Consider the following 57671-nt stretch of genomic DNA (forward strand, 5'->3'; position numbering starts at 1 on the left):
CAAATCGATGGCTTTCGGCTATATGTCGAAACCGAAAAACTTTGGATTCTCGGTGCGCTGCGTACGAAAAAAATAATAAAGGGCTCGCTGTGTTGCCTGCGATGTGATGAAAATCTCAGTGTGATTTTTATCTCTTTAAATTTAGTAGGGTATTTCTAAATTTGTGGGCATGAAGCAGAAACACACGATTGTCAGGGAAAAAAGGGAGCTATATTTCTTTGATTTTATGGTTCGGTATCTGTTGGCATTTTCCGCAGTTCTCCTGACCTTGCTGAAACTTTTCTAATTATTTTTCTATCTTTAGCGCCATGTTTAAAATTGGCGTGATGGCTTCCGGTGGCGGGAGCAACTTTAAGGCGATTATTGACCGCATTGGCGAGGGCGATCTCGAAGCTCAATGCAAGTTCCTGATTACCAATAACGGTGGTTGCGGGGCTGTTTCCCACGCAGAATCTTACGGGATTCCCGTATATCACATTTCGGGAAAGACCCATCCCGATACGGCTGCTTACGAAGCGGCCCTTTTGGAAGTTTTTGACCGCTACGATATTGACTTGCTGATTTTGGCTGGATACATGAAGGCCTTGCCGGTAAGTATCATCAAACGCCTTCCTGACCGCATTCTGAACATTCATCCGTCGCTTTTGCCCAAGTACGGTGGCAAGGGCTTTTTCGGAATTCACGTGCACGAGGCGGTGATTGCCGCGCACGATACGGAATCGGGCCCGACGGTGCATCTGGTGAGTGAAGAAATCGACCAGGGCAGGATACTTGCGCAGACGAAGGTCCCCGTACTTGAAGGTGATACTCCTGAAGTTCTTGCGGCTCGCGTGTTGGTGCAGGAACATGCTCTCTATTGGAAGACTATCCGCGACTATGCAAAGAGTATTCTCTAAAGAGCTTGTCATCCTGAGCGAAGCGTAGCGAAGTCGAAGGATCTAGGGCGTTAGATTATGAAGCATAAATTGCCGGCATTTCTGGAAGGAATTGAATCCCCTGTCGATGGCGAAGTTGCCATGCGCAAGTTCGCCGCGCAAGCGGGGGAAAATGCTGTTGTGGTCGGTATCGACGAGGTCGGTCGCGGCCCCTTGGCGGGGCCGGTGGTTGCATGCGCTGCCGTTCTCAAGGCTCCCGACGCACTCCTGACGCTGAACGATTCCAAGAAACTCACGCGCGTAAAGCGCGAAGCCATGTACCAGGACGTGCAGGATGCTTGTGCCTGTTTTGCCGTGGCGAGTGCCTCGGTCGAAGAAATCGACCGCATGAACATTCTGGAAGCGGATTTTTTAGCGATGCGCCGCGCCTTGCAGGCTCTCGGCATGCCCGGCTTGCATGAATCCGCCCCTGAAATTCCCATTTTCAAAAAAGGGAGTTTCGACAAAACGGTGCGAGTTCTGATCGCAGTCGATGGGAACCTTAAGATTCACGGGATTCCCGAAGAAATGCAGATTCCCGTAGTCAAAGGGGATGGTCGCATCGCTAGCATCTCGGCGGCCTCAATTTTGGCGAAGGTTTTCCGTGACCGCTATATGGATGACCTCGAAAAGAAATTCCCCGGCTACGGTTTTGACAAGCACGCCGGTTACGGCACCAAGGCGCATCTGGAGGCTATTCGCCGCCAGGGCATGACTCCGGAACACCGCAAGAGTTTCCATCCCAAGAGTTTACAGACTGAACTTGACCTTTAAATGGGACGTTGCGGGTGCTTTGTAAATATTAATATATCGTCTTACGAATATATTACATTATTTCTTTCGTCAAACATCTTTCATCTTTCGTGATTTTCTATATTGTTGCCGAACAATAAGTTACGCTTTTTCCTGCTAATGGGAGGTGATTTTGAACAATTCGGTTCCTTTACTCCAGATGCTTACGCAGTCCGATATCACGACGCTTGTGATTTTGGGTATCCTTGCGGTGATGTCGCTCGGTTCCTGGGGAATCATCATTGTCAAGTATATCGTGAATACGAAAAACCAACGCGCGAATGTTGTCTTTTTCCGCAAGTTCGTGGATGTGCGCCAGTTCGTGGAACTGCAGGGGCTTTGCGAAACCGCCGATGACAGTGCTCTCAAGAGCCTTACGGCGGAAGTGCTCAAGGAGGCTTCCAAGTTCAGTAACTTCGTGAGCTACGACTCCATTCAGCACCGTGCATCGCTTCTGGAAGATACCATACAGCGCTCGATCGAAGGGCTTCGCCTCACCGAAGACCGCTACCTCGGTTTCTTGGCCACTTGTTCGAACCTTTCCCCGTTCTTTGGACTTCTGGGTACGGTGTGGGGCATTATGGTTGCCTTCTTCCAAATCGGTCAGCACGGTTCGGCGGACCTTACCGTGGTCGCTCCGGGTATTGCCATGGCCTTGATTACAACGGTTGCTGGCCTCGTGGTCGCTATCCCCGCCTCTGCCGGCTATAACTACTTTACCGCTCGCAACGGACAGAACGAAATTTCGTACTTCAACTTCGGCTCCCAGGTGCTCAGTCTCTTTAAGCGCGGTGACTTGCTCGCCCTCGAAGAAGTGGCTGGCTAGGAGGCATAGTGAAGCGCAGTCGCGGAAAAGAACTTAAGCAGGAGATGAACCTCACGAACATGATCGACATCGTGTTCGCGATTCTGATTGTGTTCATCATTTCTGCGCCTCTCATGAGTCAGGGCGTCAAGGTGGACTTGCCCAAGGCGGAAGCCCCGACCATGGAGCAGGAAAAACTTTTGAAGGTTTCCATCACGAAAAACGAGGAACTCTATATCGCCGATATGATGGTCGATTTCGGGAGCTTCAACAACGTGTTCAAGTCGCTCTGGAATGGCGAGATGGCGGTTGTCATCAATGCTGACGAGTCGGTGAACTACGGTCTTGTGATGAAAGTGGTGACCCAGGTACAGAAACTCGGTGTCACAAAGCTCGGATTCCTGACGATGAATCCCAAGGAAAAGCCGGGACGGGACTAGGTGAGCGCAGATAGAAACATCCAGTATTTTTCGTCCAGTGGCGACGGAATGATGGTGAAGATCATCGTTTGTGCGGTGGTCTTTCACTTGCTGATTGCGGGAATCTGTATCGCGTTTCATTTTGTGAATTTCAAGCACGAGCCGGAACCGATTCCCGTATTCGAAATGGTTCAGGTGAATCAGGTGATGCCGCGCCCGCAACCGCCCAAGCCGAAGCCGGTAGAACCAAAACCGGAACCCAAGCCGCAGGAACCTAAACCCAAGCCTGAACCAAAGCCCAAGGTTGACAAGCAACTGCCGCCCGAACCGAAGGTCGAGGAAAAACCGCCAGAACCTGATCCGGAGCCTGTAGAAGAGCCCCAGCCGGAACCAGAACCGGAGCCGGAACCGGTCGATGATTTTGCGGTCGATGATTTGGACTTGCCAACGGCTGTCGAGGCCCCGAGCTTGAATCCGGTGGGATCTGTGGATATGGATCCTCTGATGCAAGTTTATCTGGAACGATTGAAACAAATTATCATGAGCAATTTCAACCCGCCTTCAAACTTGAACGTGCGTCGTGACGTGAAGACAACTGTCCAGTTTACGGTGGACCGTTTTGGCGGTATTACGGCGATTACCCTGAAACGCAGTTCTGGCAACAAGACTTGGGACCATTTGTCGGTGCGTGCCGTGCAGATATCGAAGGTGCCGGAACTTCCTCCGAACTTTAGAGCCCCTTCGCTCGTACTACACTTTAATTTTACACCAAATTAACGAAAACGGGTGGGCTTGAACAAAGGAATATTGTATTATTGAAGAAAAGAGTGTCGTTGCGCAACGCGCAAGACTGGTATTACGATGATTTTTTTGAAGAACAAAATGAACTTGATGAACTCTTTTTTGCGCATGACGGCGGTCGCTTTTGCCGTAGCCCTGTTGCCTGTGGCATCACATGCAACCATCGATACGATTGCAGTGGATGTCGGTATTTCGGTGTTCAAGACGATGCCCATAGGCGTTGTCCCTTTCGCGGAACCTCAAAAGTCTATCGACTGGATCGAAGAAAAACCGCACCAGATCGTGACTCGCGACGCGAACCTTTCGGGCCGATTCGAGGTGATTGCCTCGGATAAATTTAACCTGCCCCTATTTAGCAAGGCGCATGCCAAGCATTATGTGACTGGCAAGGTGACGCCCGAAGGTGGAAAACTCAGGGTGGAATGCTACCTGTACGTGGCTCAAACCAAGGACCTGCTTTTGGGTGAAACGTATGTAGTTGACCAGAAAGATCTGCGCCGGGCTATGCATCAGTTCTTCGACCAGGTGATTTACCGCCTGTGGGGGGAACGCGGTGTTGCCTCGACCAAGCTTGCATACGTATCCAAAATCGACGGAATCAAGCAGGTGGTGGTGGCTGACTACGACGGTTTCCATCGCAGCCAGATTACGCGCGATACGACAATCAGCATGATGCCCGTGTGGATGAAGGACAACGCTGGGCTCTACTATGTGAATTTCAAGACGCATCGTCCGAAACTCTATTCCAAGATGTTCGGCGGAACCGAAAAGTCGGTGTTCCCGCAACTGGACCAGACTTACAGCCCGGCGGTGAATCCGAAGACGGGAGAACTCCTTTTCTCGAGTACGGTAGATGGCAAGACGGATCTTTATATCGGAAATCCGGCGACGGGCAAGGCGAAAAAGTTCGCCTACCTCAAGTCGAACCAGACGAGCCCCGCGTGGAGCCCGTATGCTTCCGAAGTGATGTTTACCAGTGACCGTGGCGGTGGACCGCAGATTTTCGTGATGGGCAAGGATGGTTCTGATTTGCGTCGCGTGACCTTTATGGGCCGCTACAATGAACGTGCCGCCTGGTCGCCCGAAGGCGACCGCATCGCCTATACCTCGATGGATAACGGCCACATGAACATTTATACCTGCGCACTCGATGGCTCCGACATTGTACAGCTGACGAACAACGCGGGCAACAATGAACATCCTACCTGGTCGCCCGACGGCAAGCTGATTGCCTTTGCAAGTAACCGCAGCGGCTCGTACCAGATTTACATTATGAGAAAGGACGGATCGAACGTAACGCGAATTACCAATTCCGGTGAGAATACTTCGCCGACGTGGTCTTTTTTCTACGATGATTTTAAACAACAAAAAAAGGAAGGTAAATAATGAAACACCTCGTTAAACTCGCCATGGTAGCCTCTGCGGCAGCGCTTTGTCTTGTCGCCTGCGCAAAGAAGGAACCGCCTAAGACGGAACCTGAAGCAGAACCCGCTCCGGCTGCAGTGGAACCTGCCCCGGCTGCTGCTCCGAATGCTGATTCTTTGGCTGCAGAACAGGCTCGCCTCGAAGCGGAACGCCTTGCTGCAGAACGTGCTCGTCTTGAAGCAGAACGTGCCCGCCTCGAAGCTCTTATCAACCAGATCATGAGCGAAGATGTGTACTTTGACTTTGACCGCTCCGAACTCACCGAAAAGGCCAAGGAACTGTTGGCTCAGGTGGGCGAACTCCTGATCAAGGAAGAACGCTTTACGATTACCATCGAAGGTCACACGGATGCCCGCGGTACCGAAGATTACAACTTCACTCTCGGTGCAAAGCGTGCCATGAAGGTGAAGGAATTCCTCGCCGCTTACGGTATCGACAGCAAGCGCATGGAATCGGTGAGCTACGGTAAGGAAGCTCCGAAGGTCGAAGGTTCTAACGAAGAAGCTTACTCCCAGAACCGTCGCGCCAACTTCCGCGTGAACATCAAGGAATAATTCAGAATTCAGAATTCGGAATTCGGAAAAAATTGTGTCATCCTGAGCGTGGTTCGACAAGCTCTGCAACCTTATAAAGGTACCTGAGCAAGCGAAGCGCGTCGAAGGGTGGAGTCGAAGGATCTCTTAGCTCTACCAACTAATTATGAATATGAAACGAATTCTTTTAATAGCGGGTTTGGCTTCGTTCGCCCTTACAGGCTGTAGCCAGATGACGGTGCTACGTACCCAGGAAATGAAGGCTGTCGGGGCGGAAGTCCAGACGAGCTTGGATTCTGCGGTGCAGAGCTTGTCTGCGCAGAACGATTCGCTGCGTGCCGAACTTGATTCGACCAAGGCGATGCTCGATGCAGCCTCGCTTGCACAGAAACGTATGCAGGCCGAAATCACGATGCTTTCGCGTCGCGTGTCCGATGAATCCGAACGTAATGATTCCAGGCAGGAAGAAATCATCTACCGCTTGGATATGCTTCTCGGCAAGTCCGACAAGATCTTGGCGAAGAAGGTCGTTGTAAGCGGAGCTCCTGCTCCTGTTTCGATGGATAGCCTGGAGCGCGAGGCGGAAAAGCTCGTGGAAGCCGAGGCTATGTTCAACACGGCCCGTTCGGATTACCACCGCGGTGAATTCAAGTTGGCCTACAGCGGATTCAAGCAGGTTTACGAGCAGATGAAAGAAGGCGAACTCGCCGAGAATTCGCTTTACTGGATGGCGCTCTGCCTGATCGATGTGAATCAGGTGGACAAGGCAAAAAAGGTATTTGCACGAATGTCGGAAGCCTTCCCCGATGGTCAAAAGACCTGCCCTGCCTTGTTCAAGCTCTCTACCCTTTATGGCGAAGATTGTGACATCGATATGCAGAAGCAGTATCTGCAGAAGATTCTTTCGACCAAGTCCTGCGAAAGGTCTGCCGAATTTGAACAGGCGGCTGAAATGTTGCAGGAAATCCTGGAGAAAGAAGACAAGAAAGCTGCCGGCGAACCGGTGGATGCCTGCGTGCCTGTTGTTCGTGAATCCAAGATGCCTTCTGCCCGCGTAAAGCCTGCCGAAGGTAGTGCTTCTGAACCTACGGCAAGTACAACTGCTGAATCTACAGAAGCCGCACTGTAATAAAGGTTTGAGGAATCTGGTTACAGGTTCCAGGTATTAGGGGAATGCTGCAAGGCATTCTCCTTTTTGTATGCGGTGGTATTTAAAAAGAACTCCGACGATTGCTTCGCCGGAGTTCATCTTTAGTCTTTCGTCTGTAGCCGCGAAGCGGCGTCCTCTCGTCTGGTCTACGGTTCGTCGGCGTCGATGACGACTCGCTCGACTTTGGCGCCGAGCTTTGCCATCTTCGCTTCGAAATCTTCGTAGCCGCGGTCGAGGTGGTAGATGCGGCTAATCTTGGTTTCGCCTTCGGCAATCAAAGCGGCGAGGACGAGCGCGGCGGAGGCGCGCAGGTCGGAGCCCATGACGTCTGCACCAGAGAGCTTTTCTCCGCCCTTGATGGTGGCGGTGTTGCCGTTGAGCGTGATGTTTGCGCCCAGGCGTTGCATTTCGGCCACATGCTTAAAGCGGTCGTTGTAGACGGTGTCCTGGATGACGCTGTTGCCGGGGACCGAGAGGAGCGTTGCCATGAGCGGCGCCTGCATGTCAGTGGGGTAGCCCGGGAACGGAAGCGTTTGGATGGTGATCGGCTTGAGTTCCACGTCGCGTGCATCGACTTCGGCCCAGTCGGGGCCGACGCTCACCTTGCAGTTCATTTCGCGGAAGGCGTCGAGGGTAGAAGCAATATGTTCGGGGATAATCTTGGTGACTTTCACGCGGCCGCGGGTAATGGCGGCGCCGCAGAGATAGGTGCCTGCCTCAATGCGGTCGGGGATGGTTACGCCATTGCCGGGGCGTAGGGATTCTACGCCTGTCACCGTCAGGGTGCGCGTACCGCGGCCCTGAATTTTTGCGCCCATGCCGATGAGGTAATCGACGAGGTTGTCGATTTCTGGCTCAAGGGCAGCATTCTGCAGGACGCTTGTTCCCTTGGCAAGGGTTGCTGCCATCAGCACGTTCACCGTGGCGCCCACGCTTGAAATCGGAAAATGGAAGGTGCCGCCGGGGAGGCGGCCTTCGCAGGTGGCCTCGACATAGCCGTGCGTCACGGTAATCTTCGCACCGAGCGCCTCGAGTCCCTTCAAATGCAGGTCGACCGGGCGCGGGCCCCAGGCGCATCCGCCCGGGAGCGAAACGCGGCAACGGCCGAAGCGTGCCACGAGAGGTCCGAGAACGTAGAAACTTGCGCGCATCGTCTTCACGAGTTCATAAGGGGCTTCCAGGTGGTCGGCTCCACGGGTGTCAATTTTTAGCACATGGGCTTCGCCGCTGATATGGCAACCGATGACGCGCAACACGTCGGACATGGTCTTCATGTCCTTGAGGTGCGGGACGTTCGTGATTTCGGATACGCCGTCGGCCAAGAGGGCTGCTGCCATTACGGCGAGCACTGCATTCTTTGCCCCGGAAATTTCAACTTCGCCTTCGAGCGGCTTCTTGACTTGGGGAACAATAAACTGGTACATAGTTAATTTGGATTTCTGGAAGAGGAGTTCGGAATGGACTCCTTTGTTGTTTACAATGGAAAAATAGTAATTTTCTATATTGCATGCTAATGAAATCCGTAGCCTACTTTATTTCAGATGTGCATTTAGGTGTGAATCCGCCAGGAGCTGTTCCCGGTCGTGAACAGGCGTTGGTACGTTTCTTGGAATCCATCAAGGAGACCGCCTCGCATCTAGTGATTGTAGGCGATTTGTTTGAATTCTGGTACGAATACAACGATTACGTTTGTCGCAATCATTTTGACTTGCTTTTCGCCTTGCGTGAATTAAAAAATTCCGGTTGCGAAATTCATTTGTTGCAAGGAAATCACGACTTTGCCTATGGCGATTTTTTTCCAAAGACTCTTGGCGTGGCAGTTCATAAGGAACTTTTGCTAGAAATTCAGGGAAAACGCCTGTTTTTCCGGCATGGCGATGGCGTGGCGAAGTCCGATTTCGGTTACCGGATAATGCGGAAAGTTCTGGATTTCCCGTTAAATCGCTTCTTGTTTCGCGAAATTCACCCGGATTGGGGAATGGCTCTCGCCCGGTTTGTGGGGCGTAACAGCCGTAAAGCAGGGCAGTCGCGCGTTATCAAGATGGACGAGTACCTGCATTGGGCCGATGCGAACTTGAAAAAGCATGGTTGCGATTACTGCGTCCTAGGACACCACCACATTTCGGGAATATGGAATGTGGAAAATGGAATAGTCGCTTCGGCGGGGGAGTGGATAAAAAAACTCACCTACCTCCGGATGGAAGCAGGCGAGCTTAGTATCAAGGAATTCGAACAATCGTGCTAGTCTGATGCCCCATCTGCACGACTTTCGGTGGATTTCATCATTTTCTTGCTGGCGTTGTCTCCCCAGATCCAAGCGACGATATCTGTATTCGAGAACTGATCCCACATAGCATCTAACCAGCACCAATGGTGGACTTCGCCCTTGCTATCGGTAATGGTCCATTTTTCAGGCGTTGCCGAGAACGTCATCCTAATCGGTTGCGGTTGGCTAAAACCACCGTATTCGGAGGTTGTTGGCGGTTGCTCGATTTCGATGGTCCAGGACTTGCCTACGGTTCTTTTATAGATGCCTACATTATAGCCGATAAGTAGGATGAGCACGATAATTGCGCCTTTGAAGTTCTTCTTGGAAAGGAAGAAAATCAGGAGAAGAGCAAGTAACAGTGCCAGGGCACCCAGGTTATAATGCGTCGTGTAGAACAATTTGAGAATGTCAATCATAGTTGACCTCGGATACTACTTTTTGGACCCCTTCTCGGAAACTTTCTGTTCGGCGACCAGGGCAGCGACACTAAAGGTGATCGTCTTGCCGTCGACCTTACATTCGGTACGGAAGCTCTTCTTGGGAAGCGCGATGCCGTGCGAGGAAAGTGTACCCATGAAGGATGCGTTTGCGTGGCTTGCGATGGTACGCACGTTAATAAAGCCCTTGTCCTTGCTGAAGGTAAGCTTGAATACCTTCTTCACGCGGTCGTAGTCGGCAATCAAGGTCTTGTTGGCCTGGGTATTGACGGCGTCCCTCGTGTGGCGGTCGAAAATAATGGTTCCACGCTGGTCGATCGAAAGCATGGTCTTGTTTGCGACCGAGTTGCGGCAGGCGATTAACTGCCACGGGCCTTTTTTCTTGGTGGCGTTCTTGCCGGTGAAAATGTACCTGTTGCCTTCTTTTTCAAGAGTATAGGGGCCGGTTTCGATCTTTTCGCCGATTGCGTTCAGCGCGCCCTTGAAATAAAGGAACTTGGACTTGATCGAGTTCACGCCCACGATAAAGCGGAACGATGTCGACTTGGCTTCTTTTATCGGCGTAATGGCGATGCGCTTGCCGATCGGGTCCACTTCAATATCGGCGTAGGGACCGATTTCAGTGGTTTCACCCTTTTTATTAGTTTCTTGCTTGGCCATCTTGTCGAGTTTCATCGCCTTGATGGTCTGTAGTGGAAACCGCAGAAAACCACGGATATCCATTTTAATGATAACACTATCCATAAAACACCTCATTTTTTTGTGGATTTGTATGTAAACTAATAAAATTTGCAAACAAAAGCAAGTGATATCTCAAAAAAATGTAAAAAAATCCCCTCAAAATAAGGGATTTATAAGCAGATAAACGAAATCTAGTAAAATTTGTACGAGTTTATTTCGATAAATTCTTATTTATTGCTTTCAAAATAATTGTAGATAAATGTTCGCCACCACGGACAAAGCTGTCGCGGTACTGAATCTTCTCGGCGGTTTTACGTGTTTGCGGCTCCGAAGATTTCCTATCGTAAATAAGATAAACGTTTTCGGCGTACTTTGCGAGTTTGCCTGTATTCGCCTTGAGGCTTGTGCGGACAAGGAAATCCGGGTAGAGAGCCTTGTATTTTTGCGCGATGGATTCGGCGATGTCGAAAATGGGGTCGATGAGAAGGAGTGTCTTGCCTGTATCCATGAATTCGGCTGCGGGAATGGCTCCCATACCGTGTCCGGCAAGGATGTTGGGCGTGTTTCCGTTGACCTGGGAGGCACATTCGAAAATCTGCCTGGCATCTGCCATGAAGTTTTCCTCGCTAGGAGTTCCTTTGTTCTGGGCGGATCCTCGGTAATTGAAGGTGACTACGTTTATTTGCGGGAGAGTGTTTACTTGCGCAAGAAATTGGGCGGCGTCTTCGTCTGCTTCGGGAAAGTAGAGCATGACGGGAGCGCTCTCGTTACCCATGCTAAAGCCGTTCAGTACGATGCCGTCTTCCAGGGTGCAGATGAGCGGCCTTACCTTGCCTTGAATGGCCTCGTTCGCTTCTTTATGGTAAATGGCGCGCGGAAATGCATTCCTGCGTTCCGTAAGGGCGAGGTAAAATACCATGCTTACGTATATAATGGCTAAAATGCCTGCGATGCGCAGCAGCCGAAACAGGGAATTCTTGAGGAGCGTCTTTATATTCTGCATTTGCTCGCAAATGTAGAAAAAAGGAAAAAGAAAAGGACCCTCGCCTGATTCCAGACGAAGGTCCAAAGGATGGGATTGGGTGTTCCTTGAATATACCTAAAAAAATGGGGGAGCGTATCACTTCGAAAACTAAAAGTGTTCTCGAATTGTTCTATTTACGGAAATTTACGCAAATGTGCCTAGATATAAGAAAAAAGGGTGTTCCCAAAATTTCAAGAAAAATTTATATTTAAAGGTGATGAACGTATACGCTTACTACAACTACCGAAAGTATTTGCAGGACTATTACGATTACCGTAAGTCTGTGCAACGCTACTTTTCTTACAGGTCCTTTGCCAAGAAGGCGGGGTATTCCTCGTCGGGGTTCTATCTGGATCTGGTCCGCGGGCGCAAGTCGCTTACGCCCCAGATGTTGCCCAAGTTTATCGCGGCTCTCGGCCTGAACGAAAAGGAAGGCCGCTACTTTACGCTGATGGTGGACTTCACGCATGCGACTACGCCGGCCTCTAAGCAGGCAATCTTCGAACAGATGTCCGCACTTCTCCCGAGTGCGATAAAGTCGCTGACCAAGAGCCAACAGGAATACTATAGCAAGTGGTATTACGTGGCGGTCCGCGAGGCGCTGTCCGTTCTCGATGTGGGTCCCAAGAATATCCAGGAACTGGCCCTGTTCCTCAACCCGCGCATCACGCTTCCGCAGGCAAAGCAGGCGATTCAGCTGCTTTTGTCGATGCAGTTGATTGAACTGGACGAAAAGGGCTTTTACCGCTCGGTAAACAAGGCTATCTTTAGCGGTTCCGAAATTTCGTCGCTTTTCGTTCATCAGTTCCAGAAGCAGATGATGGATCTGGGTAAAGATGCCCTGGACCATTACAGTACCGAACGCAGAAATGTATCTTGTATGACGATGAGTGTTTCTGCTGAAGGCCTGGAGCGTATCATCAGCAAGATTGACCTTTTCCGCAAGGAAGTGGTCGACATCATTCGCTCCGACGAAGGGGAGACGATGGTGTGTCAGATGAATATTCAGTTTTTCCCGCTGAGCAAGGAAAAGGTTGAACTGCCACCCGAGGCCGAGGAGGAAAAATGAAAATGAAGCTTTTTTACCTGGCGTGTGCAATTGCTGTGGTGTTTTCTGCTTGCAGCAGCGACAAGGTTGCAGGTACCGTTACCGATACGGGCAATACGGTTGCCACAAATGAAGGACAGGTTGCTGGTGTTGTTCGTCGCGTAGACGGTAGCCCTGCATCGGATGCGGTCGTTCGCATGGCACGTATGGCCATTTACGATACGATTCTGCATATTCCTGAACAGATCGAAGTCGTTACCGATTCCGATGGCGTGTACGCATTTGATTCCGCTATAGCCGATACGTTCCAGCTTGCAGTTATCGATACGTCGGTAGCGGAAGTGTTTTTCCTGCCGCGTACCACGCTCAAGGCCAAGGCCCTGGACAGTATTACGCTTTCGAAAGCCGCCATTGTCAGTAGCGTTCTTTTCTTTGAAGATGTCGAAGATTCCTTGGTGTCGGTGGGTGGGCACTTTATGACCTGCCTGTCGGGAACCCCGTTCTGTAACGATGTCTTTGCGGCGGATAGTTTCTATATGCTGGTGCCTTCGGGAGAATGGACCTTGGAATTTTTCCCGGGCGACTCCATGATGGTGGCGCGTCTCCAGTCTCTGGGCTTTGCCGACAGCCTCATCTACCGTAGCTGGGACTTGGGAAAGGTGAAGGCCGGTGATACCGTTAATCCTGGTCCGTTTGTTTGGAGTACGACGACCAACGTAGACACCCTGATTAAGGAAGCTGAAAAGGAAACCGAAAAGGAACCTGAAAACATGGCTCGCCTTACGGGAACGATCCTTTGCAAGAACGGCAATCCCTGTGCCGATGTCGAAGTGATGACGATTCGCGATATTTACGGATTTGAATTTGTAGAAGGCGATTCCCTGGAATTCGTGTCCGAAACCGTGACCGATAGCCTTGGCCGCTGGTGGTTGCCGCTTCCCGATACGTTGCCGGGAGATTCCTTTAGAATTGAATTCCGCAAGCGTCAGGACGACCTGGTGACTCAGGTGGGTGTTTCTCGCTATCTGACGGCCAAGGAAATTAAGGGACTGAAGGATACCCTTAAGGTTGGAAAAGTGACTCTTTCGAAACCTTCGGCGCTGGAAAGCGGAGTTAGCCTTGTGGTTGACCGTGAAGATTCCTCGCAGTCGAGCAACTGCATGGTGAATAGCGTGGTGGTCGGCATCAAGGGAACGTCTCATTTTGTGCGAGATGCGACCTGTAATCCGATCATTTTGTCTGACTTGCCGACGGGAAGCCAAAAGGTCGTTCTTTATTCGGGTATTCCGAAAGCGATCGAGGCCTTGCGTGCGAAATCGAGCATTCCGATGTCCTATTATGTGACCCTTACGGCGGTTTCTCTCCCCGAAGGGAACATTCAGCGGCAGCAGTGGATGACTTATACTCCACCAAATCAAAATATTTTCAAATAACCCCTTGCCGAACCAAAAATCTTTTACTAACTTTGGTTTCGCACTGAGCTATGGTGTAATGGTAGCACAACAGATTCTGACTCTGTTTGTCTAGGTTCGAATCCTGGTAGCTCAACGAAAGACTCTTTGCTTATACCCCTAAGCAGAGAGTTTTTTTTATTCCCCTCAAAGGCGCTATGCGCTGATCTCCTAGTCTGTTCCTCTTTGAATCCCCTCCCTCGTTACACTCGGTCGAGGATGACTGCGGATGACCTAACCACTAATCACTAGCCACTGTCTACTTCCTGCTGTCCCCAGTAACCTGCCTCCTGACACCTGTTACCTAACTACTATATTTGCACTATGGAATTTTTCGACTACTACGAGAAACTTTTCGGTGAACGCTGGCCTGCTTTGCTTGAATCCCTGAAAGGGGAGGGGCGTGCGACAGAACTTCGTTTTGGCGAAGGTCTTGAACCCTATTATTTGGACGAAGCATCCGTTTTTGCGGCGAAGGCGCTCGGTGTGCGTCCCGGAGACCAGGTCCTTGACATGTGCGCAGCCCCCGGTGGAAAGACTTTGGTGATCGCCTCGATGCTTCAGGGAAATGGTTTTTTACAAAGTAACGATCGCTCGCCGGATAGGCGCTTGAGGCTCCAGCGCGTGATTGAAAACTCTTTGCCGGAGGCCTGGAGAGAAATTATCAAGGTGACTGGATACGATGGTATGAAATTTGGACTGCACAAGAAGGAATGTTTCGATAAAATTCTTCTGGATGCTCCGTGTTCTTCGGACCGTCATGTTCTGAATTCTCCGTCGCATCTGGAAGTCTGGTCTGCAAAACGCGTGAAAAGGCTTTCCGTGGAGCAGGGTGCCCTTCTTGCCTCGGCGGTGGATGCCCTGAAACCCGGTGGAACGGTGGTTTATGGTACTTGTGCCCTTTCTCCGATGGAAAACGACGATGTGGTTCGGAAAATCCTCAAAAAGCGCCCAACAATGTGTTCTGTTGAAATTGAGGAATTGTTGCCCGGTGCCGACCGTACGGAATTCGGAGTCCATATACTGCCCGACCGCTCCGAAGGTCGCGGCCCCATCTATTGCGCAAAGCTTTCGAAGGTCGAATCAGTTTAAAAAATTATTTATCTTTAGGATATGTTTAAGCGGATTATTTTTTCGTCGTTTTTGGCGCTTTCAAGTGTTCTTTCTTTTGCCGACGGTGTTGATTCCTTGGCGGAAACTCCGAAGTCCGAGGCCTTGTCTTCTTCGTCCGTGCAACAGGTTGCTTCGGCCGAATCGTCTGTATCCAAGGGGCGTGAAGTTCCGGTGCGTTACTGGGTAAATGGGGATTCCGTTGAACTGGAAGCTATTTTCGTAAAGATCGAGAACGATACGGTGTTCTTGAAAAAGCCGAACGAGGCGGAACAGAAGCGTATTGACCGCATCACCGATGAACAGGCGCTGGCGTTGCAGCAAAGCAACGGGCAGCAGGCCGACGATTCGCTGGAAGACGAAAACGACGATGTGGAAATCAAGAATGAACCGTCAGAAATCATCATGACCGACGCGGTCAAGGATTCCATGGCCGCTCAGTCCGATACGGCCTCAGCTCAGGCGGCCGCTCCGGTGGACGACGGCTCTGGTGACGACTTGGAAACGGCACTTGCCAAGGAAGACACCCGTCTGAAAAACGAGGAAATTGAGAAGTACGAAAAAGAACTTCGCGAACGCGAAATCCAGGATAGCATTGCCGCCGCAAAGAAAAATCCCTATATCAAGATTTTCAGGTTTGAGCTCAAGCGTCTTTACAATATGGAAGACGAGGTGATGATCGACCTTTCCCTTTCGAACTATATTGTTCCTGCCCTCAAGGGAAAAATCGAGAAGGATTTGTATCCGAAGGGTAAGGCGAACTTGTTCGTTGTTTCGGAACCCGAGGCGTGTTCGCTTTTTGTGAATGGCATTCCGCTAAAAATTGTCGCTCCCGATACCATCAAGAACATCAAGCCCGGAAAGTACACGATTTCTGTGATGAAGGTCTTGAAGGATGTGGAATGGTGGGGATCTGCGGTGGTGCGTATCAACGCGGATAGCCTGAACAAGGTGACGATTCCGGTGGTTCGCCCCTCGACAAGGCTTACGCTCAATACGAATCCCGAGGCGGTCGAAGTCTATGTAGGCCGGGAACCGACCGTAAATAAGATGCCCGACTATATGACCGATATCGTGGTCGACGATGTTCAGCCGCAGGTGGGCGCAACGGTTCACTTTAGAAAGGTGGGCTACCGCGATACATCGGTGACGATGGAAATCAAACCGTATATGCCTAACCTGGTGTATGTGGATATGACGCCCGTGCTCGACGACCTGGATTTTATCGAAAACCAGAAAGCTTTCGACAAGGAACGCGGGCAGCGCCGCATTGGGCGCGGTCTCTTGTGGAGTTCTATTGTTCCCCTTGTTGCCGGGGGCGTGATGTGGTACTTGGCGGAACGTGACTGGAGCAAGGCTGCCGATAAAAAGCATGCCTATGAAAAACTCGCCGCCTTCGATAGCGAAGACACGCGCCAGATGGTGAAGGACAACCATGAACTGAATGACCGTGGCGACACCAAGTGTGGCGTTGCGATTGGACTTGGCGCGTTAGGCCTTGGACTTTTGACGGCTGGTATCATTCTTGCATTCTAGCTAGTTCTCTGATACATGAAGATCTTGAAACGGTTGCTGCTGTGTTGCCTTTGGGGTGTTATGCTTGCAGAGGCGCATCCGCATGTGTTTATCGATGCAACCGTCAAGGTTATATTTGACAACGCCGGGCTTACGTCGGTAAAAACGCGGTGGGTGTTCGACGAAACCTATAGCCTTGTCATGATGTCTTCGGGCGACTCCGATGGCGACGGAAAGATTTCCGAAAAGGAACGTGATTGGTTTTTCGACAGAATACTTTCTCAGTATGCCGAAAACAACTACAACACCTATGTGCAATACGGGACGTCGTTTCTAAAGGCTCGCGAGCTGAAAAATTTCGATGCGACGTTCAAGAATAATCGGCTGATTCTGGATTTTGAGACAACATTCGACTGTCCGGTGGGGGATGACTATAAGATGCTTGTGGTTGCCGTTGCGGATTTGACCAACTATATGCTGATTACGCCCGATATGGAACAAGCCGATGTCGATGCCCCCGATGCAATCGATGTGGAATTCTTTAACGATGTCCTAAAGGGACTTACCGTGTTTAGGGCTTTTTCCCCGGACTTGGAGGGGCTTTTCTTAAGGTTCAAGAAAAAATAAATGAGATTCTTTCTATTTTTAGGCTGAAGGAGATTCACTGTGTTAAAAAAGATCTTTTCGATATGCGCCTTGGCTACGGCAGTTTCTTTTGCTGGAGTTGCCGATCCGACTCTTTACACCTCGGGGGCGGCTGAACCGGAAACCCCGCTGGTAAATATCAACTACGTTCCCAATGACGAACCCCTGTTTGCGGTTTCGATATACCCGTTCGATATGATCTGGGATGCCGTATACCATGTCCCTTCGGTAAAATTGTCCTTTGAAGGGTGCATCAATAGCAGTATGTCTTTGATGACGCAGCCGTCCGTAAAGATGGGGACAATCACAAGGGGTTCTAAGGATAATCCCAACCGTCGAGATATCGATATTTTCCTTCTCGAAATTTCGGAAGGCATTCGATTCTATTTCAATAGGGGACACCGCGGCTGGTTTATGGCAGGACACTTTGTCTATGACCGTGCAACCCTTGACTACGATTTCGAATATGATGAAGATGCTGATGTGACCTTTAAGGGGAATGGCTTTGGATTCGGCTTTTATGGCGGACATAAGACCCGTCGGGGACATTTCACCTCGTCTCTGCAAATAGGCCTGTCGTATATGCGTTATTCGATGAAGTCTAATGTGCGCGAAGACTTGGACCAAGCATCTGTCGTGAATGCGGAATTGGATATAAACTATTCGATAGGTTTCGCGTTCTAAGGGATAATTTTTTATTTTTGGTAAAAAAACTGGAGAATAAAATGCCTGCAATTCATCTTACTGCAGAAAATTTTGATCAAGCTATTTCGTCTGGCCAATTAGTTCTTGTTGATTTCTGGGCAACTTGGTGCCGTCCGTGCATGATGATGGGCCCTGTGATCGACGAACTTGCCGATGAATACAATGGACGCGCTGTTATTGCCAAAATTAATGTGGACGACGCCGGCGTGGGTGATATTTGCACCCGTTTTGGCATCACGAACATTCCCAATATGAAACTCTTCAAGAACGGGGTGGAAGTGGGTAACGTGGTGGGCGCTGTGCCCAAGGCAACCGTCAAGGGCGTTATTGACCGCAACCTGTAATATATTGAGAACTTTGAGTTTAGAACTTAGAGCTTAGTACTTAGGTAATTCTTCTAAGCTCTACCGCCTACTATTATGCTTACCAAACGTCTTATAGTTTGTCTCGATGTCCGTAACCGTAAGGTGACGAAGGGTGTCAAGTTTAAGGGCAATATCGATATCGGTGATCCCGTTGAAATGGGGGCGCAGTACAGTGCCGATGGTGTCGATGAACTTGTCTTTTACGATATTACGGCAAGTGCGGAAAATCGTCCGTGCGATATGGAAATGATTCGCCAAATTGCGCGTCGCGTGTTTATTCCGTTTGCTGTGGGCGGAGGTATCCGCAATTTGGACGACATGCATGAGGCGCTTTTGGCCGGTGCCGAGAAAGTTAGCGTGAATAGTCTTGCAGTGTTGCATCCTGAAATCATTGCCGAGGGGGCGAAAGCCTTTGGACGGCAGTGCGTGGTGCTTGGCATGGACGCTAAATTCGTCGGAGTCTCGGATAAGTTTAAAAGCGGCTACGAGGTCTATATTCGTGGCGGTCGACAGGCGATGGGCATCGACGCCGTGGAATGGGCGAAAAAGGCCGAAGACCTTGGTGTGGGCGAAATCTGCTTGAATGCAATCGATACGGACGGTGTTCGCAACGGTTACGAATTAAACATTACGGACCAGGTGGCTCGCGCGGTACAGGTACCCGTGATTGCAAGTGGTGGCGCCGGAACTCCGGCGCATATTGTGGACTTGTTCCGTAAGACTTCTGCTGATGCGGCGTTGGTTGCCTCGATGGTGCATTTTGGGGACTATACGGTTCCTGGAATAAAAAAAGAAATGCTTGCGGCAGGGATTCCAGTGCGCAAGAAAATGAACGGCGAGGTGTAGCTTGAACACTTCTGTTGCGGTCAAGATTTTCGAAGCTGGCAGAAGTGCCGGTGCTGACTTTGTCGAAATTTTCGAAGAAGAAACCCGTAGCTCGACACTCGGTCTGAAGTCTAGTCAGATTGAGTCCGCAACAGCGGGGACCGAATACGGCATTGGCATCCGTTTGATTTATGGAACCGAGGTTCTATACGGTTTTACAAGCGATGATTCCGAAGAAGCTCTTATAAAGCTTGTGCAGACGCTTGCCTTTGGACGTATCGCTAAAATGGAACAGGCGCCTATAGAGTTTAAGCCCGAAAAACGCATTGCCGACTATAATGCCGCTGCATTCAAGGATCCGCGTGTGCTGGGACAGGCTGTTAAACAGGATTTCCTGTTCCGAGCAGACCAGGCTGCCCGCAAGGTTTCAGACAAAGTTGTGCAAGTGGGCGCATCGGTGACCGATTCCTGTTCGACGTTCTCGCTTATGAATAGCGAGGGACTGAATTTGTTGATGAACCGTGCTCGCTTGCGTGTGAACGTGACCGTGACGGTGTCCGATGGATCCGAGAGGCTTACCTCTCACGAAGCTCCGGGTGGCTTGGGCGGTTATGAACTTTTAACAAATTATTCGCCCGAAGATTTGGCTACGGAAACATCGGAACGCCTGTTGCGAATGCTTTCGGCCGGTTACATTAAGGGCGGGCAGATGCCCGTGGTGATGGGCAACGGCTTTGGCGGCGTGATTTTCCACGAGGCTTGCGGTCATCCGCTTGAAACCGAATCGGTGCGTCGCGGTGCAAGTCCGTTCTGCGGAAAGTTGGGCGAGGCGATTGGACAGCCCTGCCTTACGGCAATAGATGATGGTACGCTCGATGGAGTGTGGGGAAGCCTTAAGTACGATGACGAAGGTACGCCCACCCAGCGTACGACCCTGATTGAAAACGGCATTCTGAAAACCTATATGAGTGACCGCGTGGGAGCCTCTGAAGTCGGTATTGAACGCACGGGGTCCGCTCGACGTGAAAGTTACAAGTATGCACCTGTCAGCCGTATGCGTAATACTTTTATTGCCCCTGGTAAAGATTCGCTCGAATCGATGATTGCTAGTGTTGATAACGGCTTGTACGCCGCCCGCATGGCGGGGGGCTCGGTGAACCCTGCGACGGGCGAATTTAACTTTGCCGTCGATGAAGGCTATGTTATCCGTAACGGCAAGATTTGTGAGCCGGTGCGCGGTGCGGCCCTTATTGGAAAGGGTCACGAAATTATGCCTCGCATTAGCATGGTGGGTAGTGACTGGGAAGTTGCCGCAGGTGTCTGCGGTGCAAGTTCGGGACATGTTCCCGTGACGGTCGGTCAGCCTTCCATTAAAGTCGATCAGATTCTGGTTGGCGGTAGATAATTTAACTGAATTTTTTTTGCAAAAAAAAACGCACCGTTGCAGAAGCACGGTGCGTTAATTCGTTGTTTCGAATTTCTAGTGAATTAGAAGTGAATCACGCGGACCTTGATGACCTTGTCGAGCTTGCCGAGTTTTTCGATAATGGAATCATCGACCTTGCTTTCGACGTCAACGAGGTTGTAGCCGATTTTGCCATTGCTCTTGTTGCTGAAAGATGCAATGTTGATGCCTTCGGCACCGAACACCTTCGTGATTTCAGAAATCATGTTCGGAACGTCCTGGTTGATCACCACCACGCGGCTCTTGATGCCAGCATGCGGATGATCGACGAGAGCCGGGAAGTTCACGGAATTGCGGACGCAACCGTATTCGATGTAGTCCTTCAATTCTTCGACAGCCATCACGGCGCAGTTTTCTTCGGCTTCTTCGGTGGAAGCACCGAGGTGCGGGAAACAGGTCACTTTGTCGTTCTTGATGAGGTCTGCATCCGGGAAGTCGCAGAGGTAACCCTGGAGGGAACCGGAGGCGAGCATTTCGTTCACCGGAGCCATTTCCACGATGCCACCGCGGGCGAAGTTCATGATGTAGCTGCCCTTGAAGCCGGCGAGGTTCTTGCGGTTGAGCAAGTTTTCGGTCACGCCCTTGATGAACGGAACGTGCACGGTGAGGAAGTCAGACTTCGCAATCACGGTGTCGAGGTCGGCAATTTCAACCTTGTTGGAAAGTTCGTGCATGTTGGCGGCGTTCGGATACGGTTCGTAGGCGATCACGCGCATGTTCTTCCAACGGGCATAGTTGGCGACGAGCACACCGATCTTGCCGAGGCCGATCACGCCGAGAGTCTTACCGGCGAGTTCCATACCGGCGAACTTCTTCTTGCCGCTTTCGACGGTCTTTGCGAGATCCGGATCGGTGGTGTCGAGGTTCTTGACCCATGCGGCAGCCTTGTCCACGTTACGGACGGCCATGCCGAGCACGGTCATCACGAGTTCGGCAACGGCGTTGGCGTTTGCACCCGGGGTGTTGAACACGCAGATGCCCTTCGCGGAAGCCTTGTCGATAGTGATGTTGTTCACGCCAGCGCCGGCGCGGGCGACAGCCAGCAGGCCGTCAAAGTTGTCGGTATCAACCTGGGCGGAACGCACCAAGATGGCATCCGGTTTTTCGACGGAGTCGGAAACCTGGTAGAACGAGCCAAACAGGCTCAAGCCTTTCTTGGAAATGTTGTTCATCGTCTTAATAGTTGCCATTGTATTGTCCTTTGTTTAAGTTAAAACTTAGTGATTGGTGGTTAGTGGTTGGTGATTAGGATCTATAATCGTGGCGTAGCCGCCCTGTTTACTAATCACTGTTTACTAACCACTTTTAGGGTTCTTGCCAGCGGCCTCTTTCCTTAATCAAATTCACGAGTTCTTCGATGGCGTCTTCTTCGGGGATGTTCTTCTTGACCGCCGTCTTGCCCTCGAACAAGGTAATGCGACCGGGGCCACCGCCCACATAGCCGAAGTCGGCGTCTGCCATTTCGCCCGGGCCGTTCACGATGCAGCCCATGATGCCAATGGAAATGTCCGAAAGATGTCCGAAGCGGGCCTTGATCTTGCCCATCACCTGCTGGATGTCGTAGAGGGTGCGGCCGCAGCTCGGGCAGCTGATAAAGTTCGTCTTGCTGCGGCGGCAGTAGGCGGCCTGCAGAATGTCGAAGGCCAGAAGAACGCTTTCCTTCGCGCCCTTGTAGCCGTCGATAACGACGGCATCGCCAAGACCGTCGGTGACGAGGCTTCCGATATCGGCGGAGACGCGGAGCGTTTCACGTTCGTTGTCGTTAATCTTGGCGTACAGGAGAATCGGGTCTTGGCGACCTGCTGCATCGAGTGCAGCAGCAAGGGCGCGCACGCCGGAGACCATCTCGGCGCCTGTGTAGCAGAACACAGAACCAGCGGGTACGGCAGAGGGATTCGCTGCAAAGCCTGCGATATCCATGGCGTCCTTAAATTCAACGATAGGCTTCTCGGAGAGGCTCGGCAGCGCAAATTCCGCGTTGCGGCGTTCGCCTGTAAGTGCAATCGCATTGGCCTTCACGCCGACCTTCACCGGATTTGCTCCGCCAATTTCCACGCCGGAAATTACGACGGGCTTTGTCGCTCTGCGTTCGTAATGATACGGGTCCTTTTCGAGAACCGGCACCGCGTAGCTTACCGGTTTTGTCGGGAGTGCGCAGGCCTTGATGAGTTCCTGTGCAACCGGGACTTCCGCCACCGGATCTTCGGTGAGCGACACGCGGATGGTGTCTGCAAGGCCATCGAGCAATAGTGCACCGATACCAGCTGCAGACTTCAGTCGGCCGTCGGCACCTGCACCCGCTTCCGTGACACCTACGTGGAACGGATACGGCTTGAAACCTTCTTGCTTGATGCGGGCGGCGAGCATACGGTAGGCGGCAATCGCTACACGCGGGTTGCTGCTCTTGAGGCTCAAAACGACCTGGTCAAAATGTTCAGCTTCGCAAACGGCGAGGTATTCCATGGCGCTTTCCACCATGCCTTCAATGGTGTCACCGTAGCGGTAAATCATGCGGGCGGCAAGTGAACCGTGGTTCACGCCAATGCGGATGGCGCGACCGAGGCGCTTGGCCTCTTGTACGAACGGCGTAAAGGCTTCTGCCACCTTTTCCTTGCCTTCTTCAAAAGTCTTGTCTGTCTGCTGATCGAGTGTCAAAATGCCTGTGTCGACAAAGTTACCCGGATTGATGCGAACCTTTTCGACCCATTTGAGTGCTTCGAATGCGGCTTTCGGCTGGAAGTGGATGTCGGCAGAAACCGGCACCTTGCAACCTGCTGCACGCACCTGCTTCATGACTTCTTCAAGTCCCTGGGCGTCAGCGAATGTCGGGGCGGTAATACGGACAAGTCCGCAACCCACCTTGGCAAGCGCCAATGTTTCTGCCACCGTACGCTCGACATCTTTCGGCTTGGTGGTGGTCATGGACTGAACTAAAATGGGGGCATTGCCCCCGATAAGTGCGTCGCCAACGCGAACTTGTACAGTTTCCCTGCGGACGGCATTGAAGCGGTCGGCAACATACGGGAATTCGCTAAACTTTGTCATGCTCTCAAATGTAGAAAAAAAGAAGAATGAAAACTCTTCATTCTTCTTTTTTCATTCCTAATTTTCTACGCTTCGTCTTCTTTCAGGCTGCTGTAATAAGCTTCAAGTTTGGGACGGCAGGCTTCAAAACAGTTCCTGAGAGAGGGGTCGAACTGGGTTCCCATTCCCTCGATGATGATGGAGTAAGCTTCGTCGAAGGACATCTCCGCTTTGTAGCAACGTTTACTGACTAGAGCATCGTACACGTCGGCGATTGCCATAATGCGCGCTTCGAAGGGAATCTCGGTCCCCTTGAGTTTCTTGGGGTATCCGAATCCATCGTAGCGTTCGTGGTGGTAGCGGGCTACGTTTTTTGCGATTCTGACGAAATCGGGAGATTCGACCGGTGTCAGCAGGTTTTCGACGATCATGGCGCCCTTTTCGGGGTGTTCCTTCATTTCTTCGTATTCCTGCGGCGTAAAGCGTCCAGGTTTTCTCAAGATACGGTCGTCGATTGCGATTTTTCCGATATCGTGCATCGGGGCGGCCGAAACAAGGCTGTCGTAGAAGAAATTGGACTGCCCAAGGCTCGTGTCCTTGCGCAAGTAGTCCACCAGAATCTGCACCACCTTGCTGGTGCGCTTGATGTGGCTTCCCGTATTGCTGTCGCGGTTTTCGACCATGTGGGCCATTCCGACCACCATCTGTTCCTGAATCGAACGGATCTGCGAGTCGTTTTCCTTAAGCATCAGTTCGAGACGAACATTGTTTGTTCCCAGCATGTTGATGTAGTTCTGCAAGCTGGTTTCGTCTTCGATTTTGAACAAAATTATTTTTTCGGAACTGGAAAGAGGGAGTTGACTAATCCTGATCTTGTAGTATTTCCCGTCATGTTCCAGCTTCTTTTCGTTTGTATCCTTGTCGTGGGGGAGTTCGTTAATCCACGAAATGAGAAGGTGGTTCAGTTCAGAGTTATCGGGGAACGTGTGGTCGATTCGGCAATCCTTAAGGTTCGGAAAAGTCTCGTAGGCGACGGCGTTACAGCCGAGGAAACTTTTCTTAGAAGAAATCAGGACAAAACTATCGGTATTTCGGGTTTCCAATACATGGGAAATGATTTGTTCGACATTATAACGCTTGACTCTATAGCAAATGTACAGAAGTGCGAACTGGTCGAATACGTAGACTGCCGGCATGACCATCGTGTCACTTTCGACGACTCTAGAAATGAAAAATGAAAGGATGGATACGGCTTCGATCGAAGAAAGTGCGATGAGGCTTTTGAACGAAACGTTTTTCTTTTTGATGAATGCGTAGACAATCAGACTTACGTTAATGATGACGAAACCCACCATTAGGCAATTGAAAATATCGTGCCCGATGCCGTAATCGGCGGTAAAGTTGCCGACGCCATTTGTCTGGATAAAGCGGATGGATTTATAGTAAAGTCCGTTGAATCCAACCGTAAGCGACATGCCGAAAACGATGAACACCAGAATGATGAGCAGGTCATGGCTCCAGGTGGGAAACTTGGTCTTGCAAATGGAAAGGCAGGCGTCGAACGTGAATAGCGGTAGGAAAATTGAACCGACATATATCATCTTGTTCGAGAGAATGGCCTGGTCCAGGTTTGTAGACAGAGCGAGTAGCAAGTGGCCAAGGCAGGCGATAAAAACAGAAAAAAACAGGAGCGAATAATGACCGTTCTGCTTAGAATTAACATGGTAGTGCAGCACCGTATTGAATGCTGCAACAACACAAAGAACTGTCAAATAAAAAATGACCATAAAATCCCATCGTCCCTTTTAGCCAATCAACCCGTTATAAATATAAATTAAGATTTTTGAGTTTATGCGAATATCCGTAAATTTTTGCACACTTTTGTGAAATTATGTGTAGAATGTCACAAAAAAAACGGAAAAGTCCCGTCCTGATTAAACGGACGGGACTTTTCTTGTCAAAATAACTTTGATTATTTTGTTCGATTAGGCTTCAGCCGGTGCTTCAGGTGCAGCCGGAGCTTCAGCAACAGGTGCTTCGGCGGCCGGAGCTTCTGCAGCGGGCTTCGGAGGGAGCAAAGCCTTCATGGAAAGCTTCACCTTGCCCTTCGGGTCAACACCGAGGCAGAGCACTTCGACTTCGTCACCGACGTGAACGACGTCTTCGACCTTATCGACGCGGTGGTCGGCAAGTTCGGAGATGTGCACGAGACCGTCGCGACCCGGGAGGATTTCGACGAATGCGCCAAACGGCTGGATCGTCTTGACCTTGCCCTTGTACTTGCGGCCCGGTTCGGGTTCGGCAGTGAGTTCTTCGATCATGCGGCGGCAGACTGCTGCGGCCTTGCCACTCGGAGCGGCAATGTCGATGTTGCCATCGTCGTCGATGTTGATGGTGCAACCCGTCTGAGACTGCATGCCCTTGATCACGGAGCCACCGGAACCGATGACGTCGCGGATCTTGTTGGTCGGGATGCGCATCTTGATCATGGTCGGAGCCTTTTCGGAAACCTTCGGACGCGGAGCGGCGAGGCCGAGTTCAGCCATCTTGCCGAGGATGTGCAGACGGCCCTGACGAGCCTGTTCCAGAGCTTCGCGCATGAGTTCCGGCGTAATGCCGCGGATCTTGATATCCATCTGGAAGGCAGTGATACCTTCGGCAGTACCCGTCACCTTGAAGTCCATATCGCCGAGGTGGTCTTCCGTACCGGTAATGTCGGTCAAGATCTTGATCTTGCCGCCTTCCTTGACGGAACCCTTTTCGGAGATGAGGCCCATGGCGATACCTGCAACCGGAGCCTTGATAGGAACGCCAGCGTCCATCAAGCTGAGGCAGCCACCGCAAACAGAGGCCATGGAAGAAGAACCGTTGGATTCCTGAATTTCGGAAACCACGCGGATGGTGTACGGGAAGTCTTCCGGCAGCGGAAGAACGGCAGCGAGAGAACGTTCGGCGAGGTGGCCGTGACCGATTTCGCGGCGGCTCATGCCGAGTCGCTTGCATTCACCCACGCTGTACGGCGGGAAGTTGTAATGCAGCATGTAGCTCTTGGAGCCTTCGCCCTGCAGGCTTTCGTAGCGCTGTTCGTCGGCCTTGGAGCCGAGCGTACAAACCACGAGACCCTGGGTTTCACCACGCTGGAAGATTGCAGAACCGTGGGCGCTCGGAAGTACGCCGAGTTCGATTTCGATCGGGCGGACTTCGGTCGTCAGACGGCCGTCGAGACGGACATCTTCGTTCAGAATCATTTCGCGCATAGCAGTGCGTTCGTAGTCGCTGAAGATTGCCTTTGCATCGGCAACGAGTGCGGCATCCTGTTCTTCGTCCTTGCCGACGATAGCGAGAATGCGTTCGTCTTCGAGCATCTTGGCGCAGAGGTCTGCCATAGCCGGATAGAAGTCGGTCTTCACCATGTTGGAGTGGACGTCCTTGTTCAGTTCGTCCCAAACGACTTCCTTCACCGTAGCGACGAGCTTGTCGTGAGTTTCGCCAACGTGCTGCGGCTTGAGTTCCATCTTCGGCTTGGCGCAGCGGTCCACCAGTTCCTGTTGGGCCTTGCACATGGCCTTGATTGCTTCGTGGCCGGCGAGAATTGCGTTAATCATCGTGTCTTCGGACACTTCGTAGGCACCGCCTTCCACCATGCAGACGGAATCTTCGGTACCGGCGACCACCAGGTCCAGATCGGCGCAGGCCATCTGTTCGTAGGTGGGCATCACGATGTTCTGACCATCGACCACGGCCACGCGTACGGCGGCAACCTGCTGTTCGAAGGGCAGTTCAGAAAGACCGATAGAAAGGGATGCTGCAGACACGCCGAGCACATCCGGTGCAAACTTGCGGTCAGCAGACAGAACCTGCACGATCACCTGGACTTCGCGCGTGAAGTTCTCGGGGAACATCGGGCGAATCGGGCGGTCAATAATACGTGCAGAAAGCGTTTCTTCGTCAGAGGGACGACCAGCTTCGCGCTTGCTGTAACCACCCGGGAGGCGACCAGCGGCGTAAGCCTTTTCGCGGTATTCCACAGTGAGGGGGAAGAAGTCACCTTCTTTTTCTTCGCCGTAGCAGACGGTAGAGAGCACGAACGCGTCGCCCATCTTGGCGACGGCTGCTCCGCGAGCCTGCTTGGCGATACGGCCCGTTTCGAACGTGATGACACGACCGTCAGGAAGCGTTACGGACACTTCCTTGGGGTCCAGCATCTTGCCGTATTTTTGATGGTATGCGTCAATAGACATAAATTTCTCCAGTTAGAAGAATTAGCCGCGCAGACCGAGTTCCTTGATCAAGGCACGCTGGGCGACAATGTCCTTTTCGCCGTAGTACTTGAGGAGGTTCTTGCGCTTAGAAACCATCATAGACAGACCGCGCAGGGAGTGGAAGTCCTTCTTGTGGGTCTTTGCATGTTCGGTGAGGTTCTTGATCTTCTCGGTGAGGAGAGCGATCTGAACGCGGACGTTACCGGTGTCCTTTTCGTTTGCTCCGAACTTAGCGGTGATTTCTGCAGCCTTTTCTTTAGTGATAGTAGCCATTATAGCCATTCCTTTTTTTGTTGTTTTGGCGGTCACCACCGTGGTGACCTGTTTCATTACATGTTTTTGTCCGAGTTTCTCTGCTCTAGCACCAGTGGAATTGGCGAATCTGGTCACAGGACCCAGGCAAAAATGCAATTTGGGGGTATATATAGAAAAGTGATTAGTGGTTAGTGGTTAGTGGTTTGGAAAAAAGGGGCAAAATGAGGTGAAAAAGGGTGAAAATTGACTTCTAGCAAGATTTGGGCTTCTTTTCTATATTTTAGGCCGTGGAAAGGAAAGACAATAATTACCTGTTTGATTCTGGCAACCTCTCTGAAGGGGCGCTTGCAAAAAAGCACCGTATCGAGAACGACCCCAGTGCCCGCACTAATATAATGGACTACTTGCCCGGCATGGAAGTTATCCAGTCGGACATTTGCGACAAGGTACTCGCCGAATTGGAAAATTATGACTATTCCAAGTATACCGGCAAGGACGTGAAGCGTGCTTTGGAGCATGAGCGTTGTACGCTCGAAGATTTCAAGGCGCTCCTTTCTCCTGCCGCTGCTCCGTATCTGGAACAGATGGCCGCGAAGGCGAAAATCGAGACGAGCAAACACTTCGGCAACAACGTCTACTTCTTTACGCCGCTTTACATCGCAAATTACTGCGAAAACTACTGCGTGTATTGCGGATTCAACTGCTACAACCATATCAAGCGTATGCAGCTCACCATGGAGCAGATCGAGCACGAGATGAAGGTGATTGCCGACAGCGGCATGGAAGAAATCCTGATTCTCACCGGCGAAAGTCGTGTCAAAAGTAGCGTGGAATATATTGGCGAAGCCTGCAAGCTTGCCCGAAAGTATTTCCGCATGGTGGGTGTCGAAGTCTATCCGGTAAATACCGACGAATACCGCTATCTGCATGAATGTGGCGTGGACTACGTGACGGTTTTCCAGGAAACTTATGACAAGGTTCGTTTCGAACAACTTCACCTGATGGGACACAAGCGTGTGTTCCCGTACCGCTTTGACTCGCAGGAACGCGCCCTGATGGCGGGTATGCGCGGCGTTGCCTTCTCTGCATTGCTTGGACTTTCTGACTTTAGGCGCGACGCGCTTGCTTCGGCACTCCATGTGTATTTCTTGCAGAAAAAGTATCCGCATGCCGAAATGAGTTTAAGTTGCCCGCGACTGCGCCCGATTATCAACAACGACAAGATTGACCCGCTCGATGTTCACGAAAAGGAACTTTGCCAGGTGCTCTGCGCTTACCGCATCTTCTTGCCGTACGTGGGCATTACGGTTTCGAGCCGCGAAAGCAAGGAATTCCGCAACGGCATCGTGAAAATTGCAGCGACGAAAGTTTCTGCTGGTGTTTCTACCGGCATTGGCGACCACGAAAGCAAGTACAGCGGCAAGGATGACGGCGAAGGCGGAGATGAACAGTTCGAAATCAACGACGGTCGCAGCTTCAACGCCATGTACAGCGACATCTCTGGCGAAGGCCTGCAACCTGTATTGAACGACTATTTGTACGTGTAGTTAGTATTTGAAGTTCTTACAGCCTATGTCTCCATAGGTCGAAAAACAGACTCCGTAATCCGAAAGAAGGGCTCCGCCTTTTCCACTGGACCTTTCGCGCATTTTTGCGCCGGCGGGAAGCAATGCAACCTCTACGGATTGACTATGTTCGTTTCCTCCAGTCCACTGGAATCTCAAGGTGAGGCGATAGTTCGTGTTGTTTCCACCTTGTGTCGTTATTCCTGATAACCCTGCACTTTTTCCGTGGTTTAAGAGGTTGCTCATGAATAACTGTTTCTTGGGATATGTGCGGTAATAGGTGTCGTTACCCTGTTTATACGAAACAGAATAATATGTAGCCCCATTTTGCTTATAAGCATTTCCGCCTTTGTTTCTTGCTGCAAGAATGTCTGCAACCCCTTCAAATCCGGCGTCTCTCAAGGCATCGTACCAGACTCCACTCTCCCCAATGATTTTGCTCATCTCTGAGCCACTGTTAATGCTAGAGTGATTGTTCTGGATGTTGGTGTGAAAATCCGGTCGTAATTCATAAACGAATAAGTCTAAGCCATTTTCGCTTGCCAATTTGTCTTTTAATTTTTTGAGATTGTCGTTCGCTTTGTCGCCTTTAGTGACAAAGTCACTTTGGTATAGGGCAGCCTCATTTTCCAGTAGAGCCCTGTTCAAGGCGTCGCGCAGATAGAACAGTTTCATCATATCGGCTTTTTCTTTGACTCTTTCGCTATATCCAATAAGCTTGGGTGCGGCCACGGCGGCAAGAACACCCAAAATCACAATAACGACCATAATTTCAATGAGCGTAAAACCGGTTTTGAGGTTCCCGTTATGAAAATGCGATTTTTTTGATGCGCGAATCATATTTTATCCTGTCTTACCATAAATATACTTTATTTAGTTATTAGTTCAAAGTTTTTTGTTGCTAGAGAGCTTTTTTGGAGTGTTTTTCTATTTTTAGGGTGATGAAAAAACTCGATACGACGCTTTATTTTATTACCGATAGTACGACGGTGCCTGAAAAACGCTTTTTGCCGGTGGTGGAAGCCGCCTGCAAGGGGGGAGCGACCCTTATCCAGCTGCGTGAGAAGGACAAGTCTACCCGTGAGTACCTGAAACTTGCCGAGGCGACTCACGAAGTGACCTTGCGCTACGGAATTCCCTTGATTATCGATGATCGTGTGGACGTCGCCCTTGCGATTGGGGCGGAAGGAGTGCACGTGGGACAGTCCGACATGCCGGTTCACTTGGCCCGGAAGCTCATGGGACCCGACAAGATTGTCGGGGCGACAGCCAAAACGGTTCCGCAGGCACTCGAGGCTTATGAACAGGGGGCTGATTACCTGGGCTGCGGAGCAATTTACCCGACCACGACCCATGTAAAAACCGTCATCACTCCGGTGGAAACACTCAAGGATGTCGTGAAGGCCGTCCCCATTCCGGTGAATGCGATCGGTGGACTCAACAAGGATAACCTCTTTGTGCTGAAGGGTTCGGGAATTGCTGGGGTATGTGCCGTGTCTGCGATCATGAAGGCGGCTGATCCGGAAACGGCGGCTCGCGAACTCAAGCAGGCGTTCCTGGATTTGGGCTAATCTTCCGAAATTTCTAATTTTGGTTTCGTGAAGTCTTTTTCCTCACAGTTTACCCGACTTCTCGTTGTAAACGGGTATTTCTCAAAAATAGCGCTCGCGACGGTGATTGGCCTTGTGACGGGTTTTGTCGCGGTGGCGTTTCATTATGGATTGTCGCTTGCCAATAAGCTTGTCCGTTTGCCCTGGACGGGGGAGGGGGCGCTCCCATGGTGGAGCTTTGCCGCAATGCCTATGGTGGGTGGCCTGGTCGTTGGCCTGTTGATTTTCCGCATAGCCAAGGCGCCTGAGGCGGCGGGGCAGGGGACGGACAACATGATTCGCTCCTTTCATTACCAGGGTGGGAGTATTCGCCCCCGTGTGGCTCCGGTAAAGTTTATCACGAGCATCATTACGCTTGCTACAGGCGGAAGCGCCGGTTACGAAGGCCCGATTACGCAGATCGGTTCGGGAATCGCCTCTACGTTGAGTGGGTTCTTTAAGATGCCGCAGTCGTTGCGCAGGCAGTTTACCCTTGCGGGAACGGCTGCGGGACTCGGGGCGATTTTCAAGGCCCCGTTGGCGGGAGCGCTCACGTCGGTCGAGGTGCTTTACCGTGAAGATTTTGAATCGAATGCATTCGTGACGTCGATTGTTTCTTCGGTGGTGGCGTTCACGGTGTATATCGCGGTGGTGGGAACGGCGCCGGCGATTGCGGGGGTCCCGGTCTTTCCGTTGACGAATGCCGCTGAGCTATTGGCCTGTGCGGCCCTTGGCGTTTTCTGCTTTCCGTTTTCGTATTTGTATGTGCGTTGCTACGCTGAATCTGAAACCCGCTTTGCTCGCTGGAAAATCCCCGACTGGATTAAGCCTGCTGTGGGCGGGGCCTTTATTTCGGTGATTATTCTTGCATACCCCGAAGTGGCGGGTGGCGGATTCGAATATATCGGCGAACTCATGCGCGGGCTTGTGCCGCATACCCTATGGGGCGTATTGTTGCTGCTTGCGATTGCGATCGCAAAGATTGTCGCGACTGCTTTTACAGTAGGTTCGGGTGGCTCGGGTGGAGTGTTTGGCCCTTCGCTTTTCATTGGCGGTGTACTTGGTGCGATGTTTGCGGGAATCTGCGAACTTGTTTTCCCCGGTGCGGTGCGGGCTCCCGAAATGTTTATCTTGGTTGGAATGGCAGCCTTTTTTGCGGGGGCGGCCAAGGCTCCGATTGCGGGCGTGGTGATGGTCTGCGAAATGACCGGGAGCTATAGCCTTTTGCCGGGACTCCTGATTGCCGCCGTGATGCATATCGCCTTTTCGCGACCCTGGAGCATTTACAAGAGTCAGGTGCTGAACAAATTTGCAAGCCCCGCGCATCGAAGCGACATGGATGTCGATGTGCTGAGCGTGATGACTGTCGGAGAAGTGATTGAAACCTGCGAGATGAAAACCCTCAAGGGAAATGAACCGCTTTCGGAGGTGCTGAAGTTCGTGGACCTGAATTATGTCTATCCTGTTTATGAGGGCAAGACCTATTTAGGACTTTTGGATATGTCGGTGGTGAAATCCGCCTATATTTCGTCTCCGGACTTGATTCAGCATCTGCTTGTTTCGGATTGTACGGTCAAGGTTCCGATGCTTCTGGTTTCGACGGACCTGCATACGGCATCCAAGATTTTCGCCCGTTTTTCAATTGACGAACTTTGTGTGAAGGACGAGCGTGAAAATGTGGTGGGGGTCCTGAGACATGCGGCCATTTTCAAGGCTTACGACCGTATTGTCAAACAGGAATTGCGGTAAGGCGTCAATGGTGCCTGACGCACTAGCCTTTACGAAATTTTAGGAAAGTTCGTTGACCGCTTCGAGATATTCGGCAAGATTCCGTGACTTTTCAATTTTCTTCTGGATTTTCTTGGGGATTTCTGTGTATGTCCAGAAGGGGCGAATCTTGTTTAGAATCTGTGCGCTGCCTTGCAAGCGGCCGGTATAGTCTGCAAGCATCTCGGTGTGGATTTTTAATAACGTATCTATGGGTGTTTCGCAGGGAATTCCTGCGTATTGAGCGGCGAGGACGGGGTTTGCCAGTAGCCCGCGTCCGATCATGATTCCCGAAAGTTTCGGGTACCGGGTCTCGATGTATTTAATTTGCTGTAGATTCGCCAAGTCTCCGTTAAAAAGGAGAGGATGCTTGCAGTCCGTGTAGAACTGGTCGAATGTGTTAAAGTCGAGCGCGCCCTTGTACTGCTGGATTCCAAGCCTCGGGTGTAGCGTGATGTGGGCGAGTGAGGTGTCGTTCAGCATCGGCAAGAGCTGCAGGCTTTCGTTAGGTTCTGAATACCCGATGCGCATCTTGATGCTGAATTGAACGTGCTTCTCGCTTGAAAACTGGTTGATGGCGTCGAGGATTTCGCGGACTTTTTCGGGGCGTGCAAGAAGCCCCGAACCACGACCGGACTTGGCCTGCATCGGGTAGAGACAACCCATGTTGATGTCGATTTCCGTGAATCCGAGGCCTGTGACGGTCTTAGTCAGAATTTCGAATTCCGCCCTATCGCGGACAATGATTTGCGGTATCAGGTGGTAAGGCTTTCTTTTGCTGTTTGTACCTTGTTTGTCGGTGCTTGCGCCGTCGAGCGTTTCGGCGATAAAATGCAGGTCTGTTTCGAGGTCGCGGAGATCCTTTTCTCGGACATTCCCCTTTTCGATTCTAAGAAAAGGCGTGTAGTAGGTGTCGATTCCCGGTGCGAATCTGTAGTGGGCTAGCCTGTAGGCGGATTCAGTGAATCCCTGGAGCGGAGCGAAATGGATGGGGAACATTGCTTACGAACAGCGGAGCACTTGGCCTGGACGAATCATGTTGCCCTTGATGCCGTTCAGCTGCTTGAGACGCGTAATCGAAATTCCATACTTGCGGGCGATTTTTCCAAGGCAGTCGCCGCGACGCACCTTGTAGTAGCGGTGCTTTGAAAGTTCTTTCTGAAAATCCGCTTCGACCAGCTGGAGCTTTTCTTCTTCGATTTCGGTCATTGCGTTGATGTATGTGCCGTCTGCGAAGTTGAATACGGTAGCGGGGTCGATGTAGTTTCCGTTGAAACGCATTTCAAAATGGAGATGCGCTCCGAAGGAGCGGCCCGTGTTGCCGCCTACGCCGATGGTGTCGCCTGCCTGCAGGGTGTCGCCAACGTTGACTTGCCAGCTCGCAAGATGTGCGTATAAGGTAGTTAGTCCGTTTCCATGGTCCATGATGACAAATTTACCGTAACCCTTGCGTCGGCCCTGGTTTCTGACCTTTACGACAACGCCCTTGAAGGCGGCTACGATGGTGCGGTCTTCACCGTGGCAGAGTCCGAGGTCTACGCCACGATGCATGCGGTAGGTGCGGATTCCGTAGGGGGCTGAAATGCGTCTGCTTGCCGTGGGGACAAAGGCGGTCGTCATGTCGAGGACAAGCCTGCTTGCGGAATCAACGGTCGCCGAGTCGACTGAATTCATGTCGGCAGCGAGTTCAGCTTCGGCGTCTTCGCTTTCTGCTCCGGCTTCGCTTTGGGCGAGGGAATCTTCGACCAAGGAGTCGGCTTCGGCGATTTCTTCGGAATCATTGGACTGCGAATCTGCGGTGGCCGTTTTTTCGGATGGATCGGTAGCGTGGGAATCCTTCGTAACGGGTTCTGTTGTGGCCTGTTCGGTGGTGTTGCCGATATTTTCGTTTTTTGTTGCTTCGGCGGGGTCAATGATTTCTTTTATGGACTTATCTTCGGTCTCGTTGGCGAGGCTTGTCTGGCCATCTTCGATGAGCGTTTCCGGATGGGAAGGAATTCCCATATCCTTGGCAAAAATAGCCAGGGGGAAAAATGCAATCAGGGTAAGGGTTGTCCATTTCATAAAAGTGGGTTGAAATTTAGTAAAAAAAGTTTTTTTTGCATTGCTATATTTAGAATATGTTTGGATTTTACCGATTCGCATCTGTTTGCCCGACGCTGAAAGTCGCCGATACTGCCTACAATACGGCTGAAATTATCCGTTGCGCCCGCGAGGCGATTGACGGGGGAGCGTCCTTTGTCGTGTTCCCCGAACTTTGCATTACGGGGTACACCTGTAGTGATCTGTTTCATCAGGAACTGTTGCTTAAGAAGAGTCTGGAATCGCTTTCGGAGATTGCGAAGGCTTTTGCGGATAGTGATACGGTGATTGCGGTGGGGCTTCCGCTTCGCATGTTCGGTTGCCTCTACAACTGCGCCGCCTTTGTGCAGAAGGGGAAGCTTGTGGCGGTGACGCCCAAAATTCATTTGCCGAACCAGCGCGAATTCTACGAAAAACGTCATTTCTCAAGCGGCCGCGATCTGTTGCGTGGCGGTGTGGCTGGGGTTGCGCCGATTTGCCGTGTCGAGGGCTTTGGCGATGTGCCGGTGACGAATTTCTTTACGGTGAAGGGCGAGGGTTCCGAGGTACGTGTCGGCGTGGAACTCTGCGAAGACTTGTGGACGCCGGTCCCTCCGAGCGGTGAACTTGCCCTGACCGGTGCAAACGTGATTGTGAACCTTTCTGCAAGTGACGCCCTGGTGGGCAAGGGCGACTATCGCCGCAACCTGGTGATGAACCAGTCGGCGCGTTGCATGGCCGCCTATGTGTATGCTTCGGCGGGGGTGCACGAATCGACGACGGACATGGTCTTTAGCGGTCACCTGATGATTGCCGAAAACGGGACGATGCTTGCCGAGACGAAAAATTACAGCCGCGAATCTGAAATCATCTACGCCGATGTCGACGTGGAACGCCTGAACATGCAGCGATTGAGCGAAGGCTCGTTTCAGGATTTCGATAGCCGCGAATTTTATGCGCGTGCGGCAAGTTTCGACGGATTGCGCTCGGTGGAGAGCCTCAAGTACCGCTTCGTGGCGCCGACTCCGTTTGTACCGGGGAACGCCGAAACCCGCGACCAGAACTGCAAGGAAATTTTCAATATCCAGTGTGCAGGGCTTGCGAAACGCATCGAGGCTTCGCATACCAAACGCGCTGTCGTGGGGCTTAGCGGTGGGCTTGATTCGACGCTTGCGTTGCTCGTGATTTCGGAAACATTCAAGTTGCTGAAACGCCCTGCAAGCGAAATACTCGTGCTCACGATGCCCGGCTTCGGAACGACGAAACGCACCAAGAACAACGCTGTTACGATGGCGGAACTGTTGGGCGTAGAACTTCGTACGGTCGATATCCAGAAGGCTTGTATGCAGCACTTTGCGGACATCGGCCATGACCCGAATACGCTCAATGTGACTTACGAAAATGTGCAGGCCCGTGAACGCACCCAAATTTTGATGGATATCGCGAACAAGGAAGGCGGTATCGTGGTGGGAACGGGAGACCTTTCCGAAATTGCGCTCGGCTGGAGCACCTACAATGCCGACCATATGTCGATGTATGCAGTAAACTGCGATATTCCGAAGACGCTCGTGCGCCACGTGGTGGGCTGGTATGCGGACCGCGCAAGGAACTTCGTTGCCGACGAAAAGACTGCCGATGAACTTTCCCTGGTTCTCCGCGATATTCTTGATACACCGGTTTCGCCGGAACTGTTACCTGCCGATGCCAATGGGCAAATTGCGCAGAAGACCGAAAGCATTCTGGGCGCCTACGAAATCCACGACTTTTACCTGTATCATTTTGCCAAGTACGGTGCGACTCCGCAAAAGATGTTGTTCCTGGCGAAGTATGCTTTTGCGGGGAAATATAGCGACGAGGAACTGGAAAAAGCGCTTGCCGTATTCGTGCGCAGATTCTTTACGCAACAGTTCAAGCGTAGCTGTATTCCGGACGGCCCGAAGGTCGGAACGATTTCCCTGTCGCCGCGAGCCGACTGGCGTATGCCCAGTGATTCGAGTTTCAGCGACTGGCTGTAGAAAAGAATTCTATTGCCGGGTGGCTATTTATTTGAATTCCTTGCACCACTTGGGGACGATTTCTGTCGCTTTACCTTGTACAAAAATGTCTGTGTAGGGGTCGCTGGTCGGAACTTCAAGGTTCAGGCAGGTGACCTTGGCTCCAAAACCCTTGGCGAAACTCTTGAATCCTGCAGCGGGGTAGACGACGCTGCTTGTACCGATGTATACGAATTCCTTGCAGTGCCTTAGGGCATCCTGAATTTCTTCCATGTAAAGCGGCTGTTCGCCGAAGAATACGATGTCCGGGCGGCTCATGGCTCCGCAGAAGGGGCAGCGCGTGTCCAGGGTTTCTTCGCCGTCGAACAGAAATTCGTGCTTGGGGTTGTGCTCGCAGGTCAGGCGCATCAGGTCGCCGTGCATGTGCAACACACGCTTGGATCCCGCGCGCTCGTGCAGGTTGTCCACGTTCTGCGTGACCAAGAGAAAATCGTCACCTAGACGTTTTTCCAGTTCGGCCAGGGCGAAATGCGCTGCGTTCGGTTTGTGTTCCTTGAGTCCCTTCCTTAAGAAGTTGTAGAAATCCTTGACGCGTTTCTTGTCGCGGTAGTAGCCTTCGGGGGTGCACACGTCGTCGATATTTTCGTGTTCCCACATACCGTCGTTGCCGCGGAAGGTTCGTAATCCCGATTCGGCACTGATGCCAGCGCCGGTTAAAACAACGAGTCTCGGAAACTGTGTCTTACTCATTAGCAGATATCTCCAAAGAACAAGGTTTCAGCCACGATTCCGTGTTCGAAGTCGGGCAGGTAAAGGCTTTCATTTTCTCCGTGGGCGTTGCATTCGGGGTCTTCGAGGCCCGTGAGCAAAATGGGAATGTTGCCGAATGTGTTGCGGAACAGCTCTGCTCCGGGGATACTTGCACCACAACCGATAAACTTGGTCTCGGACCCGTAGGCCTTCGACATGGATTCGCTCATTTTCTGGAAGAACGGGTGTGTGGTGTCGGTGACGAAGGGGTTCGCTCCATCTTCGGTCACGATACTGCATACAAGACCGTAGGGAACCTGCTCCTGCAGAAATTCGACCAACTGTTGCGTGGCGACATCGGCGTCCATGCCAGGGGCCAGTCGAATGCCGATGCGGGCGTAGGCGCTGTCTTGCAGAACGTTTCCGGCATTTGTGCGGCTACCGACTTCCATCGTGGTTACCACGATAGAGGGCCTGCGCCATAGTGATAAGAGAATTTCGTTTTCGGGAACTTTCAGCTGGACGCTTTCCAGAACTCCACCGTCGTTGCGGAAAATTTCTTCGGTCATGCCGAGGCTCTTGTAGCTTTCGAGTTCTGCTTCGGTCGGGGGAACGAGCGTATCTTCGAAATTAGGAATCAGAATGTTTCCCTTGCCGTCGGTGAGACTTGTAATCATGCGGCAAAGCACCTGACCGGGATCGGGAATGGGGCCTGACCAGCTGCCAGAATGGAGTGGAGCCTTGGTTGCCTTGAGTTCCACGTTCACGGCAATCATGCCGCGTAGCGTCGTGGTAATCGAGGGTATTCCCTTGGCAAAGTTTTCGAGGTCTGCGACAATGACGGCGTCGCATTTTAAAAGCTCAGAGTTTTTCTTCAGAATTTCGGCGAATCCCGCACTTCCGGATTCTTCTTCACCTTCAATCAAGAACTTGAGGTTCGGACCTTCATTTTTTTTCAGGGCGCGCACCTGTTCAAGAGCGGCGAGATGGACGACGATTCCCGCCTTGTCGTCGGCGGTACCGCGGCCATAAAGGCGGTCTCCCTGTTTACAGGCTTCAAAGGGCTTGGTGTTCCAGAGGGCTTCGCGCATGGGGGGCTGGACATCGTGATGGGCGTATAAAAGCACGGTCGGCTTGTCGGGGCTCGTGAGGCTTTCCCCATACACGGAAGGGCGTCCACTGGGTGGCAAAAGGAACTGTACGTTGGTAAGGCCTGCTTGCAAGAAAAGTTCCTTGACTTTTTCGGCGCTATCCAGAACGTATTTCTGGTCGAAGTTGTCAAAACTGATTGAAGGTATGCTTACCAGATCGCTCAGGGTCTGGATATAGGCGGGCATCTTTGCACGAACGGCAGCAACAACGGAATCAAATGCTTTCTGTTCCATAATTCAACTCAATAGACGATAAGAACGTACATCTCCATTTCTAGTCAATAAAATAGTAAACCTTCTGAAAAATGGTCGTTAATAATGGATATTTTCTATTTTATAGAGTGTAAGTTTTGGCAAAAGGAATTCCCATGTCTTTCAACTGCGTGAATCACGAATATTACCTGAACTTTGGCGATCGCATGCTTGCGCTGATTCGCCGTATTTTTCACAAGTATCCCGAATTTCGTCATGATTCCTTTAAGCACGTCGCAAGGCTTGCTCCCTATATTCCCTTTTTAGGGGGGCGCCCTGACTTAAGCAAGACGCTCAAAAGGGTCATTACGTTTCCGGACCACAGCAACTCGCTGTATCTCGGTTGCCCGATCATTTTGGCCGCGGGGGCAAACAAGACTGCGAAACGAATTTGCGATTATGCGAATATGGGTTTCGGTGGCATTACCGTAGGAACGGCCACCCGCAAGTTCCGTGAAGGAAATACGCACCGTCCGCGTATCGGTTTCTTGGAAAATGACCGTGCCATTCACAATAGCATGGGCCTCAACAACGAAGGGGTCGAAATTATCGCTCGCCGCACCGATGAACAGCTGACGCGTGCCCATAAGGCAGGACTTTGCGTGGGAGTGTCGGTGGCGGAAACTCCGGGGCTTACCGATGACGAAGAAAAGTTGAAGGACTTGCTTGAAAGTTTTGCAATCGCCTACAAGGCGGGCGACTACATCGAGATTAACGTGAGCTGCCCGAATACCGGCGAGGCTCGCGTCGATATGGACCTTTCGCTTACCGAACGAATCTTTGGCGAAATTATGAAGTACCGCAATGCGCAGGCCATCCGCAAGGCCGTGTATGCCAAGATTAGCCCGGACCTTTCGGAACGTCACCTGGTGAACATCATGGACATGCTCGTGCGAACGGGGGTGAACGGTGTTGTTGTTGGAAACACGTACCCGACGAAAAAGATGAGCGAATTGCCTGTCGAGGCAAAACTCGAAAACCTGACTCCGCTCCGTGACGATGGCGACTGCGGTGGTATGTCCGGTCGTCCGCTTTATGAAAACATGATGTGGAACGTAACCTATATCCGTACCCATTACCCTGAAATCAGCGTGATTGCCTGTGGGGGTATTGACCATGGGTTCAAGATCTTTGACTTGATCAAGCTTGGGGTGGATGCGGTGGAGTGTTACTCCGTCGTTGCTTTCCGCTGGATGGCGGCACATTCGATGCGCAAGGAACTCGAAGCGGCACTTCGTGAAACCGGATATACGACGCTTTCGGATTACGACGACCACAATCCGAAGCAGACCAAGGCCGTTTAACGAAACTCCTTCGAAACCCCACCATGATGTCATCCCCGACCTGATCGGGGATCTCTCTTAAAAAAGGATAATGGATTTGTTTGCGAAAACTTCTTTTATTCGGAATCTTTCTGTAGCGGTTCTTTTGACTACCGGTATTTCTTTTGCGGTTCCCTGGCTAGGGGCGACCTATAAAAGGACCACCTTCGAAAATCATCTTGCGATGAATGTGGAGGGGGTGCATCCTGAATCGGGCTGCTTTACGGCTGGAATGAAAATCGGAGACATGATTATCGGTGTCCAGGGGCAGACTCTTACGGACATTTCGCAGATTCGCTCGGCTGTTGCAAACCGCAAGGCCGGAGATAAAATCCAAATTGAAATTGTTCGTGATGGCAAGAAGAAAAAGTTGACGGTTCCCCTGACTGAACGACCGGATGATATCAGTAGCCTGACGGGTTCTGCCATTGGCAGCAAGATTGCGAAGTTCGGTGAAAATTTCTACAAGAACGGCGAAAAGCGCAAGGAAAAACCGAAGGCGACCTTGCTTGACTTCTGGGCGACTTGGTGCGGTCCTTGCCGCGCGACACTTCCTGTGCTTGCGAACCTGTATAAAAAATACAGCCCCAAGGGGCTGGAAATAATTGGTATTGCCGATGAATCTGTAGAAACGCTAAATGCGTTCTATGCGCAACAGCATGCATCTCCCTATCCGCTTTATCGTGATGCCACGAAAGAAATGTGGATGCGATATGGAATTCACGCTGTACCTACGCTTATGCTGCTAGACCAAGATGGCTATATCAAGCAGGTATGGAGCGGCGCTCCCACCGAAGCGATGATTGAGCGGATATTGAAGGATGTGATTAATTAATTACTCTACCGCGGCCTTTTTCTGCGTTGCAAAGATTTCTTCGTATTCTTCTTTGCTAATGCGTCCGTATGCGGTGGTGATTCCGCCGAATTCATAATAGGCCGAGTCGCCCTTGACGCTCATGCAGTAGGGCATGTCGAGCGAATTCTTTCCGCAAAGCTTACCGTCTTGAATCGTCGCCTGCAGGTCTCCGTTCACGTTACGGATAGTGAAGTCCTGGTTGTTTTCGGTTAGAACTTCAAAAATCATATTGGCTTCGCCTTTCCAGCAACCGGCATAGCTTGAACTGTCGTTGCCACAGCCGAAAAGGAACATCGAGGAAATAAGGGAGGCGGAAATTAGAATTGCTTTCTTCATACCCTTAAAATAGTATTTTTAGGTTCAAAAAAATGCAATTTTTTGTTAAACATTTGTATTTAATGGCCCCGCTGCTTGCGGTTTTTGCACTGATTGGCGTATACAGGCTTATCAAGGCGAATGACCGGCCGATTCCGCATTACGAACCCAAGCAAGTCGAAGACACTTGGTCTGCCGAGGAATATATGCGCCACCTGAACCTAAAGCCTTTTAACCAGCGCGAAGTTCATCGGCTGCTCCTCAAAAGGACCCGTCAGAAACCGGGTGTCTATCTTGAAAGTCTCCTCCCTGCGATGGATACGGCGGGAATTGAGGTGGTTCATTGCTTTCACCTGGTGATGGGCGATGAGTATGTCCCCGTGATAACGAGCGGAAACGATTACCCTTACCACAAGCGCGAATCAAAGCACTACAAGAACGCGGCCATGGATTTTCGCATCAAGGATGTCCCGATGTCTAGACGGCGTGAAATTGTCGAAAAGATTCAGGACAAACTTGGAGAACGTTTTCGAGTGCTCTGGGAAAAAGGGGAGATGGAGCACTTGCACGTGGAAATGGTGGAGTAGCGGTGTAACTGCTTACTTGCAGCAGCGGAAGCCGACGTTCGGGTACTGGTTCTGCGGGTAGAAGCTGAACTTGTTGTCGGTGCACTTGCTTTCGTTGTTGGTGTTCCACGCACCGCCTGCGACCAGGTACATGTTCGGGTGATCCTTGCTCGTGGTAGAGGTCCATTCCCAGAGGTTTCCGTTCATGTCGTACATGCCGTACCAGCTGCGGCACTGTTCCTTACGGCCACTGCGTTTTGCGGCCTTGGTGTTGGTGTTGCACTTGTTCTGCTTGTAGCTGTCACCGTAGCTGTAGCGCGTGTTGTCCTTGCTCTTGCAGGCGGCTTGCCATTCGGCGAGGCTGCAGAGGTGCTTGCCTTCCTGCTGGCACAGACTTGCGGCCTGTTCCTGGCTCACCATGTCGCGGGGGAGTTCGTCAGCCTTGTTCGGGTATTCGTAGGCGTCTACGCAAACGGTCTTGCCGCCGAGCGGAACGGGGTAGGCGTTCTTGCCGCAAATGTTGTCGCTTGCCATGTCGTACTTGGCTTCTTCCCAGGCGGTGCGGTTACCCACGGAGTCCATGGCGTAATAGAAAACGGAACCGGTCTTGTTGTATTCCATCGCCTTTCCCGCTTCTTGGGGGTGGAGCGTGTCGCCAATGGAGAGGAATGTCTTGCACTTGATTTCTTCGCACTTGACCTTGAGCTTGATCGGGTCGTAGTAGCGACCTGCGGGCGGAGCTATTTCGGCGACGGGCGGCACCTGGTCGGCGGCGCGGATGCTGTCCTGGATGCGTTTCTTTTCGAGCGAGTCAGCCTTGGCCTTTTCGAGAGCCGCCAGGGAATCGGCGATGCGCTGTAGACTATCGGCGCGAGCCTTGTCGATTGCGGCAAGACTATCCTTGATGCGGTTCAGGCTGTCGCGTACGTGGCGGATGCTGTCGCGGTTCACGTTGTTCTTGAGGGCAGCAAGCGAATCTGCTACGCGGAGGCTATCGGCTATACGGAGACTGTCTGCGATTCTAAGGCTGTCGGCGTTGAGCCTTGCCAGTGAATCTGCCATGCGGATGCTGTCGGCGCGGGCCTGTTCAAGGGCTCGGAGACTGTCGAGCGTGTGTCTGCGTTGCATTTCGAGTGCCGTTTCCTGTTCCTTGGCAAGGGCTTCTTGCTTGATTTGGTCCAGGTGGCACTGCACAATAAAGAGCGTCACCAGCAATAGGAACATCAACACGAGAATCGCGATGTTCTTTTTTTTGCGCTTATTCTTCAACTGTTCTTCGTTTTCGTTTGCCATAAAAGTTTCCTTAGATCCTTCGACTTCGCTGCGCTCCGCTCAGGATGACACGTCAGCTCGCTTTTTCTTCGGCGGTTTCGGCCTTCGCCGATTCGCGGACATCGTTAAAGAGCTCGCCCCAGTGGCGGATAATTTCTTGCTTGAGTTCGGCGACGCTGATGTTTCTGCGCAGCGTGTTACGGTAGGCGATAGAGATGTAGCCCGTTTCTTCTGACACCACGATTACAAGTGCGTCACATTCGGCGGCCAAAGCCTTGGCGGCGCGGTGGCGCATGCCGTAGCCCGCTTCTTTTTCGGCGTTACCCGTGGGCATAGGCAAGATACAGCCGGCCGCAACAATTCTCTTGCTGTTCATGATGACGGCACCGTCGTGTAACGCGGAATTCGGGAAGAAGAGGGCTCGTAAAAGTCTTGAGCTAATGCGAGCATCCAAAATTTCACCGGTGTCGGCGTAGTTACGGAGTCCCACGCGCTTTTCAAGCACGATCAATGCACCTGTGTGGGTCTTTGCCAAATCCTGGGCGGCGCTCGCGATGGTCTTGGTGATTTCGTCGAGACCGCTTGAATGGAAAAACAGGTTGTGGAAATCGAGTTTACTGGCGGCCTGACCGATACGGGTCAGGGCGCTTCGAATTTCGGGCTGGAAAAGAATCACGAGCGCGATAATGCCGAGGGTTGCAAGGTTGCTGATAAGCCACACGACGGTATGGAGTTCCCACCACTGCGCAATAATCCAGGCGAGAATCAAGAGTAATCCACCGAAAATCATCTGGGCGGCGCGGGTGCCGCGGAAAAGCAAGAAGATGTAGTAGATGATGATGGATATCAGGAGCACGTCCAGAATATCCGCCGGACGCACATCGATGATTCCGAATAGCTTAAACAGAATCATTTCTTAACGCCTCCAGATAAAGCAGGGATTCCTTGGCCTCTTTCACGTCGTGCACGCGGATGCAGCTTGCTCCACCGAGTACGGCAATGATTCCTGCCGTTACGGTCGGAATCAGGCGGTCGCTCGTTTCGAGTCCCGGCATCTTTCCGATGTAGGACTTGCGCGAGGTGCCTATAAGAACGGGGTAGCCGTCTTTCAGGAATTCTTCGGTCGATTTCATCAAGTCGATGTTGTCCTGCGCGGTTTTCCCGAATCCGATGCCTGGATCGATGCAAATCTTTTCGCGCTCGACTCCGAGGTCCAGAAGCTTTTTCACCTGCGACAGGAGTTCTTCGCGGACTTCCTGCACCACGTTCGTGTACGGCTTGAAGTCCTGCTGCATGGTACCGAAGTTTCCGCGGATGTGGTTGAGAACCACGGCGGCCTTGGTGTCTGCGACGGTCTGGAGCATGTTCGGGTCCATGGCGCAGGCGCTAATGTCGTTGATGATGTGTGCGCCGAGCTTCATGGTTTCTTCGGCGACTTTCGCCTTGACCGTGTCGACCGAAATGTAGAACTCGCGGGGCTTACCGTCGCTGCTGTAGCCGCTTTTGGCGAGGGCGGCGAGGCGTTCTACCACGGGGCATACGCGGTCCAGTTCTTCTTGCAGGCTGACTGGTGCGCTTCCTGGGCGGCTGCTTTCGCCACCGATGTCCAGAATTTCGGCACCCTGGTCTAGGAGCATCAAGGCGTGTTCGTAGGCAGCGTCAGGCTTGTTGTGCTTGCCACCGTCAAAAAAACTGTCCGGAGTCACGTTCACGATACCCATGATTAGCGGGGTCTTGCAGGGCAAAACCTTGTTCCCGATTTTCCAGGGGAGAGAACGACTATGATCCAGAACTTCTTTGAACATTACGAATTTTCCTGATGAGATTCTACGGTAGAGGTTTGGGCATCGCCGTCGCCTGCCGGGGTCGAGCCACTGGCGGGCGCGGGCTTGATTTCTGCGACGGGAGCGGCGTCTGTCACCGGTGCCACGGGCGGTTGTTTTCCCGGGTCGGGCGGTGGCGTATTTTCGCGCTTCTTCTTCGCTTCCATTTCTTCAAGGGCCTTGTACTGGCGGCTCTTCTTGGTGCCGGTCAGCTTTTCACCGGCCATCACGCGGTCAATTTCTTCGCGGTCGAGCACTTCGAATTCAAAGAGGGCTTCGGCAAGGTCAATCAACTTGTCCTTGTTTTCTTCGATGAGCTTCTTGGCGGCCTGGTCCAGACGCTTAATGAGGTTGTTCACCGCATTGTCGATCTTTTCGGCCATCATCTCGGACATTTCTTTCGGCTTAGAGATTTCACGGCCGAGGAACACTTCGCCGTCGGTGCGGCTGTAGCATACCGGTCCGATTTCGTCGTCGAAGCCCCATTCCGTCACCATCTTGCGGGCTAGTTCAGTAGCGCGCTGAATGTCGTTGCTGGCGCCTGTGCTCTGGTGGTTGAAGAAGATGAGTTCGGCGAGGCGGCCAGACATCATGATCATGATGCGTTCTTCGGCGTATTCGCGGCTGTAGCTTACCTGGTCGCGTTCGGGCAGACTCATGGTTACGCCGAGGGCGCGCCCGCGCGGGATAATCGTAATCTTGTGGAGCGGGTCGGAATGCTTGCACAGAAGCGTCATGAGGGCGTGGCCCGCTTCGTGGTAGGCCGTGTGGCGCTTTTCTTCGTCGGTCATCAGGAGCGTACGGCGCTCGGCACCCATGCTAAGCTTGTCGCGAGCTTCTTCAAAGTCGAGCATCGTGACTTTCTTGTTGTTGAAACGAGCGGCGAGGAGGGCTGCTTCGTTCACCAAGTTTTCGAGGTCTGCACCTGCAAGACCCGGTGTTCCCTTAGCGACAGCCTTCACGTCCACGTCGTCGGCGAGAGGCACTTTGCGCTTTTTCAGGTGAACCCTCAAGATTTCTTCGCGGCCCTTCAGGTCGGGGAGTCCCACCACAATCTGGCGGTCAAAGCGGCCGGGGCGCAATAGCGCCTTGTCGAGCACGTCGGGGCGGTTGGTCGCGGCAATCAAGATGACGCCTTCGTTCGCGGTAAAGCCGTCCATTTCCACCAACAACTGGTTCAAGGTCTGTTCGCGTTCGTCGTGACCGCCACCGAGACCCGCACCACGCTGGCGACCGACGGCATCGATTTCGTCGATGAACAGAATACACGGGGCGTTCTTCTTGCCGGTTTCAAAGAGGTCGCGTACGCGGCTTGCGCCCACGCCAACGAACATTTCCACAAAGTCGGAACCGGACATGCTGAAGAACGGGACTCCTGCCTCGCCTGCAACAGCGCGGGCAAGAAGCGTCTTACCGGTACCCGGAGGGCCAACGAGTAAAGCTCCCTTCGGAATGCGTCCGCCGAGGGCATCGAATTTCTTCGGGTCCTTCAAAAATTCTACAAGTTCCTGCAAGTCCTGCTTGGCTTCGTCGCAGCCTGCCACGTCGTTAAAGGTGGTCTTTTGCTTGCCGTTCAACTGTTTTGCCTGGCTCTTGCCAAAGCTGAACGGACCCTTGCCGCCGCCACCCATCTGGCGGTTCATCATCAGGTAGAAGAATACAATCAGGAGAATTGCAGGCAAAAATGCGACAATCGTGTCGAGCCAGGTGCTGGATTCGTGAATGACCTTGACTTTGACGCCCTTGAACATTTCCCAGGCGGTAATCTGGTCATTGGAGACTTCGAGCATGTGGCTACGGAAAGCTTTTGTGGTTCCGTTGTCACTTGACTTGGTGAAGCGGGCGAGGGCACTCTGGTTCTTTTTGGCCTCGGCAATTTCGTCGGGGCTCATTTCGCGCTTGCCTTCGATAATCACTCCGTCGGGGGTCTTTTGGAGCGAAAGTTCGGTAATGACCTTGGTGGAATCTCCCATCATGGCCAAGAATTCGGTGCGCGTAATGTCCGATTCGCCATCTTTTCCGGCGAGCGGGAACATGACGAACAGCAAAAGTATCATCACCACTAAAATGATAAAGTTCTTGCTACGGTATGGGGGTGTAGGTTTTCCTTGACTCATAAAATCCTTTTATACGTTCAATTGCAAGATACAAATTTTGTGGCCTCTGCAACGTCCTTGAATTCGCAAATCAAGACGGTTGAGCCCTTTTTGACGATAGAACGCTTGCGGTAAGCGCTGCGTACGGGAATTTTAAGATGCGCGGGCTCTTTCTGGTCGTAAAAGAATCCTATCGGAAAGCGAAACCCAAGCTCCGAAAGCCACAAACGGAACATTTCCGACAAGTCCGCATCGGCATGGTCGATTTGAATTTTGCGAAGTTTTCTCTTGTCCAATGCGATGAGTGACGAGGGGCGAGAAACGGGAGATGTGTCATCCTGAGCTTGTCGAAGGGTCTCTCGAAACATAGCATCGCATTTATCCATTACCTTCGCGTAGGCCTTGTCGGCTAGCGAGGCAATCCTACACAATTGCGTAGCGGCGTCACGGTATCCTCTTGCGAGCTGTGGCAGGTAAACATGGCGCACCTTGTTCCGTGCGAATTTTACATCGGAATTGCTTTCGTCTTCGCACCACTTTAGATTGTTTTCGCGAGCATACGCAAGAAGCTCTTCGCGAGTGACGTTCAGGAATGGTCGGAAGATGTTGTCTCGTACTTCCTGAATGCCCCGGAGCCCTGCGAGTGTTGTTCCTCGGCGGAGTCGCATGTAAATGGTTTCCGCTTGGTCTCCTGCATGATGCGCAGTGACAATGACAAATGAGGGATGAGGTGTGAGGTCGCAGCCTTCGGCTGCTTTGAGGTGTGGGGTATGAGAGACAAAAGACGAGAGACGAAAGACGAGAGATGTGTCATCCTGAGCGGAGAACCGTAGGTTCGTAGTCGATATACGAAACTTGTCAACTTGTTGACTTAGTTGAGTTAGGTTCGAAGGAGCAGGATCTAGGATGATTTCTGCCAGAGCCTTATATCTTGCTTCCCTCGCATTTTCTTCGAGCGAACCCTCGGCATTTTTTAGCGCATCGCCATTCAGCTTCTTCAAGAAAAACGGAATGTTGTGCACTTTCGCGAATGCCTCGACAAATGCGGCGTCGCGGTCGGCGGTTCCTTCGCGCAGTCCGTGGTGTACATGTGCGATCCCCAGCCATTCGATGCCGAGCGTTTCGCGGTTTGCAATGAAATAATGCGCGAGGCAAATAGAATCCAACCCGCCCGAAACTGCAAGCAGCAGGCGCTTGAAACCATAATCATGGATTCTTTTTTGGATGCTTGCAAATTCGTCGGTAATCATTCTTATTTGTTAATTCCTTGCGACCGAAGAGAGAATTCTTTTGGTCTCTCCTGTCACATTGCTGCGAATACATTCGTAGTATTCTTCACGGTTGTCTGTGCTGAAACCATCAACAGGGCCGTCTTTGTAATGAAGGGCTTCTTCGGTGCTGTTGCGTGCGCTGAGCAAAAAATCTGCATTTCCCTCTAGGCACTGTTCCTTTGAAATGGCGCCTAATTGTTCGTGCTTTGTGCAGGTTTTACCATTGCTGGAGAATGTTTCATAGAAATTCATGCCGGTCTGGTCGAATTTGTAGGAACCGTCTAATACAAAAGTTTGGCTACCAACGGAAAACTCCTTGTTTGAAACAACTTTTATGACTTGTGCTTCTACGAGAGAGTCTATGTGGAAATCGCTGATGTCGAAGTCCAAATAGTTAGCCAGAATGCTGCCCAACCTTAACTTGCTTTCTGTGATATTACTTGGGTCAATGGTGGTCGTGTTGTATACGGAATCCTGGGTGATGGTGATTGTTCTTGCAATACCTTTCAGGCCGCCGATAGAGGCGGTGCATTTGATTTCAGTTTCCCCGATAATTCTCTGACAGCCTGTTGCTTTCCACTTGCCATAAATGCCGTTATGTTCGGTGCTTAAGGACAATGTTTCAACGTTCTTGTAGGCGTCGTAAAACATCTGTTCATCAGGATCGTCAGATACCATTTTTTTGACAGGTCCTGTCCACATGGAATCTCCGACAATGGTAATCTTGTTTGTGTCGAGAGCCGATGCATTTTCTTCCCATGCGAATGTTTTGGTGCCTGCGTGGTAGTTGCAGGATTCTAAACCCTGGTAAAAGAATCCTGTGGTTTCGTCATACCGATATGCCATGGCGTAGGTGTAGCCTTCGCCAAAGTCTATGCTAACCGAGGGATTTATTGTATTCTCTTTTGATGAAGAAGATTCTTGAGATTCCGAAGAATTGATGCTAGAACTAGAAGCAATTGCTTCGCTAGATGAAGAATTTACTTCTTGATTGCTAGAAGATGAGTCCTTTGTATTTTGAGATTCTGATGAAGAGGAATCGTTTTCCTCTGCAGAAGAACTGAGAGTCGTTTCTTCAGAAGACGATGAAATGTCATCTGTTGCCGACGAAGAATTGTCATCGCCGCAGGCGATAAGCATAGCACTAGTCATTGCAAATGCAAATAGCTTTTTCATAATGTTCACCTCGTATAAAGCCTTTCCAACGTAAATCTAAAAAATTATATTTGTTTGTAAGGAGGCCGTTATGGCTAAAAACAAAGCGAAGGCGCTCGGCAAGGTTGTCGAAACCGCCAAGGAAAGCGCAATGCTCAGAACGCTGCGCATTGACGGCTCCCAGAACGGAGCCACCCTGCGGACAAGAATCGTCCGCGACAAGACGAAGTACACCAGAACCCTTAAACACAAGAAATCCCTCGCCGAAGCGGGGGATTTCCCTTTATTGAATTCTTATTTCAAGTTAAACTGCTTGAGACATTCTTCGAATTCTTCGTTATTGGAACTTGATCCGTAAAGTTGTTTGACGAAGTCCCGATGAATGTTGCTGTAATCGCTTCCAACCTCATCTTGACTGTGGTCGCCGTTTTCGCAGTATTCCTGCGTTAATTCGATATTTTTTTGCCACAAGGTGCAGGTGCTTTCTTGGTAGGTTATTTTTGTTGTGAATGTGGAAATTTGCGAGGGGTTCATCTCTAATGTGTGGTCCATCGATATCTCTAAAATTTTGTTGTTGATGGACAAATCCGCCTTATTGTGATCCTTGGCGACTATCCACATATCGCTGTCAATAAAGGTGGTGTCGGCTGAAAGTTTCTTAATATTTCGAAGATAATCATTGCAGAGTTCTTCTTTTTGCCCGTCATTAAATAAATTATAGATGACGCTGCAATATTGGACCGGCTCGGGTGTGTAGCTTGATCCCGTGATTTTAGTGCGAGTCGTTATGGTTTTTTGCTTTGGTGTCAGTTCTAGCGTGATTTTATAGTTGGAAGGAATCTCTGTGAATTCACCTTGATAAATCCTTCCGACACATTCCCATGTCGAAAAAATGGATTTCGAAGAACCGATATATAGGGTTGCTGCTTTGATGGTGTCGCAGGCATCTCCGATGTAATCACATTCGTATAGGGTGTCGTTTGACATCTTGTAGCCAAAGGAATTAAAAATCATGTATTTGAGCGAATCGTTGTTGTATCCTGCTTCTAACACCAATTCGTCGTACTTGTATACGCCCGTGTAGTCTTCGGTGTACCATTTGAATGAATTCGTGGTGGTATCGTAGTCGCATTCTTCTTCAAGAAAGTAGTATCTCAAATACTTTTCATCGAAGAATGAAAAATTGTCGACATCCACTGTAGTGATCCAATTGTCATCAGAAATATTCGAAGAAGATGTCGGCTCGTTATTTTCCTCGGAAGAAGAACTGACACTTGATTCTTCCGAAGATGAAAACTCGTCATCATTTGCCGATGACGATTTGTCGTCGCCGCAGGCGACCATCAGCATTGGGATTAGTATAAGTGGGAAAAGTTTGTTCATGATTCTCCTCGTAATTTTTTATGATAAAATAATAAAAATTCCTCGCGCTGGCGAGGATTTCTTGCGGATTCTATTAAACAAGGAGCTTTTCGACTGAATCGGGCTTGGCGTCAGGTAGACTATTTCCCCGTTGTGGCGAGTTTCCCGTAGTATTCGCGGACGTCGTCCCAGCGGTAATAGGGGGCGGCGGGGCAACTTTGTTTTGGTTTTGGGGATGAGACTTGGTTCGCTTCGGCAGGCTCAGCGACCTTACTAATTCCACATGTCACGGGCAATTTCTGCTCTATTTCGTTGAGCATTACCTTCACCAGAATGGGGGTGCCTTTCTTCGCGGACTTATAGAAGATAAATTGCACGTTCGCGGCCATGGGACTGATTTCATAGTCGCGCCAGACCGTGTGCAGGTTTTCCATGTCGGAGGTTTCCACGCCGGCGGTGCCCAGCTGCAACAGGGCGACAAACGGAAAAATCACCGTGTCGTGACCGAAGCGGAGCGTTGTTGTTGTCTTTTTCGCAGGTTTTGCTGTTTTGCCTGCTTTGGTCGTGTCCGTGGCAATTACCTTGTCTGCTTCGTCCAGAACGTTTTTCAGGAGCGGGCGTGCATTTTCGAGGCCCTGTTTTTGAGCGAAGGGATTGTTGCCGAGAACGCTATACCACCAAGCGTTCTGTGCGTGCCAACGGGCGGCAAGATCTTCGTCGGTCCACAAGTCGTCAAAGCTGAATTCGATTTCGGGACTACCTTGCAAGCTGTTGCCGATTTCATAAATTTTGCTGAAAAGATCACCTGCATCCACATTTTTCTGGATGTAGCTGGAATCGTTGAAAATAGCGCGCATCATGCGAGTCGGATTAACATGGCTATAAAGTTTTTCGTTTTCCTTTTGCCATGCGGGCGTATTCGATTCGTTGATAATCTTGCCAAAATCGAGCGGACTGATAAAACTCATCAGGTACTTGCCAGATTCCTGGTGAATGTCCAGCTTGGGCTTCTGGGCGCGGAGCTCTTCAAGGAACGCCGCCATGCTGACGACGCAGCGCACACTGGTACTGGCGAAGGCTTCCACGTAGGCGTCGCTCTTGAACACTTCGGGGAAATTTTTCACCATACGTTTCGCGATTCCCTGGTGCTGAGCTACGCCAAGCTGGGTTAGGTCGCCTGCACGTGGGGCGGCGTATTCATCCAGATACTTGGCGCGTTCAAGCAGGCTCTTGCCGAGGTTCGTGAGTTTGCTTAAGGAATCTGCCTTCGCGAGCGTGTTGTACAGGGCGTGGTAATGGTCGGCCGGCTGGTGGAATCGGCTGCCGTGTCTGCCGTAATGGCTCAGGTAAAACGGCTTGTAGCCGGTGGGAACCTTGGTGTATTTTGCGGTGGGAGTGGGGTAGGCGTAGTAGTTGCTTCCCATCTGGTGACGGTCTTGGGCAAATCCCGAAATCGCCATCGTGATTAACAACACGAAGATTTTTTTCATTTTATTCTCCCGTATCCCACATCACTCACACAAATCGTTTTATTTGTCGCAGATTTTGAAAAAGCAGCTGCGGGCACCGGTGTGGCAAGCCACCTGCGGGCCCTGCATGCGAACCTTAAAGAGCAAGGCGTCGCTGTCGCAGTCGGCGGCCCATTCCACGACGGTCATCACGTTTCCGCTGGTGTCGCCCTTGTGCCAGAATTCCTTACGGCTACGGCTCCAGAACACCATTTCGCCACATTCGTGGGTGCGGCGGAGAGCTTCTTCGTTCATCCAGGCCATCATCAGAACGTCGCCCTTGTCGGCATCTTGAACGATTGCGGGGGCAAGTGCAACGCCGTCCACAACGACTTCGAATTTAATCTCTTTAATCAGTTCGTCAAAGTTCATCTTTCGTCTCTCGTCTGTAGGCGCAAAGCGCCGTTCTTTCGTCTAGTTAACCTCTCACCTGTCCGTTTCCGCGCAAAATCCACTTGTAGCTGCAGAGGCTTTCCACGCCCATGGGGCCGCGGGCATGCAACTTGTCGGTAGAAATGCCCACTTCGGCGCCGAGGCCGTATTCTCCACCGTCTGCAAAGCGGGTGCTTGCGTTCACCATCACGCTGCTGCTGTCCACGTTCGCGACAAAGTAGTCCTGAACGGAGGGGTCTTCGGCAACGACCGCTTCGGTGTGGCGGCTGCTGTTCTTTTCGATATGGTCGCAGGCTTCGGCGACGTTGTCGACGAACTTGACGCTTGCCTTGAGGGCCAGATATTCGTGGTGGTAGTTGGAGTCGTCGCCAATATCCTTGATACGGCTGTCGTGGCTCTGGGCGTCCTTGTTGCCAAAGAGTTCCACGCCGCGGTCGGCGAGGCAATCGATCAATTTCTTCGTGGTGGCCGCGTCGATATGGCGGTCGATAATCACGCATTCCATGGCGTTGCACACGCCGGTGCGCTGCGTCTTGGCGTTAATCAGAATGTTCACCGCCTTGTCCATGTCGGCGGACTTGTCCACGTACACATGGCAGATGCCGTTGAAGTGCTTGATCACGGGAATCTTGCTCTGTTCTACGACTGCGCGGATCAGACGTTCACCGCCGCGGGGAATCACGAGGTCGAGGCAGTCGTTGCGCTGCAGGAGCATACCCACCAGGTCGTGGCTCGTTTCGGTCACGAGCTGCACGGCGTCTTGGTCGATGCCTGCTTCGGCAAGGGCTTCGTGGAAGATTCCGGCGAGGCACTTGGCGGAGTTGAGCGATTCCTTACCGCCACGCAAAATCACGGCATTGCCCGCCTTAAAGCAGAGGCATGCGCCATCGATCGTTACGTTCGGGCGGCTTTCGAAAATAAAGAATACGGAACCGATAGGTACGGCGATACGGCTAATCTTGATGCCGTTCTTGAGTTCGCGGCTTTCGAGAACCTTGTTCAGCGGATCTGCAAAGGAGGCGATTTCTTCGGCACCCTTGGCCATGGCCTCGATGCGGGCGTCGTTCAAAGTCAGACGGTCCATCTTCGAATCGTCGAGCTTTCCGGCGGCGGCTTCTAGGTCAATCTTGTTTGCAGCAAGGATTTCTGGCTTACGGTCGCGCAAAATCTGGGCGACACGATTCAGCACGGCGCTACGCTTTTCACCCGGCAGGGTACGGAGCGTCTTGCTTGCCTTCTGGGCATTTCTGGCCAGAAGGTCGGAGTATTCTTCCAAGTTGGAATATTTCAAATTGGACTGTTCCATAAGCCGTTTTTATCCTTTTTTGAGCACTTTTTGTTGTGTTTGTCTAATTTTACAATATAGAAACTTGTCTTTTGATAGACAAGAATATATCTTCAAAATACAGGTTTGATTTTACCCGCGACGTTGATGGGTTGTCGCAAGGTATCGGACTTGGGTGTTTAGACTCGGTGTAGTCCTTTTCTCTCGGGGACGCGCCGAGTCTTTTTTTATTTCTTTTCGATAAGTTCCAGAGCGAGTTTCTTCATTCCGTTGAAGTCCCACTTGCCCGATCCGAGCTTTGGAATCTGATCGACGTTGAATACGGCACCCGGCTGCATAAGCGGCGGAATGCCCGACTTGCGAAGTGCACGGGAAATTTCTTCGGGATCGCCGTCCTTCACCAAAAGGACGATTCGTTCGCCCTTCGCGGAATCGGGAACGGCTGTCACGGCGAATTCGTGTTCTCCCATAATTCCGGATTCGGCAATGCGGAACTCCACGGCGGTGAGAGAAATCATTTCGCCACCGAGCTTGGCAAAGCGGCTGTAGCGGCCGAGAATCTGTACAAAGCCATCCGGGGTAATCTTGCACTTGTCACCCGTCTTGTACCAGCGGCGACCATCGATTTCAAGGACGACGTTGTCGGTCTTTTTCTTGTCCTTGAGGTAGCCTTTCATCACCTGAGGCCCGGTAACCACCAACATGCCTTCTTCGCCGTTGGCCAAGAATTCGTTAGTCTCGGGGTCGATGATTGCGCACACAGAACCCGGCACCGACATGCCGATGCTCGAGGTATCGCTGCATTTTTCCATGGTCAAGAAATCGTCCAGCAGTACGTTCGGGGCGTTGAGGGTTGCAAGTGGTGTAAGTTCGGTGCACCCATAGCCTTCGTAAACATCCTTGCCGAACTTGAGCTTGAAGGTCTCGCGCATTTCGGGGCGGAGCTTTTCGGCGCCTGCGATAATGTAGCGCAGAGAATCCAAGCACATGGGGTGAACCCAGCGGTTAATGGCAATGGCGCGCAGGAATGTGGGCGTACCCATCATGATGGTGGTCTTGTACTGGGCGCACACGCGGGCAAGCGTCTTGATGTCCGTCGGATCAGGGCAGAGCACCATAGGCACACCGTCCAAAAGCGGCATCATATAAGTCATGGTAAAACCGAACGAATGGAACAGCGGGAGTAACGATGTCATTACGTCGGTACGACGAAGCTTGATAATGTGGTCGCCTTGCTGGGCATTCGAAATCACGTTCTTGTGGGTGAGTTCAACACCCTTCGGCGTACCTTCGGACCCCGAACTGAAGAGGATGACGGCGTCGTCGTTCAGGTTTGCCGAAGTAAACCACAAGCGGCGCAGAATCGCAGCCGGACAGAAATGGATGATGAATGCCGAAACAAAGCGGCAGATGGTAGACATCTTGGCTTCTTCTTCGTCCAGGTAAATCATCTGGCACTTGTCGGCGATTTGTGCGAAGGCGGCGTTCTTTCCGCAGAGCTTGTCGAAGAAGGCGTGTGTCGTGACGACGGTGGTGAGGTCGGCTTTTTCGATGCAGCCCAAAATCGTGTCGACCGGGGCGGAGTAGTTCAGGTTCACCGTCGTCTTGCCGGTGCCGAGAATCGACATAATGCCAAGGGCCGCATCGCGGCTGGTGGGGAGCATAAAGCCCACGTGGCAGTCGTTTTTAGCGGCAGACTTGATGATTTTGCCGAAATAGTGGCACAGGCGAATCATGCCGTAGCCGTTCACGTGGTTGCCTGCCGGGTCAATCAAAATGACGCGGGAACGGCGCTTGCGCATGGCCTTGAACCACAGCGGAACAATGGAAGCGGAACAGTCCATGGCGGCGTTCCAGATGTCGGTGTCCAGAAGTTCGAGGTCGTGGCGGATATCCTTTTCGGTGGCGCTTGTCGGGAGTGGTTTCGAAAAACCGACGCTGATGACGCGGTTGAAGGACTGCGGACGGTTCACGCATTCGCTTGCGTGGCTGTAGCGGCTGCCCCAGAGCCCCTGGATGTAGAACGGAATGATCTGGGCTTCGGTGCCTTCGATAGCCTTGGAGTAGTCGAGCGAGAAGGTGGATACGAACGGGGTCTTGGAGACTTCGCCTTCGGGGAAGATGACGACCGCTTCTCCGTTCAGGAGCGCCTTGTGGATTTCTTCCATGGCGGGTGCCGGGTCGCGGCGGTTGATGCTAATTAGGAACTTGCCGTGGAAAAGCCAGCGCTGGTACCAGTCGGCAAAGGTGTTGCGGTTGCTTGCAATGCGGAGTGGTCTAGGAGATGCAATCTGGAGAACTGCCCAGTCGATAAAGCTGAAGTGCGGACCCACGAGAAGTACCGGACCGCTTTCGGGAATGTTCTGGACGCCCATCACCTTGACGCGATAGCGGAACACGAAGGCGAATGCAAAACGGAGTGCTGCGCGCAAAAGGGCCATCGGGTTGTTCTTGAGGTTTGCGATAAAGCAAATCGCAAGAATGACCGCGAGAATCATGAAACAGTAGTCGAGCGTAATCGGCGTAAAGATAAGGAGCAATGTCTGACCACCCATGATGAGTACGAGAACGGCCATCTGGATGCAGTTTGCAACAGCGTGGATGCGGCCTGCCGTATCGGGGCGGGTGTAGCTCTGAATGACGGTTCGCAAGATGACGAATGCGCAGCCGGCGCTCCAGCCGATGATACCGTAAAGGATTGCCTGCAACCAGGCGTTATGCACGAACGGGAGGGCGAACATGGTGATGGCGGATGCTGCCGCAGCAAACGGGATGAGGCCGGTTTCGACGAAGCCCTTCGATGCCTTGCTAGCCGAGAACGCTCCAATGACATAGCCGATAGTTACGATGAACATCGAAACGGGAATGACGGCGGTGTTCAGCATGTCAGTCATGTTCTGGATAAGAATCAAGAAAATCTGCGTGACTCCCCAAAAGGCGGCAAGACCAAGAATTGAAAGGCGTATAATCGGATGGCTCCAGGTGGCCGAAAAATTACGCATGGGCGAACGCATCTTGAGGTTGTCGTGCCTTTCACCGACCTTGATGCAAAAGCCTGCAATGGTTGTCACGACGCTTAGGCCTAGATAAATCCATAGGGTAAGGTCAATGCTTACGGGGGCGTCGGGTCGACCCGAGAGTCCCATGGCAAAGAAGGCTGCTGCAGCGGTACCGAGTACTGAAAGCGCCATGTACCAGGAGTTCACCTTCACGAGGTCTTCGCTTTCGACCATCTCTTTCATGATGCCGAGCTTGGCCGGGCTGAGCACGGCAAGGAAAATTCCATACAGGCCAAGGAGACCGTAGGCGACCCATTCGGCGCCAGCCACGTAGCAGACAACAACGGCAATCACCGAGGCAAGCATCCCCACAGAGCACCATGCCATGACGCGGCCCTT

The 57671-nt window shown here is 51.7% G+C and carries 53 protein-coding genes and 1 tRNA gene (2 of these 54 cut by a window edge); 28 read left to right on the forward strand and 26 right to left on the reverse strand.

Translation table 11 applies throughout. From position 1 onward, the window contains the following. The 9 genes from Q0W37_RS04750 to Q0W37_RS04790 all read left to right on the forward strand — a co-directional run. Positions 1-76, forward strand: partial view of a fibrobacter succinogenes major paralogous domain-containing protein gene (locus tag Q0W37_RS04750; RefSeq protein WP_297699271.1) — the 3' portion only. 536 nt of this gene lie to the left of the window's left edge; 76 of the gene's 612 nt are visible here — the last part of the coding sequence; its start codon lies off the left edge, out of view; the stop codon is at positions 74-76. A 232-nt stretch (positions 77-308) separates the two neighbouring features. Beyond that, positions 309-896 (forward strand): phosphoribosylglycinamide formyltransferase, encoded by a 588-nt coding sequence (gene purN / locus Q0W37_RS04755; protein WP_297699272.1) that lies wholly within the window; start codon positions 309-311, stop codon positions 894-896. Between the two features lie 57 nt (positions 897-953). After that, positions 954-1688, forward strand: a complete 735-nt coding sequence (locus tag Q0W37_RS04760; protein ID WP_297699273.1) for a ribonuclease HII — start codon at positions 954-956, stop codon at positions 1686-1688. Between the two features lie 151 nt (positions 1689-1839). After that, on the forward strand, positions 1840-2532 hold the full coding sequence (locus tag Q0W37_RS04765) for a MotA/TolQ/ExbB proton channel family protein (RefSeq protein WP_297699274.1): 693 nt from the start codon (positions 1840-1842) through the stop codon (positions 2530-2532). Positions 2533-2540: 8 nt separating this feature from the next. Further along, on the forward strand, positions 2541-2951 hold the full coding sequence (locus Q0W37_RS04770; RefSeq protein WP_297699275.1) for a biopolymer transporter ExbD: 411 nt from the start codon (positions 2541-2543) through the stop codon (positions 2949-2951). Then, the gene (locus Q0W37_RS04775; protein ID WP_297699276.1) at positions 2952-3707 is read left to right on the forward strand and encodes an energy transducer TonB; all 756 of its coding nucleotides are present in this window, start codon (positions 2952-2954) and stop codon (positions 3705-3707) included. A gap of 105 nt (positions 3708-3812) precedes the next feature. After that, the gene (locus Q0W37_RS04780; protein WP_297699277.1) at positions 3813-5117 is read left to right on the forward strand and encodes a translocation protein TolB; all 1305 of its coding nucleotides are present in this window, start codon (positions 3813-3815) and stop codon (positions 5115-5117) included. Further along, on the forward strand, positions 5117-5710 hold the full coding sequence (locus Q0W37_RS04785; protein WP_297699278.1) for an OmpA family protein: 594 nt from the start codon (positions 5117-5119) through the stop codon (positions 5708-5710). The genes Q0W37_RS04780 and Q0W37_RS04785 overlap by 1 nt, the downstream gene beginning before the upstream one ends. Before the next feature lie 151 nt (positions 5711-5861). Then, the gene (locus Q0W37_RS04790) at positions 5862-6818 is read left to right on the forward strand and encodes a tetratricopeptide repeat protein (RefSeq protein WP_297699279.1); all 957 of its coding nucleotides are present in this window, start codon (positions 5862-5864) and stop codon (positions 6816-6818) included. Positions 6819-6985: 167 nt separating this feature from the next. Here Q0W37_RS04790 and murA read toward each other — a convergent pair whose 3' ends face one another. Next, positions 6986-8263, reverse strand: coding sequence for a UDP-N-acetylglucosamine 1-carboxyvinyltransferase (murA, locus tag Q0W37_RS04795; protein ID WP_297699280.1), 1278 nt, complete (start codon positions 8261-8263; stop codon positions 6986-6988). An 89-nt stretch (positions 8264-8352) separates the two neighbouring features. Here murA and Q0W37_RS04800 point away from each other — a divergent pair, with 89 nt between their 5' ends. Further along, a complete protein-coding gene (locus Q0W37_RS04800) occupies positions 8353-9084 on the forward strand; it encodes a UDP-2,3-diacylglucosamine diphosphatase (protein WP_297699281.1) in 732 nt (243 codons plus the stop codon). Here the strand turns inward: Q0W37_RS04800 and Q0W37_RS04805 are convergent. From Q0W37_RS04805 to Q0W37_RS04815, 3 genes are all read right to left on the reverse strand, one after another. Then, positions 9081-9524, reverse strand: coding sequence for a hypothetical protein (locus tag Q0W37_RS04805; RefSeq protein ID WP_297699282.1), 444 nt, complete (start codon positions 9522-9524; stop codon positions 9081-9083). The genes Q0W37_RS04800 and Q0W37_RS04805 overlap by 4 nt on opposite strands. Before the next feature lie 15 nt (positions 9525-9539). Then, entirely contained in the window at positions 9540-10289 is a 750-nt protein-coding gene (locus Q0W37_RS04810) for a hypothetical protein (protein WP_297699283.1), read from the reverse strand. Positions 10290-10437: 148 nt separating this feature from the next. Continuing rightward, positions 10438-11229 carry an alpha/beta hydrolase gene (locus Q0W37_RS04815; protein WP_297699285.1) on the reverse strand — a complete coding sequence of 264 codons (792 nt, stop codon included), beginning with the start codon at positions 11227-11229 and terminating at the stop codon, positions 10438-10440. Between the two features lie 238 nt (positions 11230-11467). On the opposite strand from Q0W37_RS04815, the gene Q0W37_RS04820 reads away from it, so the two are divergent. From Q0W37_RS04820 to Q0W37_RS04865, 10 genes are all read left to right on the forward strand, one after another. Next, positions 11468-12319, forward strand: coding sequence for a TIGR02147 family protein (locus tag Q0W37_RS04820; RefSeq protein WP_297699286.1), 852 nt, complete (start codon positions 11468-11470; stop codon positions 12317-12319). Further along, complete coding sequence (locus tag Q0W37_RS04825) at positions 12316-13731, forward strand: carboxypeptidase regulatory-like domain-containing protein (protein ID WP_297699288.1); 1416 nt, start codon at positions 12316-12318, stop codon at positions 13729-13731. The genes Q0W37_RS04820 and Q0W37_RS04825 overlap by 4 nt, the downstream gene beginning before the upstream one ends. Positions 13732-13775: 44 nt before the next feature. Beyond that, positions 13776-13846 (forward strand) — tRNA-Gln (locus Q0W37_RS04830). Positions 13847-14073: 227 nt separating this feature from the next. Beyond that, positions 14074-14841 carry an RNA methyltransferase gene (locus tag Q0W37_RS04835; RefSeq protein WP_297699290.1) on the forward strand — a complete coding sequence of 256 codons (768 nt, stop codon included), beginning with the start codon at positions 14074-14076 and terminating at the stop codon, positions 14839-14841. Positions 14842-14862: 21 nt separating this feature from the next. Beyond that, positions 14863-16395 carry a hypothetical protein gene (locus Q0W37_RS04840; protein ID WP_297699292.1) on the forward strand — a complete coding sequence of 511 codons (1533 nt, stop codon included), beginning with the start codon at positions 14863-14865 and terminating at the stop codon, positions 16393-16395. Positions 16396-16410: 15 nt separating this feature from the next. After that, positions 16411-17001: a DUF1007 family protein gene (locus Q0W37_RS04845; protein ID WP_297699294.1), complete on the forward strand. Its 591-nt coding sequence runs from the start codon at positions 16411-16413 to the stop codon at positions 16999-17001. 39 nt (positions 17002-17040) lie between these two features. Beyond that, entirely contained in the window at positions 17041-17703 is a 663-nt protein-coding gene (locus Q0W37_RS04850; protein ID WP_297699296.1) for a hypothetical protein, read from the forward strand. A gap of 41 nt (positions 17704-17744) precedes the next feature. Next, positions 17745-18068 (forward strand): thioredoxin, encoded by a 324-nt coding sequence (trxA, locus tag Q0W37_RS04855; RefSeq protein ID WP_297699297.1) that lies wholly within the window; start codon positions 17745-17747, stop codon positions 18066-18068. 75 nt (positions 18069-18143) lie between these two features. Further along, entirely contained in the window at positions 18144-18935 is a 792-nt protein-coding gene (gene hisF, locus Q0W37_RS04860) for an imidazole glycerol phosphate synthase subunit HisF (protein ID WP_297699299.1), read from the forward strand. Position 18936: 1 nt separating this feature from the next. Beyond that, positions 18937-20319, forward strand: a complete 1383-nt coding sequence (locus Q0W37_RS04865; RefSeq protein ID WP_297699301.1) for a TldD/PmbA family protein — start codon at positions 18937-18939, stop codon at positions 20317-20319. An 83-nt stretch (positions 20320-20402) separates the two neighbouring features. On the opposite strand, the gene Q0W37_RS04870 is transcribed toward Q0W37_RS04865, so the two are convergent. The 5 genes from Q0W37_RS04870 to rpsO all read right to left on the reverse strand — a co-directional run bounded on the left by Q0W37_RS04870 (position 20403) and on the right by rpsO (position 27938). Then, complete coding sequence (locus Q0W37_RS04870; RefSeq protein WP_297699303.1) at positions 20403-21569, reverse strand: phosphoglycerate dehydrogenase; 1167 nt, start codon at positions 21567-21569, stop codon at positions 20403-20405. Positions 21570-21684: 115 nt separating this feature from the next. Then, the gene (gene ispG, locus Q0W37_RS04875) at positions 21685-23424 is read right to left on the reverse strand and encodes a (E)-4-hydroxy-3-methylbut-2-enyl-diphosphate synthase (protein WP_297699305.1); all 1740 of its coding nucleotides are present in this window, start codon (positions 23422-23424) and stop codon (positions 21685-21687) included. Positions 23425-23489: 65 nt separating this feature from the next. Beyond that, positions 23490-25190: an HD domain-containing phosphohydrolase gene (locus tag Q0W37_RS04880; protein ID WP_297699306.1), complete on the reverse strand. Its 1701-nt coding sequence runs from the start codon at positions 25188-25190 to the stop codon at positions 23490-23492. Between the two features lie 198 nt (positions 25191-25388). Further along, positions 25389-27605 (reverse strand): polyribonucleotide nucleotidyltransferase, encoded by a 2217-nt coding sequence (gene pnp, locus Q0W37_RS04885; RefSeq protein WP_367186243.1) that lies wholly within the window; start codon positions 27603-27605, stop codon positions 25389-25391. Positions 27606-27665: 60 nt separating this feature from the next. After that, positions 27666-27938 carry a 30S ribosomal protein S15 gene (rpsO, locus tag Q0W37_RS04890; protein WP_072798943.1) on the reverse strand — a complete coding sequence of 91 codons (273 nt, stop codon included), beginning with the start codon at positions 27936-27938 and terminating at the stop codon, positions 27666-27668. A 269-nt stretch (positions 27939-28207) separates the two neighbouring features. Here rpsO and thiH point away from each other — a divergent pair, with 269 nt between their 5' ends. Then, entirely contained in the window at positions 28208-29467 is a 1260-nt protein-coding gene (gene thiH, locus Q0W37_RS04895; RefSeq protein WP_297699311.1) for a 2-iminoacetate synthase ThiH, read from the forward strand. Here the strand turns inward: thiH and Q0W37_RS04900 are convergent, their stop codons facing one another. Continuing rightward, complete coding sequence (locus tag Q0W37_RS04900) at positions 29468-30325, reverse strand: type II secretion system protein (protein WP_297699313.1); 858 nt, start codon at positions 30323-30325, stop codon at positions 29468-29470. It abuts the gene before it with no gap. Between the two features lie 101 nt (positions 30326-30426). On the opposite strand from Q0W37_RS04900, the gene thiE reads away from it, so the two are divergent. Together thiE and Q0W37_RS04910 are read left to right on the forward strand one after the other, a co-directional pair. After that, complete coding sequence (gene thiE / locus Q0W37_RS04905) at positions 30427-31056, forward strand: thiamine phosphate synthase (RefSeq protein WP_297699315.1); 630 nt, start codon at positions 30427-30429, stop codon at positions 31054-31056. 27 nt (positions 31057-31083) lie between these two features. Beyond that, positions 31084-32823 (forward strand): chloride channel protein, encoded by a 1740-nt coding sequence (locus Q0W37_RS04910; protein ID WP_297699317.1) that lies wholly within the window; start codon positions 31084-31086, stop codon positions 32821-32823. Between the two features lie 39 nt (positions 32824-32862). Here Q0W37_RS04910 and Q0W37_RS04915 read toward each other — a convergent pair whose 3' ends face one another. Beyond that, the gene (locus Q0W37_RS04915) at positions 32863-33840 is read right to left on the reverse strand and encodes a tRNA-dihydrouridine synthase family protein (RefSeq protein WP_297699319.1); all 978 of its coding nucleotides are present in this window, start codon (positions 33838-33840) and stop codon (positions 32863-32865) included. A gap of 3 nt (positions 33841-33843) precedes the next feature. Continuing rightward, positions 33844-34905, reverse strand: coding sequence for a peptidoglycan DD-metalloendopeptidase family protein (locus Q0W37_RS04920; protein WP_297699320.1), 1062 nt, complete (start codon positions 34903-34905; stop codon positions 33844-33846). Between the two features lie 56 nt (positions 34906-34961). Here Q0W37_RS04920 and Q0W37_RS04925 point away from each other — a divergent pair, with 56 nt between their 5' ends. Beyond that, the gene (locus Q0W37_RS04925) at positions 34962-36917 is read left to right on the forward strand and encodes an NAD(+) synthase (protein ID WP_297699322.1); all 1956 of its coding nucleotides are present in this window, start codon (positions 34962-34964) and stop codon (positions 36915-36917) included. Positions 36918-36944: 27 nt separating this feature from the next. Here Q0W37_RS04925 and Q0W37_RS04930 read toward each other — a convergent pair whose 3' ends face one another. Then, positions 36945-37646, reverse strand: coding sequence for an NAD-dependent deacylase (locus Q0W37_RS04930; protein ID WP_297699323.1), 702 nt, complete (start codon positions 37644-37646; stop codon positions 36945-36947). Beyond that, positions 37646-39031, reverse strand: a complete 1386-nt coding sequence (locus Q0W37_RS04935; protein ID WP_297699325.1) for a M20/M25/M40 family metallo-hydrolase — start codon at positions 39029-39031, stop codon at positions 37646-37648. The genes Q0W37_RS04930 and Q0W37_RS04935 overlap by 1 nt, the downstream gene beginning before the upstream one ends. A gap of 134 nt (positions 39032-39165) precedes the next feature. On the opposite strand from Q0W37_RS04935, the gene Q0W37_RS04940 reads away from it, so the two are divergent. Beyond that, on the forward strand, positions 39166-40353 hold the full coding sequence (locus Q0W37_RS04940) for a dihydroorotate oxidase (protein ID WP_297699327.1): 1188 nt from the start codon (positions 39166-39168) through the stop codon (positions 40351-40353). Between the two features lie 70 nt (positions 40354-40423). Further along, a complete protein-coding gene (locus Q0W37_RS04945; protein ID WP_297699329.1) occupies positions 40424-41206 on the forward strand; it encodes a thioredoxin-like domain-containing protein in 783 nt (260 codons plus the stop codon). Here Q0W37_RS04945 and Q0W37_RS04950 read toward each other — a convergent pair whose 3' ends face one another. Beyond that, positions 41207-41563, reverse strand: coding sequence for a hypothetical protein (locus Q0W37_RS04950; RefSeq protein WP_297699331.1), 357 nt, complete (start codon positions 41561-41563; stop codon positions 41207-41209). 32 nt (positions 41564-41595) lie between these two features. On the opposite strand from Q0W37_RS04950, the gene Q0W37_RS04955 reads away from it, so the two are divergent. Beyond that, on the forward strand, positions 41596-42129 hold the full coding sequence (locus tag Q0W37_RS04955; protein WP_297699333.1) for a hypothetical protein: 534 nt from the start codon (positions 41596-41598) through the stop codon (positions 42127-42129). A 12-nt stretch (positions 42130-42141) separates the two neighbouring features. Here Q0W37_RS04955 and Q0W37_RS04960 read toward each other — a convergent pair whose 3' ends face one another. From Q0W37_RS04960 to Q0W37_RS04985, 6 genes are read right to left on the reverse strand one after another with little or no spacing between them, the layout of a single operon-like run. Further along, positions 42142-43401, reverse strand: coding sequence for an SUMF1/EgtB/PvdO family nonheme iron enzyme (locus Q0W37_RS04960; RefSeq protein ID WP_297699335.1), 1260 nt, complete (start codon positions 43399-43401; stop codon positions 42142-42144). A 52-nt stretch (positions 43402-43453) separates the two neighbouring features. Beyond that, a complete protein-coding gene (gene cdaA / locus Q0W37_RS04965) occupies positions 43454-44293 on the reverse strand; it encodes a diadenylate cyclase CdaA (protein ID WP_297699336.1) in 840 nt (279 codons plus the stop codon). After that, entirely contained in the window at positions 44280-45185 is a 906-nt protein-coding gene (folP, locus tag Q0W37_RS04970; protein WP_297699338.1) for a dihydropteroate synthase, read from the reverse strand. Before folP ends, cdaA begins: the two co-directional genes overlap by 14 nt. Next, a complete protein-coding gene (ftsH, locus tag Q0W37_RS04975) occupies positions 45185-47320 on the reverse strand; it encodes an ATP-dependent zinc metalloprotease FtsH (RefSeq protein WP_297699339.1) in 2136 nt (711 codons plus the stop codon). Before ftsH ends, folP begins: the two co-directional genes overlap by 1 nt. A 17-nt stretch (positions 47321-47337) precedes the next feature. Continuing rightward, entirely contained in the window at positions 47338-48549 is a 1212-nt protein-coding gene (tilS, locus tag Q0W37_RS04980; RefSeq protein ID WP_297699341.1) for a tRNA lysidine(34) synthetase TilS, read from the reverse strand. A gap of 9 nt (positions 48550-48558) precedes the next feature. After that, positions 48559-49746: a hypothetical protein gene (locus Q0W37_RS04985; protein ID WP_297699343.1), complete on the reverse strand. Its 1188-nt coding sequence runs from the start codon at positions 49744-49746 to the stop codon at positions 48559-48561. Positions 49747-49816: 70 nt separating this feature from the next. On the opposite strand from Q0W37_RS04985, the gene Q0W37_RS04990 reads away from it, so the two are divergent. Further along, the gene (locus Q0W37_RS04990) at positions 49817-50083 is read left to right on the forward strand and encodes a hypothetical protein (protein WP_297699345.1); all 267 of its coding nucleotides are present in this window, start codon (positions 49817-49819) and stop codon (positions 50081-50083) included. Here the strand turns inward: Q0W37_RS04990 and Q0W37_RS04995 are convergent. The 5 genes from Q0W37_RS04995 to Q0W37_RS05015 form a co-directional block, all read right to left on the reverse strand. Next, a complete protein-coding gene (locus Q0W37_RS04995; protein ID WP_297699347.1) occupies positions 50020-51108 on the reverse strand; it encodes a hypothetical protein in 1089 nt (362 codons plus the stop codon). The two genes, Q0W37_RS04990 and Q0W37_RS04995, sit on opposite strands and share 64 nt — an antisense overlap. 119 nt (positions 51109-51227) lie before the next feature. Continuing rightward, positions 51228-52577, reverse strand: a complete 1350-nt coding sequence (locus Q0W37_RS05000) for a histidine-type phosphatase (RefSeq protein ID WP_297699349.1) — start codon at positions 52575-52577, stop codon at positions 51228-51230. Positions 52578-52616: 39 nt separating this feature from the next. Next, entirely contained in the window at positions 52617-52967 is a 351-nt protein-coding gene (gene hisI / locus Q0W37_RS05005) for a phosphoribosyl-AMP cyclohydrolase (protein ID WP_297699351.1), read from the reverse strand. A gap of 46 nt (positions 52968-53013) precedes the next feature. After that, the gene (locus Q0W37_RS05010) at positions 53014-54294 is read right to left on the reverse strand and encodes a glutamate-5-semialdehyde dehydrogenase (protein WP_297699353.1); all 1281 of its coding nucleotides are present in this window, start codon (positions 54292-54294) and stop codon (positions 53014-53016) included. A gap of 206 nt (positions 54295-54500) precedes the next feature. Beyond that, positions 54501-57671, reverse strand: partial view of an MFS transporter gene (locus tag Q0W37_RS05015; protein WP_297699355.1) — the 3' portion only. Its footprint extends 219 nt past the window's final position; 3171 of the gene's 3390 nt are visible here — the last part of the coding sequence; its start codon lies off the right edge, out of view — the gene reads right to left on this strand; its stop codon occupies positions 54501-54503.

Source organism: uncultured Fibrobacter sp. (assembly GCF_947166265.1).
Classification (GTDB): domain Bacteria; phylum Fibrobacterota; class Fibrobacteria; order Fibrobacterales; family Fibrobacteraceae; genus Fibrobacter.

Bases quoted from the DNA above. Each gene is read 5' to 3' on its own strand.
- purN (WP_297699272.1), top strand. From the start codon at position 309: ATGTTTAAAATTGGCGTGATGGCTTCCGGTGGCGGGAGCAACTTTAAG.
- Q0W37_RS04760 (WP_297699273.1), top strand. From the start codon at position 954: ATGAAGCATAAATTGCCGGCATTTCTGGAAGGAATTGAATCCCCTGTC.
- Q0W37_RS04780 (WP_297699277.1), top strand. From the start codon at position 3,813: ATGAACTTGATGAACTCTTTTTTGCGCATGACGGCGGTCGCTTTTGCC.
- Q0W37_RS04785 (WP_297699278.1), top strand. From the start codon at position 5,117: ATGAAACACCTCGTTAAACTCGCCATGGTAGCCTCTGCGGCAGCGCTT.
- Q0W37_RS04790 (WP_297699279.1), top strand. From the start codon at position 5,862: ATGAAACGAATTCTTTTAATAGCGGGTTTGGCTTCGTTCGCCCTTACA.
- murA (WP_297699280.1), bottom strand. From the start codon at position 8,263: ATGTACCAGTTTATTGTTCCCCAAGTCAAGAAGCCGCTCGAAGGCGAA.
- Q0W37_RS04800 (WP_297699281.1), top strand. From the start codon at position 8,353: ATGAAATCCGTAGCCTACTTTATTTCAGATGTGCATTTAGGTGTGAAT.
- Q0W37_RS04805 (WP_297699282.1), bottom strand. From the start codon at position 9,524: ATGATTGACATTCTCAAATTGTTCTACACGACGCATTATAACCTGGGT.
- Q0W37_RS04810 (WP_297699283.1), bottom strand. From the start codon at position 10,289: ATGGATAGTGTTATCATTAAAATGGATATCCGTGGTTTTCTGCGGTTT.
- Q0W37_RS04815 (WP_297699285.1), bottom strand. From the start codon at position 11,229: ATGCAGAATATAAAGACGCTCCTCAAGAATTCCCTGTTTCGGCTGCTG.
- Q0W37_RS04820 (WP_297699286.1), top strand. From the start codon at position 11,468: ATGAACGTATACGCTTACTACAACTACCGAAAGTATTTGCAGGACTAT.
- Q0W37_RS04825 (WP_297699288.1), top strand. From the start codon at position 12,316: ATGAAAATGAAGCTTTTTTACCTGGCGTGTGCAATTGCTGTGGTGTTT.
- Q0W37_RS04835 (WP_297699290.1), top strand. From the start codon at position 14,074: ATGGAATTTTTCGACTACTACGAGAAACTTTTCGGTGAACGCTGGCCT.
- Q0W37_RS04840 (WP_297699292.1), top strand. From the start codon at position 14,863: ATGTTTAAGCGGATTATTTTTTCGTCGTTTTTGGCGCTTTCAAGTGTT.
- Q0W37_RS04845 (WP_297699294.1), top strand. From the start codon at position 16,411: ATGAAGATCTTGAAACGGTTGCTGCTGTGTTGCCTTTGGGGTGTTATG.
- trxA (WP_297699297.1), top strand. From the start codon at position 17,745: ATGCCTGCAATTCATCTTACTGCAGAAAATTTTGATCAAGCTATTTCG.
- hisF (WP_297699299.1), top strand. From the start codon at position 18,144: ATGCTTACCAAACGTCTTATAGTTTGTCTCGATGTCCGTAACCGTAAG.
- Q0W37_RS04870 (WP_297699303.1), bottom strand. From the start codon at position 21,569: ATGGCAACTATTAAGACGATGAACAACATTTCCAAGAAAGGCTTGAGC.
- ispG (WP_297699305.1), bottom strand. From the start codon at position 23,424: ATGACAAAGTTTAGCGAATTCCCGTATGTTGCCGACCGCTTCAATGCC.
- Q0W37_RS04880 (WP_297699306.1), bottom strand. From the start codon at position 25,190: ATGGTCATTTTTTATTTGACAGTTCTTTGTGTTGTTGCAGCATTCAAT.
- rpsO (WP_072798943.1), bottom strand. From the start codon at position 27,938: ATGGCTACTATCACTAAAGAAAAGGCTGCAGAAATCACCGCTAAGTTC.
- Q0W37_RS04900 (WP_297699313.1), bottom strand. From the start codon at position 30,325: ATGATTCGCGCATCAAAAAAATCGCATTTTCATAACGGGAACCTCAAA.
- thiE (WP_297699315.1), top strand. From the start codon at position 30,427: ATGAAAAAACTCGATACGACGCTTTATTTTATTACCGATAGTACGACG.
- Q0W37_RS04915 (WP_297699319.1), bottom strand. From the start codon at position 33,840: ATGTTCCCCATCCATTTCGCTCCGCTCCAGGGATTCACTGAATCCGCC.
- Q0W37_RS04920 (WP_297699320.1), bottom strand. From the start codon at position 34,905: ATGAAATGGACAACCCTTACCCTGATTGCATTTTTCCCCCTGGCTATT.
- Q0W37_RS04925 (WP_297699322.1), top strand. From the start codon at position 34,962: ATGTTTGGATTTTACCGATTCGCATCTGTTTGCCCGACGCTGAAAGTC.
- Q0W37_RS04930 (WP_297699323.1), bottom strand. From the start codon at position 37,646: ATGAGTAAGACACAGTTTCCGAGACTCGTTGTTTTAACCGGCGCTGGC.
- Q0W37_RS04935 (WP_297699325.1), bottom strand. From the start codon at position 39,031: ATGGAACAGAAAGCATTTGATTCCGTTGTTGCTGCCGTTCGTGCAAAG.
- Q0W37_RS04940 (WP_297699327.1), top strand. From the start codon at position 39,166: ATGTCTTTCAACTGCGTGAATCACGAATATTACCTGAACTTTGGCGAT.
- Q0W37_RS04945 (WP_297699329.1), top strand. From the start codon at position 40,424: ATGGATTTGTTTGCGAAAACTTCTTTTATTCGGAATCTTTCTGTAGCG.
- Q0W37_RS04950 (WP_297699331.1), bottom strand. From the start codon at position 41,563: ATGAAGAAAGCAATTCTAATTTCCGCCTCCCTTATTTCCTCGATGTTC.
- Q0W37_RS04955 (WP_297699333.1), top strand. From the start codon at position 41,596: ATGCAATTTTTTGTTAAACATTTGTATTTAATGGCCCCGCTGCTTGCG.
- Q0W37_RS04960 (WP_297699335.1), bottom strand. From the start codon at position 43,401: ATGGCAAACGAAAACGAAGAACAGTTGAAGAATAAGCGCAAAAAAAAG.
- cdaA (WP_297699336.1), bottom strand. From the start codon at position 44,293: ATGATTCTGTTTAAGCTATTCGGAATCATCGATGTGCGTCCGGCGGAT.
- folP (WP_297699338.1), bottom strand. From the start codon at position 45,185: ATGTTCAAAGAAGTTCTGGATCATAGTCGTTCTCTCCCCTGGAAAATC.
- ftsH (WP_297699339.1), bottom strand. From the start codon at position 47,320: ATGAGTCAAGGAAAACCTACACCCCCATACCGTAGCAAGAACTTTATC.
- tilS (WP_297699341.1), bottom strand. From the start codon at position 48,549: ATGATTACCGACGAATTTGCAAGCATCCAAAAAAGAATCCATGATTAT.
- Q0W37_RS04985 (WP_297699343.1), bottom strand. From the start codon at position 49,746: ATGAAAAAGCTATTTGCATTTGCAATGACTAGTGCTATGCTTATCGCC.
- Q0W37_RS04990 (WP_297699345.1), top strand. From the start codon at position 49,817: ATGGCTAAAAACAAAGCGAAGGCGCTCGGCAAGGTTGTCGAAACCGCC.
- Q0W37_RS04995 (WP_297699347.1), bottom strand. From the start codon at position 51,108: ATGAACAAACTTTTCCCACTTATACTAATCCCAATGCTGATGGTCGCC.
- Q0W37_RS05000 (WP_297699349.1), bottom strand. From the start codon at position 52,577: ATGAAAAAAATCTTCGTGTTGTTAATCACGATGGCGATTTCGGGATTT.
- hisI (WP_297699351.1), bottom strand. From the start codon at position 52,967: ATGAACTTTGACGAACTGATTAAAGAGATTAAATTCGAAGTCGTTGTG.
- Q0W37_RS05010 (WP_297699353.1), bottom strand. From the start codon at position 54,294: ATGGAACAGTCCAATTTGAAATATTCCAACTTGGAAGAATACTCCGAC.